76 protein-coding genes (1 of these 76 only partly in view) are annotated in these 52065 nt (G+C 52.6%); 15 read left to right on the top strand and 61 right to left on the bottom strand.

What is annotated here, in order from left to right; translation table 11 throughout:
* Positions 1-266 precede the first annotated feature (266 nt).
* A complete protein-coding gene (locus tag LZP96_RS17640; RefSeq protein ID WP_064327665.1) occupies positions 267-821 on the top strand; it encodes a gamma carbonic anhydrase family protein in 555 nt (184 codons plus the stop codon).
* Here the strand turns inward: LZP96_RS17640 and LZP96_RS17645 are convergent.
* From LZP96_RS17645 to dprA, 6 genes are read right to left on the bottom strand one after another with little or no spacing between them, the layout of a single operon-like run.
* Positions 797-1045 (bottom strand): DUF1488 family protein, encoded by a 249-nt coding sequence (locus tag LZP96_RS17645; RefSeq protein WP_064327666.1) that lies wholly within the window; start codon positions 1043-1045, stop codon positions 797-799. The genes LZP96_RS17640 and LZP96_RS17645 overlap by 25 nt on opposite strands.
* Positions 1042-1860: a shikimate dehydrogenase gene (gene aroE, locus LZP96_RS17650; protein ID WP_064328197.1), complete on the bottom strand. Its 819-nt coding sequence runs from the start codon at positions 1858-1860 to the stop codon at positions 1042-1044. Before aroE ends, LZP96_RS17645 begins: the two co-directional genes overlap by 4 nt.
* A gap of 4 nt (positions 1861-1864) precedes the next feature.
* The gene (tsaC, locus tag LZP96_RS17655; protein WP_064327667.1) at positions 1865-2437 is read right to left on the bottom strand and encodes an L-threonylcarbamoyladenylate synthase type 1 TsaC; all 573 of its coding nucleotides are present in this window, start codon (positions 2435-2437) and stop codon (positions 1865-1867) included.
* 4 nt (positions 2438-2441) lie between these two features.
* The gene (locus LZP96_RS17660; protein ID WP_064327668.1) at positions 2442-2984 is read right to left on the bottom strand and encodes a DNA topoisomerase family protein; all 543 of its coding nucleotides are present in this window, start codon (positions 2982-2984) and stop codon (positions 2442-2444) included.
* A 25-nt stretch (positions 2985-3009) separates the two neighbouring features.
* Positions 3010-3483, bottom strand: a complete 474-nt coding sequence (smg, locus tag LZP96_RS17665; protein WP_064327669.1) for a DUF494 family protein Smg — start codon at positions 3481-3483, stop codon at positions 3010-3012.
* On the bottom strand, positions 3455-4579 hold the full coding sequence (dprA, locus tag LZP96_RS17670) for a DNA-protecting protein DprA (protein ID WP_064327670.1): 1125 nt from the start codon (positions 4577-4579) through the stop codon (positions 3455-3457). The genes smg and dprA overlap by 29 nt, the downstream gene beginning before the upstream one ends.
* A gap of 127 nt (positions 4580-4706) precedes the next feature.
* On the opposite strand from dprA, the gene def reads away from it, so the two are divergent.
* The 5 genes from def (at position 4707) to mscL (ending at position 9484) form a co-directional block, all read left to right on the top strand.
* Positions 4707-5216 (top strand): peptide deformylase, encoded by a 510-nt coding sequence (def, locus tag LZP96_RS17675; protein ID WP_064327671.1) that lies wholly within the window; start codon positions 4707-4709, stop codon positions 5214-5216.
* A gap of 27 nt (positions 5217-5243) precedes the next feature.
* A complete protein-coding gene (gene fmt, locus LZP96_RS17680; RefSeq protein ID WP_064327672.1) occupies positions 5244-6191 on the top strand; it encodes a methionyl-tRNA formyltransferase in 948 nt (315 codons plus the stop codon).
* A gap of 52 nt (positions 6192-6243) precedes the next feature.
* A complete protein-coding gene (rsmB, locus tag LZP96_RS17685) occupies positions 6244-7527 on the top strand; it encodes a 16S rRNA (cytosine(967)-C(5))-methyltransferase RsmB (protein ID WP_064327673.1) in 1284 nt (427 codons plus the stop codon).
* Between the two features lie 22 nt (positions 7528-7549).
* Positions 7550-8926, top strand: a complete 1377-nt coding sequence (gene trkA / locus LZP96_RS17690; RefSeq protein ID WP_064327674.1) for a Trk system potassium transporter TrkA — start codon at positions 7550-7552, stop codon at positions 8924-8926.
* A 147-nt stretch (positions 8927-9073) separates the two neighbouring features.
* Positions 9074-9484, top strand: coding sequence for a large-conductance mechanosensitive channel protein MscL (gene mscL / locus LZP96_RS17695; RefSeq protein ID WP_064327675.1), 411 nt, complete (start codon positions 9074-9076; stop codon positions 9482-9484).
* Here mscL and LZP96_RS17700 read toward each other — a convergent pair whose 3' ends face one another.
* The 31 genes from LZP96_RS17700 to rpsJ all read right to left on the bottom strand — a co-directional run bounded on the left by LZP96_RS17700 (position 9485) and on the right by rpsJ (position 24323).
* Positions 9485-9700: an alternative ribosome-rescue factor A gene (locus tag LZP96_RS17700; RefSeq protein WP_064327676.1), complete on the bottom strand. Its 216-nt coding sequence runs from the start codon at positions 9698-9700 to the stop codon at positions 9485-9487.
* Positions 9701-9757: 57 nt separating this feature from the next.
* Positions 9758-10183: a Zn(2+)-responsive transcriptional regulator gene (gene zntR / locus LZP96_RS17705; protein WP_064328198.1), complete on the bottom strand. Its 426-nt coding sequence runs from the start codon at positions 10181-10183 to the stop codon at positions 9758-9760.
* On the bottom strand, positions 10183-10554 hold the full coding sequence (locus tag LZP96_RS17710; RefSeq protein ID WP_064327677.1) for a DnaJ family domain-containing protein: 372 nt from the start codon (positions 10552-10554) through the stop codon (positions 10183-10185). Before LZP96_RS17710 ends, zntR begins: the two co-directional genes overlap by 1 nt.
* A 111-nt stretch (positions 10555-10665) precedes the next feature.
* A complete protein-coding gene (gene rplQ, locus LZP96_RS17715; protein ID WP_064327678.1) occupies positions 10666-11052 on the bottom strand; it encodes a 50S ribosomal protein L17 in 387 nt (128 codons plus the stop codon).
* A gap of 40 nt (positions 11053-11092) precedes the next feature.
* Positions 11093-12082: a DNA-directed RNA polymerase subunit alpha gene (locus tag LZP96_RS17720; RefSeq protein WP_002919219.1), complete on the bottom strand. Its 990-nt coding sequence runs from the start codon at positions 12080-12082 to the stop codon at positions 11093-11095.
* A 25-nt stretch (positions 12083-12107) separates the two neighbouring features.
* Positions 12108-12728, bottom strand: coding sequence for a 30S ribosomal protein S4 (gene rpsD, locus LZP96_RS17725; protein ID WP_064327679.1), 621 nt, complete (start codon positions 12726-12728; stop codon positions 12108-12110).
* A gap of 34 nt (positions 12729-12762) precedes the next feature.
* Complete coding sequence (gene rpsK / locus LZP96_RS17730; RefSeq protein ID WP_003031137.1) at positions 12763-13152, bottom strand: 30S ribosomal protein S11; 390 nt, start codon at positions 13150-13152, stop codon at positions 12763-12765.
* Positions 13153-13168: 16 nt separating this feature from the next.
* Complete coding sequence (gene rpsM / locus LZP96_RS17735) at positions 13169-13525, bottom strand: 30S ribosomal protein S13 (RefSeq protein WP_003031135.1); 357 nt, start codon at positions 13523-13525, stop codon at positions 13169-13171.
* A gap of 146 nt (positions 13526-13671) precedes the next feature.
* The gene (gene rpmJ / locus LZP96_RS17740; protein ID WP_000868187.1) at positions 13672-13788 is read right to left on the bottom strand and encodes a 50S ribosomal protein L36; all 117 of its coding nucleotides are present in this window, start codon (positions 13786-13788) and stop codon (positions 13672-13674) included.
* Between the two features lie 31 nt (positions 13789-13819).
* Positions 13820-15151 (bottom strand): preprotein translocase subunit SecY, encoded by a 1332-nt coding sequence (gene secY, locus LZP96_RS17745; protein ID WP_064327680.1) that lies wholly within the window; start codon positions 15149-15151, stop codon positions 13820-13822.
* A gap of 7 nt (positions 15152-15158) precedes the next feature.
* A complete protein-coding gene (rplO, locus tag LZP96_RS17750) occupies positions 15159-15593 on the bottom strand; it encodes a 50S ribosomal protein L15 (protein WP_064327681.1) in 435 nt (144 codons plus the stop codon).
* Between the two features lie 3 nt (positions 15594-15596).
* Positions 15597-15776 carry a 50S ribosomal protein L30 gene (gene rpmD / locus LZP96_RS17755; RefSeq protein ID WP_003863301.1) on the bottom strand — a complete coding sequence of 60 codons (180 nt, stop codon included), beginning with the start codon at positions 15774-15776 and terminating at the stop codon, positions 15597-15599.
* Between the two features lie 6 nt (positions 15777-15782).
* Positions 15783-16283, bottom strand: a complete 501-nt coding sequence (gene rpsE, locus LZP96_RS17760) for a 30S ribosomal protein S5 (RefSeq protein WP_258926204.1) — start codon at positions 16281-16283, stop codon at positions 15783-15785.
* 14 nt (positions 16284-16297) lie between these two features.
* Complete coding sequence (gene rplR / locus LZP96_RS17765) at positions 16298-16651, bottom strand: 50S ribosomal protein L18 (RefSeq protein ID WP_015960708.1); 354 nt, start codon at positions 16649-16651, stop codon at positions 16298-16300.
* A 9-nt stretch (positions 16652-16660) separates the two neighbouring features.
* Complete coding sequence (rplF, locus tag LZP96_RS17770) at positions 16661-17194, bottom strand: 50S ribosomal protein L6 (protein ID WP_064327682.1); 534 nt, start codon at positions 17192-17194, stop codon at positions 16661-16663.
* Positions 17195-17206: 12 nt separating this feature from the next.
* Entirely contained in the window at positions 17207-17599 is a 393-nt protein-coding gene (rpsH, locus tag LZP96_RS17775; protein ID WP_006178918.1) for a 30S ribosomal protein S8, read from the bottom strand.
* Positions 17600-17629: 30 nt separating this feature from the next.
* Positions 17630-17935: a 30S ribosomal protein S14 gene (rpsN, locus tag LZP96_RS17780; RefSeq protein WP_003863291.1), complete on the bottom strand. Its 306-nt coding sequence runs from the start codon at positions 17933-17935 to the stop codon at positions 17630-17632.
* 14 nt (positions 17936-17949) lie between these two features.
* A complete protein-coding gene (gene rplE / locus LZP96_RS17785; RefSeq protein ID WP_015960710.1) occupies positions 17950-18489 on the bottom strand; it encodes a 50S ribosomal protein L5 in 540 nt (179 codons plus the stop codon).
* A 14-nt stretch (positions 18490-18503) separates the two neighbouring features.
* Entirely contained in the window at positions 18504-18818 is a 315-nt protein-coding gene (gene rplX / locus LZP96_RS17790) for a 50S ribosomal protein L24 (RefSeq protein WP_064327683.1), read from the bottom strand.
* 10 nt (positions 18819-18828) lie between these two features.
* Positions 18829-19200 (bottom strand): 50S ribosomal protein L14, encoded by a 372-nt coding sequence (gene rplN, locus LZP96_RS17795; RefSeq protein ID WP_004160583.1) that lies wholly within the window; start codon positions 19198-19200, stop codon positions 18829-18831.
* 166 nt (positions 19201-19366) lie between these two features.
* A complete protein-coding gene (gene rpsQ, locus LZP96_RS17800) occupies positions 19367-19621 on the bottom strand; it encodes a 30S ribosomal protein S17 (RefSeq protein WP_008503489.1) in 255 nt (84 codons plus the stop codon).
* Positions 19621-19812, bottom strand: coding sequence for a 50S ribosomal protein L29 (rpmC, locus tag LZP96_RS17805; protein ID WP_032614707.1), 192 nt, complete (start codon positions 19810-19812; stop codon positions 19621-19623). Before rpmC ends, rpsQ begins: the two co-directional genes overlap by 1 nt.
* Positions 19812-20222: a 50S ribosomal protein L16 gene (gene rplP, locus LZP96_RS17810; protein WP_064327684.1), complete on the bottom strand. Its 411-nt coding sequence runs from the start codon at positions 20220-20222 to the stop codon at positions 19812-19814. Before rplP ends, rpmC begins: the two co-directional genes overlap by 1 nt.
* A gap of 12 nt (positions 20223-20234) precedes the next feature.
* Complete coding sequence (rpsC, locus tag LZP96_RS17815) at positions 20235-20936, bottom strand: 30S ribosomal protein S3 (RefSeq protein ID WP_000529945.1); 702 nt, start codon at positions 20934-20936, stop codon at positions 20235-20237.
* A gap of 17 nt (positions 20937-20953) precedes the next feature.
* Positions 20954-21286 (bottom strand): 50S ribosomal protein L22, encoded by a 333-nt coding sequence (gene rplV / locus LZP96_RS17820; protein WP_002919773.1) that lies wholly within the window; start codon positions 21284-21286, stop codon positions 20954-20956.
* A gap of 14 nt (positions 21287-21300) precedes the next feature.
* Positions 21301-21579 carry a 30S ribosomal protein S19 gene (gene rpsS / locus LZP96_RS17825; RefSeq protein ID WP_001138115.1) on the bottom strand — a complete coding sequence of 93 codons (279 nt, stop codon included), beginning with the start codon at positions 21577-21579 and terminating at the stop codon, positions 21301-21303.
* A 16-nt stretch (positions 21580-21595) separates the two neighbouring features.
* Entirely contained in the window at positions 21596-22417 is an 822-nt protein-coding gene (rplB, locus tag LZP96_RS17830; protein WP_064327685.1) for a 50S ribosomal protein L2, read from the bottom strand.
* Positions 22418-22434: 17 nt separating this feature from the next.
* Positions 22435-22737 carry a 50S ribosomal protein L23 gene (gene rplW, locus LZP96_RS17835; protein WP_004868363.1) on the bottom strand — a complete coding sequence of 101 codons (303 nt, stop codon included), beginning with the start codon at positions 22735-22737 and terminating at the stop codon, positions 22435-22437.
* On the bottom strand, positions 22734-23339 hold the full coding sequence (rplD, locus tag LZP96_RS17840) for a 50S ribosomal protein L4 (protein ID WP_003031119.1): 606 nt from the start codon (positions 23337-23339) through the stop codon (positions 22734-22736). Before rplD ends, rplW begins: the two co-directional genes overlap by 4 nt.
* A 10-nt stretch (positions 23340-23349) precedes the next feature.
* The gene (gene rplC, locus LZP96_RS17845) at positions 23350-23979 is read right to left on the bottom strand and encodes a 50S ribosomal protein L3 (protein WP_016538466.1); all 630 of its coding nucleotides are present in this window, start codon (positions 23977-23979) and stop codon (positions 23350-23352) included.
* Positions 23980-24011: 32 nt separating this feature from the next.
* Positions 24012-24323, bottom strand: a complete 312-nt coding sequence (rpsJ, locus tag LZP96_RS17850; protein ID WP_001181005.1) for a 30S ribosomal protein S10 — start codon at positions 24321-24323, stop codon at positions 24012-24014.
* A gap of 381 nt (positions 24324-24704) precedes the next feature.
* On the opposite strand from rpsJ, the gene LZP96_RS17855 reads away from it, so the two are divergent.
* A complete protein-coding gene (locus LZP96_RS17855) occupies positions 24705-25178 on the top strand; it encodes a prepilin peptidase (protein ID WP_064327686.1) in 474 nt (157 codons plus the stop codon).
* Here LZP96_RS17855 and bfr read toward each other — a convergent pair.
* From bfr to fkpA, 11 genes are all read right to left on the bottom strand, one after another.
* Entirely contained in the window at positions 25162-25638 is a 477-nt protein-coding gene (gene bfr, locus LZP96_RS17860) for a bacterioferritin (protein ID WP_064327687.1), read from the bottom strand. The two genes, LZP96_RS17855 and bfr, sit on opposite strands and share 17 nt — an antisense overlap.
* Before the next feature lie 72 nt (positions 25639-25710).
* Positions 25711-25905, bottom strand: coding sequence for a bacterioferritin-associated ferredoxin (gene bfd / locus LZP96_RS17865; RefSeq protein ID WP_003863268.1), 195 nt, complete (start codon positions 25903-25905; stop codon positions 25711-25713).
* Between the two features lie 178 nt (positions 25906-26083).
* Positions 26084-27268: an elongation factor Tu gene (gene tuf / locus LZP96_RS17870; protein ID WP_064327688.1), complete on the bottom strand. Its 1185-nt coding sequence runs from the start codon at positions 27266-27268 to the stop codon at positions 26084-26086.
* Positions 27269-27335: 67 nt separating this feature from the next.
* Complete coding sequence (fusA, locus tag LZP96_RS17875; RefSeq protein WP_064327689.1) at positions 27336-29450, bottom strand: elongation factor G; 2115 nt, start codon at positions 29448-29450, stop codon at positions 27336-27338.
* Between the two features lie 95 nt (positions 29451-29545).
* A complete protein-coding gene (gene rpsG / locus LZP96_RS17880) occupies positions 29546-30016 on the bottom strand; it encodes a 30S ribosomal protein S7 (protein WP_015960721.1) in 471 nt (156 codons plus the stop codon).
* 95 nt (positions 30017-30111) lie between these two features.
* On the bottom strand, positions 30112-30486 hold the full coding sequence (rpsL, locus tag LZP96_RS17885; protein ID WP_003023654.1) for a 30S ribosomal protein S12: 375 nt from the start codon (positions 30484-30486) through the stop codon (positions 30112-30114).
* A 124-nt stretch (positions 30487-30610) separates the two neighbouring features.
* Entirely contained in the window at positions 30611-30898 is a 288-nt protein-coding gene (gene tusB / locus LZP96_RS17890) for a sulfurtransferase complex subunit TusB (protein WP_258926205.1), read from the bottom strand.
* Between the two features lie 7 nt (positions 30899-30905).
* Positions 30906-31265, bottom strand: coding sequence for a sulfurtransferase complex subunit TusC (gene tusC / locus LZP96_RS17895; RefSeq protein ID WP_064327691.1), 360 nt, complete (start codon positions 31263-31265; stop codon positions 30906-30908).
* Positions 31265-31651 carry a sulfurtransferase complex subunit TusD gene (gene tusD, locus LZP96_RS17900; protein ID WP_064327692.1) on the bottom strand — a complete coding sequence of 129 codons (387 nt, stop codon included), beginning with the start codon at positions 31649-31651 and terminating at the stop codon, positions 31265-31267. Before tusD ends, tusC begins: the two co-directional genes overlap by 1 nt.
* The gene (locus tag LZP96_RS17905; RefSeq protein ID WP_064327693.1) at positions 31651-32373 is read right to left on the bottom strand and encodes a helix-turn-helix transcriptional regulator; all 723 of its coding nucleotides are present in this window, start codon (positions 32371-32373) and stop codon (positions 31651-31653) included. Before LZP96_RS17905 ends, tusD begins: the two co-directional genes overlap by 1 nt.
* Positions 32374-32536: 163 nt before the next feature.
* Entirely contained in the window at positions 32537-33358 is an 822-nt protein-coding gene (fkpA, locus tag LZP96_RS17910) for an FKBP-type peptidyl-prolyl cis-trans isomerase (protein WP_064327694.1), read from the bottom strand.
* 238 nt (positions 33359-33596) lie between these two features.
* Here fkpA and LZP96_RS17915 point away from each other — a divergent pair, with 238 nt between their 5' ends.
* Positions 33597-33815, top strand: coding sequence for a protein SlyX (locus LZP96_RS17915; RefSeq protein ID WP_064327695.1), 219 nt, complete (start codon positions 33597-33599; stop codon positions 33813-33815).
* A 52-nt stretch (positions 33816-33867) separates the two neighbouring features.
* On the opposite strand, the gene slyD is transcribed toward LZP96_RS17915, so the two are convergent.
* From slyD to kefG, 4 genes are all read right to left on the bottom strand, one after another.
* Positions 33868-34452, bottom strand: coding sequence for a peptidylprolyl isomerase (gene slyD, locus LZP96_RS17920; protein ID WP_064327696.1), 585 nt, complete (start codon positions 34450-34452; stop codon positions 33868-33870).
* 94 nt (positions 34453-34546) lie between these two features.
* On the bottom strand, positions 34547-34747 hold the full coding sequence (locus LZP96_RS17925) for a YheV family putative zinc ribbon protein (protein ID WP_064327697.1): 201 nt from the start codon (positions 34745-34747) through the stop codon (positions 34547-34549).
* Between the two features lie 10 nt (positions 34748-34757).
* Positions 34758-36563, bottom strand: coding sequence for a glutathione-regulated potassium-efflux system protein KefB (gene kefB, locus LZP96_RS17930; protein WP_064327698.1), 1806 nt, complete (start codon positions 36561-36563; stop codon positions 34758-34760).
* Positions 36563-37114: a glutathione-regulated potassium-efflux system ancillary protein KefG gene (gene kefG, locus LZP96_RS17935; RefSeq protein ID WP_064327699.1), complete on the bottom strand. Its 552-nt coding sequence runs from the start codon at positions 37112-37114 to the stop codon at positions 36563-36565. Before kefG ends, kefB begins: the two co-directional genes overlap by 1 nt.
* 125 nt (positions 37115-37239) lie before the next feature.
* Between kefG and LZP96_RS17940 the strand changes: the two genes are divergently transcribed.
* Together LZP96_RS17940 and LZP96_RS17945 are read left to right on the top strand one after the other, a co-directional pair.
* Positions 37240-39144: an ABC transporter ATP-binding protein gene (locus LZP96_RS17940; RefSeq protein ID WP_064327700.1), complete on the top strand. Its 1905-nt coding sequence runs from the start codon at positions 37240-37242 to the stop codon at positions 39142-39144.
* Between the two features lie 16 nt (positions 39145-39160).
* The gene (locus LZP96_RS17945; protein ID WP_064327701.1) at positions 39161-40099 is read left to right on the top strand and encodes a LysR family transcriptional regulator; all 939 of its coding nucleotides are present in this window, start codon (positions 39161-39163) and stop codon (positions 40097-40099) included.
* On the opposite strand, the gene mdcH is transcribed toward LZP96_RS17945, so the two are convergent.
* The 8 genes from mdcH to mdcA all read right to left on the bottom strand — a co-directional run bounded on the left by mdcH (position 40089) and on the right by mdcA (position 47140).
* A complete protein-coding gene (gene mdcH / locus LZP96_RS17950; RefSeq protein WP_064327702.1) occupies positions 40089-40985 on the bottom strand; it encodes a malonate decarboxylase subunit epsilon in 897 nt (298 codons plus the stop codon). The two genes, LZP96_RS17945 and mdcH, sit on opposite strands and share 11 nt — an antisense overlap.
* On the bottom strand, positions 40985-41602 hold the full coding sequence (locus tag LZP96_RS17955; protein WP_064327703.1) for a malonate decarboxylase holo-ACP synthase: 618 nt from the start codon (positions 41600-41602) through the stop codon (positions 40985-40987). The genes mdcH and LZP96_RS17955 overlap by 1 nt, the downstream gene beginning before the upstream one ends.
* Before the next feature lie 2 nt (positions 41603-41604).
* Positions 41605-42564, bottom strand: coding sequence for an AEC family transporter (locus tag LZP96_RS17960; protein WP_064327704.1), 960 nt, complete (start codon positions 42562-42564; stop codon positions 41605-41607).
* Positions 42565-42692: 128 nt separating this feature from the next.
* Positions 42693-43493 carry a biotin-independent malonate decarboxylase subunit gamma gene (gene mdcE / locus LZP96_RS17965; protein ID WP_064327705.1) on the bottom strand — a complete coding sequence of 267 codons (801 nt, stop codon included), beginning with the start codon at positions 43491-43493 and terminating at the stop codon, positions 42693-42695.
* The gene (locus LZP96_RS17970; RefSeq protein WP_064327706.1) at positions 43493-44326 is read right to left on the bottom strand and encodes a biotin-independent malonate decarboxylase subunit beta; all 834 of its coding nucleotides are present in this window, start codon (positions 44324-44326) and stop codon (positions 43493-43495) included. The genes mdcE and LZP96_RS17970 overlap by 1 nt, the downstream gene beginning before the upstream one ends.
* The gene (gene mdcC, locus LZP96_RS17975; RefSeq protein WP_064327707.1) at positions 44319-44618 is read right to left on the bottom strand and encodes a malonate decarboxylase acyl carrier protein; all 300 of its coding nucleotides are present in this window, start codon (positions 44616-44618) and stop codon (positions 44319-44321) included. The genes LZP96_RS17970 and mdcC overlap by 8 nt, the downstream gene beginning before the upstream one ends.
* Before the next feature lie 9 nt (positions 44619-44627).
* Positions 44628-45485: a triphosphoribosyl-dephospho-CoA synthase gene (locus tag LZP96_RS17980; RefSeq protein WP_064327708.1), complete on the bottom strand. Its 858-nt coding sequence runs from the start codon at positions 45483-45485 to the stop codon at positions 44628-44630.
* Positions 45485-47140 carry a malonate decarboxylase subunit alpha gene (gene mdcA, locus LZP96_RS17985; protein WP_064327709.1) on the bottom strand — a complete coding sequence of 552 codons (1656 nt, stop codon included), beginning with the start codon at positions 47138-47140 and terminating at the stop codon, positions 45485-45487. Before mdcA ends, LZP96_RS17980 begins: the two co-directional genes overlap by 1 nt.
* Before the next feature lie 228 nt (positions 47141-47368).
* Here mdcA and LZP96_RS17990 point away from each other — a divergent pair, with 228 nt between their 5' ends.
* From LZP96_RS17990 to LZP96_RS18000, 3 genes are read left to right on the top strand one after another with little or no spacing between them, the layout of a single operon-like run.
* Positions 47369-48391: a hydrolase gene (locus LZP96_RS17990; RefSeq protein ID WP_064328199.1), complete on the top strand. Its 1023-nt coding sequence runs from the start codon at positions 47369-47371 to the stop codon at positions 48389-48391.
* Positions 48388-48606, top strand: a complete 219-nt coding sequence (locus tag LZP96_RS17995; protein WP_064327710.1) for a YheU family protein — start codon at positions 48388-48390, stop codon at positions 48604-48606. The genes LZP96_RS17990 and LZP96_RS17995 overlap by 4 nt, the downstream gene beginning before the upstream one ends.
* Before the next feature lie 29 nt (positions 48607-48635).
* Positions 48636-49505, top strand: coding sequence for a phosphoribulokinase (locus LZP96_RS18000; protein WP_064327711.1), 870 nt, complete (start codon positions 48636-48638; stop codon positions 49503-49505).
* 376 nt (positions 49506-49881) lie between these two features.
* On the opposite strand, the gene LZP96_RS18005 is transcribed toward LZP96_RS18000, so the two are convergent.
* Complete coding sequence (locus LZP96_RS18005) at positions 49882-50286, bottom strand: OsmC family protein (RefSeq protein WP_064327713.1); 405 nt, start codon at positions 50284-50286, stop codon at positions 49882-49884.
* A 310-nt stretch (positions 50287-50596) separates the two neighbouring features.
* On the opposite strand from LZP96_RS18005, the gene crp reads away from it, so the two are divergent.
* Positions 50597-51229 (top strand): cAMP-activated global transcriptional regulator CRP, encoded by a 633-nt coding sequence (gene crp / locus LZP96_RS18010; RefSeq protein ID WP_003852956.1) that lies wholly within the window; start codon positions 50597-50599, stop codon positions 51227-51229.
* A gap of 55 nt (positions 51230-51284) precedes the next feature.
* Positions 51285-52065: the 5' portion of a YccS/YhfK family putative transporter gene (locus LZP96_RS18015; RefSeq protein ID WP_258926206.1), read on the top strand. Its footprint extends 1307 nt past the window's final position; the window shows 781 of its 2088 coding nt (coding positions 1-781); it begins with the start codon at positions 51285-51287; the stop codon falls past the right edge of the window.

The raw sequence follows: 52065 nt of genomic DNA on the forward strand, positions 1-52065 counted from the left end.
AACCCTGAATTTCAGGATTTTTTCTCTTCAACCGAACCGGCTGTTTGTGTGAAGTGATTCACATCCGCCGTGTCGATGGAGGCGCATTATAGGGATCCCAGTTTTTAGCACAAGCGTTTTTTGGATCTTTTTTTCTGACTGCTGATTTTCCACTCTTTTCGCTGAATTCCCGCCCGATTTGCTTAAATATTGACGCATTTAACGCTTGCCCACACGGGATATTACGATCAAAGTCTTCTGTATCCTGTTTATGAGCTGAGGTAGTTATGTCCCGTTCCGTGCGTCCTTATAAAGATCTTCTCCCACAAAGAGGCGATCGCGTGATGATCGATAGCAGCAGTGTTGTCATTGGAGATGTCCGACTCGCCGCTGATGTCAGTATCTGGCCGTTAGTCGCTATACGAGGTGATGTGAATTATGTCGCAATCGGTGCGCGTACGAATATCCAGGACGGCAGTGTCTTACACGTCACCCATAAATCCAGCTATAACCCTGACGGCAACCCGCTGATCGTGGGCGAAGATGTCACGGTAGGACATAAAGTCATGTTGCATGGCTGCACGATTGGCAATCGCGTCCTGGTTGGAATGGGGTCTATATTGCTGGACGGCGTAATAGTAGAAGACGATGTGATGATTGGCGCTGGCAGCCTGGTGCCGCAAAACAAACGTCTGGAAAGCGGCTATCTCTATCTGGGCAGTCCGGTTAAACAGATCCGCCCTTTAAAAGAAGCAGAGATAGAAGGGTTGAAATATTCAGCGAACAACTACGTAAAATGGAAAGATGAATATCTGGCTCAGGATAACCAGACCCAGCCCTGATCGTCTTCTTGTCGATCGCGGATCCTGTCGCTGGCTTCTTCTTCCAGATCCCAGCGATTTTCAACGAACGCCTGGAGGGGTGATATCCCTCCAAAACGGCGAAGCAGTTCGCCGCCCCCCATCGCACACGTCAGTTGCATACCATTCACTATTACAGGGAAGCAAACCGCCTGCCTTTCTTCATCCCAGGTTTCTCTGTCCGGGAAATGAATAGCCTGATTCATACCAGCAGCGCCTGTTGCAGGGAGTGTATCACTGGTTCTACTTCCGGTAAGACACCATGCCAAAGCAATACCGCATGTGCAGCCTGTCCCACCAGCATTCCGAGTCCATCGGAGAGATGTTTCGCACCATGGCCTTCGCACCATGCAAGGAAAGGGGTTTGTCCTTTCTGATAGAACATGTCGTAGTAACAGGCATGGGGATTAATAAGGGAGGAGGGGATCTCAGGCACGTCGCCTTTAATGCCGCTTGAGGTCGCATTGATTATCAGATCAAACTCGTGCCCTTGAAGATTCTCCATCGCACATGCTCCCACACTACCCGTATGAGAAAACAGGCCCGCCAGTTCTTCAGCACGGGAAAAGGTGCGATTGGTAATGGTTACGGCGCAATCCATAGACAGCAAGGGTAATAATACCCCTCGCGACGCGCCCCCTGCCCCGATGAGTAAGATCCGATAGCCTGGTTTGATATAGGAAAGTCTTTCGAGATCGCTGAGTAAACCAATGCCGTCGGTGTTATCGCCCAGCAGTCGACCATCTTCGAGATATTTTAAGGTATTCACTGCACCCGCAAGCGAGGCGCGTTCCGTTAACACATCGGCTCGTTCAAATGCCTGCTCTTTAAATGGCACGGTAATATTCGCACCTTTGCCTCCCGCCTTAAAAAAACCATTTAGCGTCGGGATAAAGTCATCCAGTGGCGCCAGTACGCGCCCATACGGGTGTTTGATCTGCAGTTGCCGGGCAAATTCACCATGGATAAAGGGAGATTTACTGTGCGCGATCGGATTACCAAAAACGGCGTACGTTTCCATCATGTTACCCCTGGCGAAAACGTTCGCCGGTTAATGCATCCCGAATTTCCGAAGGATTTTGACGCCCTCCCGTTTCACCGAGTACCACAGGGAAATCATCGCCAAATTGCGCAAGGACTTCACTTCTGTTGCGGCATGGGGGTAATCCGGTCAGGTTTGCGCTGGTTGAAACCAGTGGCTTACCAAATTGTTCACACAACGCAATAACAACAGGATGATCCGTTACCCGAACGGCCAGCGAGTTAAATCGCCCCGTCAACCAGCGAGGCGTTGTAGGCAACGCCGGGAAAACGTACGTTACCGGACCCGGCCACGATGCAAAGATCGTCTCACGTTGTTCAGACGTGAGCATTGAATCGTCAATATAGGGTTTTAGCTGCGCGAAGCTGGCAGCAATCAGAATCAGTCCTTTTTCGACGGGTCTTTGTTTGAGCGTTAATAAGCGATTGACCGCGACTTCACTGTCCGGATCGCAACCGACTCCAAAAACAGCTTCTGTAGGATAGGCGATGACGTCTTCTTTTTTCAGTACTTCCAGTGCATGCGCAATGGAGCCTGATTGAACATTATTATTCACAGGTTTAATCCGCCGATACCGGCTTTCCACATTGTTTACTGGCGCAGAAGCATTTAACGCCCTGCGCTGTTTTCTTTTCTATAAGCAGCGGGTAATCGCAATGAGGGCATGATCCCGCAACCGGTTTGAAATTGATAACAAACTGACATTCCGGATAGCGATCGCAGGAGTAAAAGGTTTTGCCAAAACGCGAACGACGCTGGACCAGGCTCCCTTGTTGGCACTGTGGGCACGCTATCGCTGTTTCATCTGGCTTATCAATTTGTTCAGTATGTGCGCACTGGGGATAGTCAATGCATCCGATAAACATGCCAAAGCGCCCCTGGCGCAGCACGAGATTGCCGCCGCATTCAGGGCAGGTCTGCCCCTCCAGAATCTTAACGATATGTCCGTCCGCCTGATTCTGCAGGGGACGAACATATTGGCAGTCCGGATAGTGAGAGCATCCGAGAAACGGACCGTGTTTCCCGGATCGTATAACAAGTTCAGCCCCGCATTGTGGGCAGGGCTCGTTGTTACGCACCGTAAAGAGTGCTGATTTGGCCATAAATACTCTTCATGCTACACATCAATTAATGCAGCATACCTTCATTCACTTCAAAGAGTAATTCTTCCATCTGCTGATAGGCATTTTCACACCCTGGAATGTTAAACAGAACCATCAGGATGACCCATTTCAGATCATCCAGTTCGAACTCTGCCGTATCCAGCGCCATGACGCGCTCTATCACCATCTCTCGGGTTTCGAGGTTTAGCACCTGAATTTGCTCCAGGAATAACAAAAATCCCCGGCAACTGGCATCCAGCCTTTCACCCTCTTCTGCTGTATAGATCCTCACAGATAAAGGGTCAGAGGCCATCTGCATCGGTTCGGCAAGACCATCCTGATAGTCAGCCAGTTTTTCGAGCCAGTTTAATGCGTTAAAGATATCTTCCTGTTCAAATCCCGCATCGGTAAGGTCTCGCGTTATTCTGTCCTGATCCACGCGCGTTTCGGCTTCGTTATGGATGTAAGTCTCAAACAAATACATCAGTACGTCGAACATGGCTTGCCCTCCTTAATCGGACATAGCCGCCGGGTACAGCTGCGATCCACCCTGCTAACTCCAGTTCCAGTAGCTGTGCTACCGTTGCTGGCACAGGTTGGCCGGCACGTTCAGCGACAACGTCAACAGGTGTTACCTCATCTCCTACGTTAGCCAGGAGCTTTGGAAATGGCAATGCCACGGCCTCCTTATCTGATGAATAAAGTGCTTTTTCAGGCTGATCCGCTGACCAATGTAACCCATGTCGCAAATTTTCGAGGATGTCCTCCGCGCGTGTAACCGGCGTTGCGCCCTGTTTTATTAACCAGTGTGGACCTTCACAACCGGGGTTTCCTATCGGCCCCGGCAAGGCAAATACCTCGCGGCCTTGTTCCAGCCCATATCGGGCCGTCACTAACGAACCACTGCGTAACGCAGCCTCGACGACAAATACGCCGAGGCTTAACCCACTAATGATTCGATTACGACGGGGAAAATTGGCAGGCCAGGGAGGCGTAGCCAGCGAGAATTCAGAAATAACGGCACCGGCAGAGGCAATAATCTGTTCAGCCAGAGGCACATGCCTGCGCGGGTAGACGTTGAATAGCCCGTTGCCAAGCACTGCCACCGTCGTACCCTGGACGGCAAGCGTCGCACGGTGTGCCACGCCGTCTATACCACACGCCAGCCCGCTGGTTATGGTCAATCCAGTTTGTGCCAGTTGCTCACAAATGATCTTCCCCCAGCGTTCGCCATACCAGGAGGGGGAGCGACTTCCCACGACAGCCAACTGAACGCTATTTAGCGCATGAATATTTCCGGCAACAAACAATGCGCCGGGAAAATCGACCAGCGTGCGCAAAATAGAGGGATAGTGCGGGCTGTTCGCCGTCAGAAGATAATGGTCGGGCATAGCAAGCCACTGCAAGCTTCTTTCTATCTCAGCGCCGCTCTGCGCATAAAACTTGTCGATCTGCTTTTTTGTCAGCCCGGCTTCTGCAAGTAAAGCGTGATCTAACTGCCCGCATGATGAGAGACGCTGGCCAAGGTTAACCATTCTCTCACCATATAAATCACCTATATGTATCAGGCGTAACCAAATCTCTGTCGATGTCATCCTTTCCCCTGCCATAAGCAGCCTCAGCAATCTTTGCGATTGGTCAGCGATGCTGTCAATCAGAGGGGGATTTGTCTAGAATAGAGGTAATAATCTTATCAACTCCTGAATACGACTCTGGAAATTTATGGCAGTTTTGCAAGTGTTACATATTCCGGACGAGCGCCTTCGCATCGTCGCTGAACCGGTTAAAGAAGTGAATGCAGAAATTCAGCGTATCGTCGATGATATGTTCGATACGATGTACGCTGAAGAAGGGATTGGCCTGGCGGCAACACAGGTAGACATTCACAAACGTATCATCGTGATTGATGTATCAGAAAATCGCGAAGAGCGCCTGGTGCTGATCAATCCTGAGCTGCTTGAGAAAAGCGGCGAAACCGGTATTGAAGAGGGCTGTCTGTCCATCCCTGAACAACGTGCTTTGGTGCCTCGTGCAGAGAAAGTGAAAATTCGCGCGCTTGACCGAGACGGCAAACCGTTTGAACTGGAAGCAGATGACCTGCTGGCGATTTGCATTCAGCATGAGATGGATCATCTGGTGGGGAAACTCTTTATTGATTATCTCTCCCCCCTGAAGCAACAGCGTATTCGTCAGAAAGTAGAGAAACTGGACCGTATGCGCGCTCGTGCATAATGTGCCCCCCCGGATACAAGGAATAACGTGTCTAGAAAGCTTCGCATTATCTTCGCTGGAACGCCCGATTTCGCGGCGCGACATCTTGATGCGCTTTTAACGTCGGGTCATGAGGTTGTGGGTGTGTTTACACAGCCTGACCGCCCGGCCGGGCGCGGCAAAAAATTGCTCCCTGGCCCGGTAAAAGTACTGGCGGAAGAAAAAGGGTTACCGGTATTTCAGCCGGTATCCCTACGCCCGGCAGAGAATCAGCAGCTGGTCGCTGACCTGAATGCAGATGTCATGGTGGTTGTGGCCTATGGGTTGATTTTGCCCAAAGCTGTGCTTGATCTACCGCGTCTGGGCTGCGTGAATGTGCACGGTTCTCTCCTGCCTCGCTGGCGTGGAGCTGCTCCTATTCAACGTGCGCTATGGGCGGGTGACAGTGAAACCGGCGTGACGATCATGAAGATGGATGTTGGCCTGGATACGGGTGACATGCTCTTTAAGCTCGCCTGCCCCATCACCGCTGAGGATACCAGCGCGACCTTGTACGATAAGCTCGCAGAGCTTGGTCCACAGGGATTAATCGAAACCTTGCAACAGCTGGCAGACGGCACGGCACATCCGGAAGTGCAGGATGAAGCCCTCGTTACCTATGCGGAAAAACTCAGTAAAGAGGAAGCCAGAATTGACTGGTCCCTGTCTGCCGCCCAGCTTGAACGCTGTATTCGTGCCTTTAATCCCTGGCCGATGAGCTGGCTGATGATTGACGATCAGCCTGTCAAAATCTGGAAAGCTTCCGTTATTGACGCAGAAACACAAGCCGTTCCGGGCACCATCGTCGACGCAAATAAACAGGGAATTCAGGTCGCCACGACTTCAGGCATCCTGAATCTTGAATCACTCCAGCCGGCGGGCAAGAAAGCGATGAGCGCACAGGATCTTTTAAATTCTCGTCGTGAGTGGTTTACGCCAGGCAGAAGTCTTGCCTGAGTTCATCTATTCCTAAGGCCCGGAGTTTCCGGGCATTTTTATTTCTACGGCTATGAAAAAACAAAACCTTCGCAGTATGGCAGCACAGGCTATTGAGCAAGTAGTCGAACAGGGTCAGTCTCTGAGCAACATTCTGCCACCGCTGCAGCAAAAAGTGTCCGATAAAGATAAAGCCCTGCTGCAGGAGTTGTGCTTTGGCGTGCTACGCACCCTTCCCCAGCATGAATGGCTTATCAGCAAACTCATGTCCCGGCCAATGACGGGAAAGCAGCGCACCATTCATTATCTGATTATGGTCGGATTTTATCAGTTGCTGCATACGCGTATTCCTCCGCATGCCGCTCTGGCTGAAACCGTGGAAGGCGCCGTTGCCATCAAACGCCCGCAGTTGAAAGGGCTCATTAACGGCGTGCTGCGTCAGTTCCAGCGCCAGCAGGAAGAACTTCTGGCCGAATTTGCACAATCAGAACATCGCTTCCTGCATCCAGAGTGGCTGCTAAAACGACTTAAAAAAGCCTACCCGGAAAACTGGGCCGCAATAGTCGAGGCAAACAACCAACGCCCTCCTATGTGGCTGCGCGTTAACCGCGCTCATCACTCACGCGATGAGTGGCTGGCTCTTCTGGAAGAAGCCGGTATGGAGGGTGCAGTACACAGCGGGTATCCGGATGCAGTGCGTTTACTTTCTCCTGCACCCGTATTTTCTTTACCGGGTTTTGATCAAGGCTGGGTCACCGTACAGGATGCATCAGCCCAGGGTTGCATGGCCTATCTGGAACCGCAAAATGGCGAGCGTATTTTAGATCTCTGTGCAGCGCCAGGCGGTAAAACAACCCATATTCTGGAAGTTGCTCCGCAGGCGAGCGTTTTGGCCGTCGATGTCGATGAACAACGACTCTCCCGCGTTTATGACAACCTGAAACGCCTCGGTTTAAAAGCAGAGGTTAAACAAGGCGATGGCCGCACGCCAGCCCAGTGGTGTGGCGATGAGCAGTTCGACCGTATTTTATTAGATGCGCCTTGTTCTGCTACGGGCGTGGTGCGTCGACATCCCGATATAAAATGGCTGCGCCGCGATCGCGATATCAGTGAATTAGCCCAGTTGCAGGCAGAAATCCTGGAGGCCATCTGGCCACACCTTAAGTCCGGCGGCACGCTGGTTTATGCCACCTGCTCTGTACTTCCTGAAGAGAATGGTCAGCAAATCGCAGCATTCCTGAAACGCACACCAGACGCCAAACTCTGTACAGGCACTGCCGAAAAACCGGGCAAACAAAATCTTCCCGGAGCTGAAGAAGGTGATGGCTTCTTTTACGCTAAGATAGTCAAAGCGTGATGGTGAAAACAGGTCGCAATTTATGAAGATAATCATTCTGGGTGCCGGACAGGTCGGTGGTACGTTGGCCGAAAACCTGGTGGGCGAGAATAACGACATCACTATCGTTGATACCAACGGGGATCGGCTGCGCGGTTTGCAGGATAAGTTCGATCTGCGCGTTGTGCAGGGCCATGGTTCACACCCTCGCGTTCTGCGCGAGGCGGGTGCTGACGATGCAGACATGCTGGTCGCGGTCACCAGTTCAGATGAAACCAACATGGTTGCCTGTCAGGTCGCGTATTCGTTATTTAACACGCCGAATCGTATTGCGCGTATTCGTTCCCCGGATTACGTGCGGGATGCGGAGAAGTTATTTAATTCGGAAGCGGTGCCCATCGATCATTTGATTGCGCCGGAACAGTTGGTTATCGACAGCATTTACCGTTTGATTGAGTATCCGGGCGCATTGCAGGTCGTCAATTTCGCCGAGGGCAAGGTCAGCCTGGCGGTGGTGAAAGCCTATTATGGCGGCCCGTTGATTGGCAACGCATTGTCCACCATGCGTGAACATATGCCTCATATTGATACGCGCGTCGCAGCGATATTCCGCCATGACCGCCCCATCCGTCCACAAGGCTCAACCATTGTGGAAGCGGGTGATGAAGTCTTCTTTATCGCAGCATCGCAGCATATTCGTGCGGTAATGAGTGAGCTTCAGCGTCTGGAAAAACCCTACAAGCGCATCATGCTGGTTGGGGGCGGGAATATCGGCGCTGGTCTGGCGCATCGTCTGGAAAAAGACTACAGCGTAAAACTGATCGAACGCGATCAACAGCGCGCTGCCGAGCTCGCAGAAAAATTGCAAAACACGATCGTCTTCTATGGCGATGCGTCCGATCAAGAGTTACTCGCCGAAGAGCATATCGATCAAGTCGATCTGTTTATTGCGGTCACGAATGACGATGAAGCGAACATTATGTCTGCCATGCTGGCAAAACGCATGGGCGCCAAAAAAGTTATGGTGTTGATTCAACGCCGGGCCTATGTGGATTTGGTGCAAGGCAGCGTGATTGATATCGCTATTTCCCCACAACAGGCAACGATTTCTGCATTACTTAGCCACGTGCGAAAAGCGGATATCGTCGGGGTTTCCTCATTACGTCGTGGCGTTGCCGAGGCCATCGAGGCCGTAGCGCACGGCGATGAAACCACCTCACGCGTTGTTGGCCGTGCCATCGATGAAATTAAACTGCCGCCAGGTACGATTATTGGTGCCGTAGTGCGTGGAAACGACGTCATGATTGCGAACGATAATTTACGTATTGAGCAAGGCGATCACGTCATTATGTTCCTGACGGATAAAAAGTTTATTAGCGACGTAGAACGCTTATTCCAGCCAAGTCCTTTCTTCCTGTAATTCTGATGGGGTACCTTTACAGGTACCCTGAAGATAATCCCCTATATTTTCTGATGACTAATTCTTCCTGACGATTATTAGTCGTTAATGGTAATTAGCTAATGATTTGTTAAACTTAAAATTGTCAGCTGGCATAAGGAGAATGAAATGAGTTTTGTTAAAGAATTTCGCGAATTTGCGATGCGCGGGAACGTGGTAGATTTGGCAGTAGGTGTGATTATTGGTGCAGCGTTCGGTAAGATCGTTTCATCTCTTGTCGCCGATATCATTATGCCGCCGTTAGGATTATTAATTGGCGGCATCGATTTCAAACAGTTTGCCGTTACGCTTCGTGAAGCGCAGGGTGATATTCCTGCCGTCGTAATGCATTACGGTATTTTTATTCAGAATATCTTTGATTTTGTCATCGTTGCATTTGCGATCTTCCTGGCTATCAAGCTTATCAATAAGCTGAATCGCAAAAAAGAAGAGCCTAAAGCACCACCGGCCCCTACGAAAGAAGAAGTGCTGCTTACTGAAATTCGCGATCTGTTAAAAGAACAGAACAGTCGTTCTTAATCAGGCCCAGAAAGTAAGAAGGCCAGTGGCAAAAAAGCGATTCACTTTCTTGCCACTGGCCTCCCAGTTACGTCCTTTTGCATTTTTCTCTTTTCGCAAATAACTGCCTTTTCCTTTCTTATTCTTTTCAATACGCTGTTTAAACAGGGGATCATGCAGTAATGCTGCAATAGCATTGTCCTGAATTTGGCCTTTCGTATGTTGATACCGGCTCATAAGTTCTCCAGATTGTATGTAAAAACAGCAGGAGTGTAGTCCTGCCTCTCTTTAAAATCAACACCCCTTCGTTTCACTGCGCACGCCCTGTTCAAGCGTCTCCAGGATCGAGCAGTAAATGCTACTGTGGGCTGTACCGCAGCAGGCATCATTGAGTCTTTGCAGAGATCTCTGCATCGTTTGCAATTCTTCAATACGCGCCTGAACTTCGCTCAGCCGGGCCTGAACGATACTTTTTGATTCCTGGCAAGTGTGGTGCTCCGGATCTATCCGGATCGACAGCAGTTCTCTTATTGAATCCAGGGTAAACCCCAGCTGCCGGGCATGTCGAATGAACTTCAGTCTCTGTAGATCCTTTTCCGTATATAGCCTGAACCCACCTTCGGTACGCACTTCATGATCCATCATTTGCTGTTTTTCGTAATAACGAATGGTATCGGGGGTGACGTCGGCAAGTTTAGCGATCTGACCAATACGATACATCATTCCGCCTCCTTCATTTTTGACGCCAGATTATGGGCATATTCACCATGAAGAAACTCGGTGCTTAACCCCGACTGACGTAGTTTAAGTTCTAGCAGCGCAAGACGACGACTGAGCGCTTCATATTCTGGTTCGTCCCGACTGACTGTTTTTAACAGGTCGGCAAGATCCACCGCTTCTTTACGCTGCTGGAGTTCTGGGGGTAGGCAGCCTGCATTTTTAAGAAGCCGATAACCGGCTCGAAGCTCTGGGGGAACGTGGAGATCTTCATCCAGGGTCAATGGTTCACCTGAACCCGGCAGGTTGTCGAATTCTCCCTGGCGTTGGGCATCAAGTATATGGCGTTCTGCCCACTGATCGAGTAACCACATAACGTGTGCTCCAGAGGATGAACAAAAATTGATAGGGTTATTGTAGGGAATATGAGGGCATACAAGATATAAAAAAACCCGCCGAAGCGGGTTTCTTTACGTTACTGCAGATTACTCTGCAGCAGCTTCTGCTTTCGACTCAGAACGATCAACCAGCTCGATGTAAGCCATCGGAGCGTTGTCGCCTGCACGGAAGCCACACTTCAGAATACGAGTGTAACCACCGGCGCGGGTCGCGAAACGCGGGCCCAGCTCGTTAAACAGTTTTGCCACGATCTCGTTATCACGAGTGCGGGCGAATGCCAGACGACGATTTGCAACGCTGTCAGTCTTGGCAAGAGTAATCAGCGGCTCAACTACGCGACGCAGCTCTTTCGCTTTAGGCAGGGTCGTCTTGATGATCTCATGACGAACCAGTGAACCTGCCATGTTGCGGAACATAGCCTGGCGATGGCTGCTGTTGCGGTTCAGTTGACGACCACTCTTACGATGGCGCATGACCTTATCCTTCTCAGTAAAACCTTAACCTGTGATCCGGTTACTCGTCAGCAATGCTTGCCGGTGGCCAGTTTTCCAGGCGCATGCCCAGAGACAGACCACGTGAAGCCAGCACGTCTTTAATCTCGGTAAGAGATTTTTTACCCAGGTTCGGCGTTTTCAGCAACTCAACCTCGGTACGCTGTACCAGATCACCGATATAGTGGATAGCTTCTGCTTTAAGGCAGTTAGCAGAGCGGACAGTCAATTCCAGATCGTCAACAGGGCGCAGCAGGATCGGATCGAATTCTGGTTTCTCTTCTTTCACTTCAGGCTGACGTACATCACGTAAGTCAACGAAAGCTTCCAGTTGTTCTGCCAGGATGGTTGCCGCACGACGAATCGCCTCTTCAGGATCGATTGTGCCGTTGGTTTCCATTTCGATGACCAGCTTGTCCAGGTCGGTACGCTGTTCTACACGCGCTGCTTCAACATTGTAGGCAATACGCTCTACAGGGCTGTAACATGCGTCGACCAGCAGACGGCCGATTGGGCGCTCATCTTCTTCCGAATGAATTCGGGCAGAAGCCGGCACATAACCACGACCGCGCTGAACTTTGATACGCATGCTAATCGCTGCGTTCTCATCGGTCAGGTGGCAGATCACGTGCTGCGGCTTGACGATTTCGACATCACCGTCGTGGGTAATGTCGGCTGCAGTCACAGGGCCAATGCCAGATTTATTCAAGGTAAGGATAACTTCATCTTTCCCCTGAACTCTCACCGCAAGCCCTTTCAGGTTGAGCAGGATTTCCAGGATATCCTCCTGAACACCTTCTTTGGTGCTGTACTCATGAAGTACACCATCAATCTCAACTTCGGTCACCGCACAACCCGGCATCGATGAGAGCAGAATACGGCGCAGTGCGTTACCCAGAGTATGGCCAAAGCCACGCTCTAAAGGCTCAAGGGTCACCTTGGCGTGCGTCGAACTCACTTGCTCGATATCTACCAGGCGCGGTTTTAGAAACTCTGTCACAGAACCCTGCATTGTGTCCTCTCTTTGGTACTAAGCTTTACTTGGAGTAAAGCTCGACGATCAGGTGTTCGTTAATGTCCGCAGACAGATCAGAACGTTCCGGCTGACGCTTGAACGTGCCTTCCATCTTGCCAGCATCAACTTCCAGCCAGGTTGGCTTTTCACGCTGCTCAGCCAGCTCCAGAGCGGCTTTCACGCGAGATTGCTTTTTCGCTTTCTCACGAATGCTAACAACGTCATTCGCTTTAACCTGATAAGAAGCGATGTTAACAACACGACCGTTTACCATGATCGCTTTATGGCTAACCAACTGGCGTGACTCGGAGCGAGTAGCACCGAAGCCCATACGGTAAACAACGTTGTCCAGACGACCTTCCAGCAGAGCCAACAGGTTTTCACCAGTGTTGCCTTTCAGACGTGCTGCTTCTTTATAGTAGTTACGGAACTGACGCTCCAGCACACCGTAAGTACGGCGAACTTTCTGCTTTTCACGCAACTGCACACCATAGTCAGACAGACGCGGTTTACGCGCACCGTGCTGGCCAGGAGCTTGTTCAATTTTACACTTGGTATCGATCGCGCGAACGCCAGACTTAAGGAATAAGTCGGTGCCCTCACGACGGCTCAGCTTGAGCTTAGGACCCAAATATCTTGCCATTTTCTATCTCCAACAATCCTAGAAAACGTAAGCGTTAAACGCGACGTTTTTTCGGCGGACGACAACCGTTATGAGGGATCGGAGTCACATCAGTAATATTAGTGATGCGGAAACCAGCGGCGTTCAGAGCACGAACAGTAGATTCGCGACCCGGACCCGGACCTTTAACCATAACTTCCAGATTCTTGATGCCGTATTCTTTTACGGCTTCAGCGCAACGCTCTGCTGCAACCTGAGCTGCAAACGGAGTGGATTTGCGTGAACCACGGAAACCGGAACCACCGGCTGTTGCCCAACCCAATGCGTTACCCTGACGATCAGTAATAGTAACGATGGTGTTGTTAAAAGAAGCATGGATATGAGCCACGCCGTCAGAGACTTGTTTTCTTACACGCTTACGTGCACGAATTGGTGCCTTTGCCATTATTCAATCACCCCGATTATTTCTTGATCGGTTTGCGCGGACCCTTACGGGTACGTGCGTTGGTCTTAGTACGCTGACCGCGCACTGGCAGACCACGACGATGACGCAAACCGCGATAGCAACCAAGGTCCATAAGGCGCTTGATGCTCATGCTAACTTCACGGCGCAGATCACCTTCAACGACAAATTTGGCAACTTCGTCACGCAGCGTGTCGATTTGTTCTTCAGACAGCTCACTGATCTTAACATCTTCAGCGATACCCGCTGCAGCCAAAATGGCCTTGGAACGGGTCTTGCCGACGCCGTAGATCGAAGTTAATGCGATCACAGCATGTTTCTGATCAGGAATGTTAATGCCTGCTATACGGGCCACTATGCACTCCTACTATTTAATATGTACACACCATGCTGAAAAGCCCGTTTTCAGGATACTCAAATGGTTGCGCACAGACATACAAAAGATTGGCTGGCTAATCTAGCCAGCTCAACCCAACTTTGCAAGAAAAATATGCGAAATAATCAGCCTTGGCGCTGTTTATGTTTCGGTTCGGCACTGCAAATCACACGGATGACACCATCACGCTTAACGATTTTGCAGTTACGGCATAATTTCTTGACGGAAGCACGAACTTTCATTTTTACTCTCCGTAACTTCTCGGGCGACCGTTTAGCGGCCGTAGCCTTTCAGGTTCGCCTTCTTCAATGCAGACTCGTACTGACTTGACATCATCAGAGTTTGCACTTGAGCCATAAAGTCCATAATCACGACAACAACGATGAGCAGTGAAGTTCCACCGAAGTAGAACGGTACTTTCATTGCATCACGCATGAACTCCGGGATCAGGCAAATAAAAGTAATATAAAGCGCACCAACCAAAGTCAGGCGAGTCATTACTTTATCGATATACTTCGCCGTTTGCTCTCCCGGACGAATTCCTGGTACAAATGCACCGGACTTCTTCAGGTTATCTGCTGTTTCACGTGGGTTGAAGACCAACGCCGTATAGAAGAAACAGAAGAAGATGATTGCAGACGCATAGAGTAACACATAAAGCGGTTGCCCAGGCTGCAAATACAGCGAAATTGTTGTCAGCCAGTTCCAACCAGTACCGCCCCCGAACCATGACGCGATGGTCGCCGGGAACAGAATGATACTGGAAGCGAAGATTGCCGGGATTACACCCGCCATATTCACTTTCAGCGGCAAATGTGTGCTCTGTGCAGCATACACGCGACGACCCTGTTGACGTTTAGCGTAGTTCACCACAATGCGGCGTTGACCACGTTCAACGAAGACAACAAAGAACGTCACTGCAAATACTAACACTGCAACCAATAGCAACAGAAGGAAGTGCAGGTCGCCTTGACGCGCTTGCTCGATTGTATGGGCAATGGCTGGCGGGAGTCCCGCAACGATACCAGCGAAGATAATGATCGAGATACCGTTACCGATACCTCGTTCAGTAATCTGTTCGCCGAGCCACATCAGGAACATGGTTCCTGTGACCAGACTTACAACAGCGGTGAAATAGAACGCAAAGCCTGGATTGATTACCAGACCTTGCATACCAGGCATATTCGGAAGACCGGTAGCAATACCGATCGACTGGAATATTGCCAGCACCAGAGTGCCGTAACGGGTGTACTGGCTGATCTTACGACGACCAGACTCCCCTTCTTTCTTCAACTCTGCCAGGGCCGGATGAACGACCGTCAGCAGCTGGATAATAATTGATGCCGAAATATACGGCATAATACCCAGTGCAAAGATTGAAGCACGGCTGAGAGCACCACCAGAGAACATGTTGAACATTTCAATGATGGTACCTCGCTGTTGCTCAAGCAGTTTGGCAAGTACAGCGGCATCGATACCAGGGATCGGAATAAAAGAGCCAATTCGGAAAACAATCAGCGCACCAACCACAAACAGAAGTCTGCGTTTAAGTTCGCCAAAACCACCCTTGGCACTTTGAAAATCTAATCCCGGTTGCTTAGCCATCTGCTACTTATTCCTCAATTTTACCGCCAGCAGCTTCGATAGCAGCACGTGCGCCTTTAGATACACGCAGGCCACGAACAGTTACCGGAGTTGAAACTTCACCAGCCAGGATCACTTTCGCGAACTCGATCTGGATACCGATAATGTTTGCTGCTTTCAGCGTGTTCAGGTCAACAACGCCGCCTTCAACTTTCGCCAGGTCAGACAGACGGATTTCCGCTGTAATCGCTGCTTTGCGAGAGGTGAAGCCGAATTTCGGCAGACGACGGTACAGTGGCATCTGGCCACCCTCGAAACCGCGACGTACGCCACCGCCAGAACGAGAGTTCTGACCTTTGTGACCACGACCACCGGTTTTACCGAGGCCAGAACCGATACCACGACCAAGGCGTTTACCCGCCTTTTTAGAGCCTTCGGCTGGAGACAGAGTATTTAAACGCATCTCTTACTCCTCAACTTTAACCATGAAGTAAACCGCGTTGACCATACCACGTACAGCGGGAGTATCCTCACGCTCAACGGTATGACCAATACGACGCAGACCCAGGCCAAGCAGCGTTGCCTTGTGTTTCGGCAGACGACCGATTGCACTGCGGGTTTGAGTGATTTTAATAGTCTTTGCCATGGTCAATTACCCCAGAATTTCTTCAACGGATTTACCACGCTTGGCAGCGACCATTTCTGGAGAATTCATATTTTCCAGGCCATCAATAGTTGCACGAACCACGTTGATCGGGTTGGTGGAACCATATGCTTTGGCCAGAACGTTATGAACTCCAGCGACTTCCAGAACGGCGCGCATTGCACCACCGGCAATAATACCGGTACCTTCAGAAGCCGGCTGCATGAATACACGAGAACCCGTGTGAACACCTTTTAAAGGGTGTTGCAGGGTGCCGTGGTTCAGCGCGACGTTAATCATATTGCGACGGGCTTTTTCCATCGCTTTCTGGATCGCTGCTGGAACTTCACGCGCTTTACCGTAACCAAAACCAACGCGACCATTACCATCACCAACAACAGTCAGAGCTGTGAAGGAGAAAATACGACCACCTTTAACGGTTTTAGATACGCGGTTAACCGCGATCAGCTTTTCCTGCAGTTCGCCAGCCTGTTTTTCGATGTGAGCCATCTTACACCTCTACCTTAGAACTGAAGGCCAGCTTCACGGGCAGCATCTGCCAGTGCCTGGACACGACCATGATATTGGAACCCGGAACGGTCAAAGGACACGACTTTGATGCCTTTTTCCAGAGCGCGTTCAGCAACAGCTTTACCTACAGCTGCAGCAGCGTCTTTGTTACCGGTGTACTTCAATTGTTCTGTAATAGCTTTTTCTACAGTAGAAGCAGCTACCAGAACTTCAGAACCGTTCGGTGCAATGACCTGTGCGTAAATATGACGCGGGGTACGATGTACCACCAGGCGAGTTGCACCCAGCTCTTTGAGCTTGCGGCGTGCGCGGGTCGCACGACGGATACGAGCAGATTTCTTATCCATAGTGTTACCTTACTTCTTCTTAGCCTCTTTGGTACGCACGACTTCGTCGGCGTAACGAACACCCTTGCCTTTATAAGGCTCAGGACGACGGTAGGCGCGCAGATCTGCTGCAACCTGACCGATCAGCTGTTTATCCGCGCCTTTCAGCACGATTTCAGTCTGAGACGGACATTCTGCAGTGATACCGGCTGGCAGCGGATGCTCAACAGGGTGTGAGAAGCCCAGAGACAGGCCTACTGCATTCCCTTTGATCGCTGCACGATAACCTACACCAACTAGTTGAAGCTTTTTAGTGAAGCCTTCGGTAACACCAACAACCATTGAGTTCAGCAGGGCACGCGCGGTACCAGCCTGAGCCCATCCATCCACGAAACCATCACGTGGACCGAAGGTCAGAGCATTGTCTGCATGTTTAACTTCAACAGCATTGTTGAGGGTACGAGTCAGCTCGCCATTTTTACCTTTGATCGTAATAACCTGTCCGTCGATTTTTACATCAACGCCGGCAGGAATAACGACCGGTGCTTTAGCAACACGAGACATTCTTTCCTCCGATTAGGCTACGTAGCAGATAATTTCGCCACCAAGACCAGCTTGGCGCGCTGCACGATCAGTCATAACACCTTTAGAGGTAGAAACAACTGCGATACCCAGACCAGCCATAACTTTAGGCAGCTCATCTTTTTTCTTATAGATGCGCAGGCCTGGGCGGCTGACACGCTGAATGCTTTCTACAACAGCTTTACCCTGGAAATACTTAAGCGTAAGTTCCAGTTCCGGCTTGGTGTCGCCTTCAACTTTAAAATCTTCGATAAAACCTTCTTCCTTCAGCACGTTGGCAATTGCCACTTTCAGCTTGGCGGAAGGCATGGTGACCGCAACTTTGTTCGCGGCCTGACCGTTACGGATACGGGTCAGCATATCCGCGATCGGATCTTGCATGCTCATCTGTCTTTACTCCCGTGATTCAATTGGTAATTACCAGCTAGCCTTTTTCAAGCCTGGTACTTCACCGCGCATGGCGGCTTCACGCAGTTTGATACGGCTCAACCCGAACTTGCCCACATAACCATGTGGACGACCTGTTTGACGGCAGCGGTTACGCTGACGAGACGGGCTGGAATCACGCGGCAGAGACTGCAGCTTGAGAACAGCATTCCAACGATCTTCGTCGGAAGCGTTCACATCAGAAATGATCGCTTTCAGTTCAGCGCGTTTAGCGAAGAATTTATCAGCTAAAGCTACGCGCTTTACTTCGCGTGCTTTCATTGATTGCTTAGCCATTCAGTAACCCTACCTTACTTGCGGAACGGGAAGTCAAAGGCAGCCAGCAGAGCACGGCCTTCTTCGTCAGAGTTCGCAGTAGTGGTAATGGTAATATCCAAACCACGCACGCGGTCGACTTTATCGTAGTCGATCTCTGGGAAGATGATCTGCTCACGGACACCCATGCTGTAGTTACCACGACCGTCGAAAGACTTAGCGGACAAGCCACGGAAGTCACGGATACGTGGAACAGCAATAGAGATCAGGCGCTCAAGGAACTCCCACATGCGTTCGCCACGCAGAGTTACTTTACAGCCGATCGGATAGCCCTGACGGATTTTGAAGCCTGCAACAGATTTGCGTGCTTTGGTGATCAACGGCTTTTGACCGGAGATAGCTGTCAAATCAGCTGCTGCGTTATCCAGCAGTTTTTTGTCAGCGATCGCTTCACCAACACCCATGTTCAGGGTGATCTTCTCGACCCGAGGGACTTGCATGACAGAATTGTAGTTAAACTCAGTCATGAGTTTGCTAACTACTTCGTCTTTGTAGTAATCATGCAGTTTCGCCATCGTACTACTCCAAATTACTTGATAGTTTCGCTGTTCGATTTGAAGAAACGGACTTTTTTGCCATCTTCAAATCTAAAGCCTACACGGTCAGCCTTACCGGTTGCCGAGTTGAAGAGCGCAACGTTAGAAACCTGAATAGCAGCTTCTTTTTCAACGATGCCACCTGGTTGGTTCAGGGCCGGAACCGGCTTCTGATGTTTCTTAACCAGGTTGATACCTTCAACAATGATCTTGCCGGAAGACAGAACATTTTTTACTTTACCGCGTTTACCTTTATCTTTACCGGTTAACACGATAACTTCGTCATCACGACGGATTTTCGCTGCCATGATTCGCTCCTTAGAGTACTTCTGGTGCCAGAGAGATAATTTTCATGAACTTCTCAGTACGAAGCTCACGAGTTACCGGCCCAAAGATACGCGTGCCGATAGGCTGCTCGCTGTTATTGTTTAAAATAACGCATGCATTACCATCGAAGCGAATGACAGAACCGTCAGGGCGACGAACACCCTTTCTGGTGCGCACCACTACCGCTTTCAGCACATCACCTTTTTTGACCTTACCACGTGGAATTGCTTCCTTGATGGTGATCTTGATGATGTCGCCTACGCCTGCGTAGCGACGGTGCGAGCCACCCAGAACCTTGATACACATTACGCGACGTGCACCGGAGTTGTCGGCGACGTTCAGCATAGTCTGTTCTTGGATCATTTCAGTGCTCCGCTAATGTCAACTACTACCTGAGACTCCAAAATCAGAGCCGTTAAAAAGCCCCATATCGAGGGCGCGGCATTATAACACCGCTTCTACAATATGGGTAGAAAAAATAAACGGCTCATTGCTGAGCCGTTTATTCGTATTGAGAAGGCTAACTCTATTACAGAACCGCTTTCTCTACAACGCGAACCAGCGTCCAGGACTTAGTCTTGGACAGTGGACGGCATTCACGGATTTCAACCTTGTCGCCGATACCACATTCGTTGTTCTCGTCATGTACGTGCAGTTTGGTCGTACGCTTGATGAATTTACCGTAGATCGGGTGTTTCACAATACGTTCGATAGCAACAACAATGGATTTCTCCATTTTGTCGCTAACAACACGACCTTGCAGAGTACGGATTTTATCGGTCATTACGCACCCGCCTTCTGAGTCAGTAAAGTCTTAACGCGTGCAACATCACGACGCACTTGCTTCAGCAGGTGAGTCTGTTGCAGCTGGCCACTTGCAGCCTGCATGCGCAGGTTAAACTGCTCACGCAGCAGGTTCAGCAGCTCAGCGTTCAGCTCTTCAACGCTTTTTTCACGCAGCTCATTTGCTTTCATTACATCACCGTCTTAGTTACAAAGGTGGTTTTAATCGGCAGTTTCGCTGCTGCCAGGCCGAATGCTTCACGGGCCAGCTCTTCCGGTACACCGTCCATTTCATACAGGACTTTGCCCGGTTGGATCAAGGCAACCCAGTACTCCACGTTACCTTTACCTTTACCCATACGAACTTCCAGCGGCTTCTCGGTAATTGGTTTGTCCGGGAATACACGGATCCAGATTTTACCTTGACGCTTAACTGCACGGGTCATTGCACGACGTGCTGCTTCGATCTGACGTGCAGTCAGACGCCCACGGCCAACAGCTTTCAGACCGAAAGAGCCGAAGCTAACATCCGTACCCTGCGCCAGACCACGGTTGCGGCCTTTGTGCACTTTACGGAATTTTGTACGCTTTGGTTGTAACATCAGCGACGCTCCTTATTTACGGCCTTTACGCTGCTGCTTTTTAGGTTGCGCAGCCGGTTTTTCCGGTTGTTCAACAGCAGCCATACCACCCAGGATCTCACCTTTGAAGATCCATACCTTAACGCCGATTACACCGTAAGTGGTGTGCGCTTCAGAGGTGTTGTAGTCGATGTCAGCACGCAGTGTGTGCAACGGTACGCGACCTTCGCGGTACCATTCGGTACGTGCGATTTCCGCGCCGCCCAGACGGCCGCTAACTTCAACTTTGATACCTTTAGCGCCCAGACGCATTGCGTTCTGTACAGCACGCTTCATAGCACGACGGAACATAACACGACGTTCCAGCTGTGAAGTGATGCTGTCAGCAACCAATTTAGCGTCCAGTTCAGGCTTACGAACTTCAGCGATATTGATCTGTGCAGGAACGCCAGCGATATCCGCTACGACCTTGCGCAGTTTTTCTACGTCTTCGCCTTTCTTACCGATCACGATGCCAGGACGAGCAGTGTGAATAGTCACACGGATGCTCTTAGCTGGACGCTCGATAACGATACGAGATACAGACGCTTTAGCCAGTTCCTTAGTCAGGTACTGACGTACTTTAAAATCGCTGTCCAGGTTGTCAGCGAATTCTTTGGTGTTCGCAAACCAGGTTGAATTCCATGGTTTTACAATACCCAGGCGAATACCATTAGGATGTACTTTCTGACCCATTGCTAGTCTCCAGAGTCTCAGCGATCGGACACAACCACAGTAATGTGGCTGGTGCGCTTCAGGATGCGATCTGCACGACCTTTCGCACGCGGCATAATGCGCTTCATGCTTGGGCCTTCATCTACGAAAATTTTCGCAACTTTCAGATCGTCAATGTCAGCGCCATCGTTGTGTTCAGCGTTAGCAATGGCAGATTCCAGTACTTTCTTGACCAATACCGCAGCTTTCTTGTTGGTATAGGTCAGGATGTCCAGGGCCTGCGACACTTTCTTACCGCGAATCAGGTCAGCAACAAGGCGTACCTTCTGAGCAGAAGAACGAGCATGGCGATGTTGAGCTAAAGTTTCCATCTCTTCCTCCTACCTTATTTCTTCTTCGCTTTTTTATCAGCAGCATGGCCGCGATAAGTACGAGTCGGTGCGAATTCACCCAGTTTGTGACCGACCATTTCGTCGGAAACAAAGACTGGAACGTGCTGACGACCATTATGGACAGCGATGGTCAAACCGATCATGTTAGGAAAGATCGTTGAACGACGGGACCAAGTGCGCAGGGGCTTCTTGTCTCCGCTTTCCACCGCTTTCTCTACCTTCTTCAGCAAGTGCAGGTCAATAAAAGGACCTTTCTTGAGAGAACGTGGCATGGCTTATCCTCTAATATTATTTGCTACGGCGACGTACGATAAATTTATCAGTACGCTTGTTGCTGCGGGTCTTCTTACCTTTGGTCTGAACGCCCCACGGAGATACCGGGTGCTTACCAAAGTTACGACCTTCACCACCACCATGTGGGTGGTCGACTGGGTTCATCGCAGTACCGCGAACGGTAGGACGAACACCACGCCAGCGTGCAGCACCAGCTTTACCCAGAACGCGCAGCATATGCTCAGCATTGCCAACTTCGCCCAGAGTAGCGCGGCAGTCTGCTTCGACTTTACGCATTTCACCAGAACGCAGACGCAGGGTGACATAAGCACCATCACGAGCAACGATCTGAACGTAAGTACCAGCGGAACGTGCCATCTGACCGCCTTTACCTGGTTTCATTTCTACGTTATGAACGGTAGAACCAACCGGGATATTGCGCATCGGCAGGGTGTTGCCTGCTTTGATTGCAGCATCAACGCCAGACTGAATCTGGTCGCCAGCTTTCAGGCCTTTAGGGGCCAGGATGTAACGGCGTTCGCCATCTTTGTACAGAACCAGCGCGATGTTCGCGGAACGGTTCGGATCGTACTCAAGACGCTCAACAATTGCCGGGATACCGTCTTTGTTGCGTTTGAAGTCAACAATACGGTAAGCCTGCTTGTGACCACCACCGATGTGACGAGTGGTGATACGGCCATTGTTGTTACGACCACCGGATTTGCTGTTTTTTTCAACCAGCGGAGCAAAAGGTTTGCCCTTGTGCAGCTCTGGGTTGACCACTTTAACAACGTGGCGACGACCCGGAGATGTCGGTTTACATTTAACAACTGCCATTGTATTACTCCTCCGACTTACTCAGCGCCGCCGACGAAGTCCAGATTCTGGCCTTCCTTCAGGGTGACGTAAGCTTTTTTCCAGTCGCTACGACGACCGATACGCTGTCCGTGACGTTTAACTTTCCCTTTAACAACCAGGGTGTTAACGACTTCGACTTCGACTTCAAACAGTTTCTGCACAGCAGCTTTGATTTCTGCTTTGGTCGCGTCTTTAGCAACTTTGAGAACGATGGTATTGGTTTTTTCCATCGCAGCAGACGCTTTTTCAGAAACGTGCGGCGCACGAAGCACCTTCAGCAGACGTTCTTCACGAATCATGCCAGCATCTCCTCAACTTGCTTAACAGCATCAGCAGTCATTACGACTTTGTCGAAGGCGATCAGGCTAACCGGGTCGATACCTGTTGCATCGCGTACGTCAACCTTGTGCAGGTTGCGCGCAGCCAGGAACAGATTTTCGTCCAGCTCACCGGTGATGATCAGCACATCTTCCAGAGCCATGTCTTTCAGTTTCTGTGCCAGCAGCTTAGTTTTAGGCGCTTCAACAGAGAATGATTCGACAACGATCAGACGATCCTGACGTACCAGTTCGGACAGAATGCTTTTCAGCGCGCCGCGGTACATCTTTTTGTTTACTTTTTGACTGTGGTCCTGCGGGCGAGCAGCGAAGGTCACGCCACCGGAACGCCAGATCGGGCTCTTGATAGAACCTGAACGCGCACGGCCGGTACCTTTCTGGCGCCACGGCTTTTTGCCGGAACCAGTTACTTCAGCACGAGTCTTCTGAGCACGAGTACCCTGACGAGCACCAGCTGCATAAGCAACTACAACCTGGTGAACCAGCGCTTCGTTGAAATCACGACCGAAGGTAGTTTCGGAAACAGTCAGCGCGCTCTGCGCGTCTTTCAATACTAATTCCATTGCTATCCCCTTACGCCTTCACAGCTGGTTTAACGATCAGGTCGCTACCGGTTGCACCCGGAACTGCACCTTTAACCAGCAGCAGGTTGCGCTCAGCGTCAACACGTACTACGTCCAGGCTCTGAACAGTCACACGTTCGTTACCCAGCTGACCTGCCATTTTCTTGCCTTTGAACACTTTGCCCGGAGTCTGGTTCTGACCGATAGAACCCGGAACGCGGTGAGACAAGGAGTTACCGTGCGTGGCATCCTGAGTACGGAAGTTCCAGCGCTTAACGGTACCAGCAAAACCTTTACCTTTAGAGGTACCGGTTACGTCAACTTTTTTAACTTCAGCAAACAGCTCAACGCTAATGTCCTGACCTACGGTGAACTCTTCGCCTTCAGCAAGACGGAATTCCCACAGACCACGGCCAGCTTCAACGCCAGCTTTAGCGAAGTGACCCGCTTCTGGTTTGGTTACACGGTTAGCTTTTTTAGCACCAGTGGTAACCTGAACAGCACGGTAGCCATCGTTAGCCAGGTCTTTAACCTGAGTAACGCGGTTTGCTTCAACTTCGATTACGGTTACTGGGATAGATACGCCATCTTCAGTGAAGATGCGAGTCATTCCCACTTTTTTACCGACTAAACCAATCATTGTATCAACCTCTCAATCGCTCGATGACCTGATTAACCCAGGCTGATCTGCACGTCTACACCGGCAGCCAGATCCAGACGCATCAGAGCATCAACGGTTTTCTCGGTTGGCTCAACGATGTCAACCAGACGCTTGTGAGTGCGGATTTCGTACTGATCGCGCGCGTCTTTGTTAACGTGCGGAGAGATCAGAACAGTGAAGCGCTCTTTGCGGGTCGGCAGCGGGATCGGACCACGGACTTGCGCACCAGTGCGCTTAGCAGTCTCGACGATTTCCGCGGTTGATTGATCAATCAGACGATGATCAAACGCTTTCAGGCGGATACGGATTCTTTGGTTCTGCATGAGACCAGAGCTCCAATTATTTTATAAACGAAAATGATCACTACTCAAACCCATTACGATTGATGGGAGAGTGTAACCGTTCTTACGTAGCCCCCCAATTGGGAGCATTGTTGAGTAACAAAATGAGTTACTCCGGTTCTGATTGAACCCGCCGTCAATTACGACAAGCCCGCGCATTATACGTAAATCTGGGCGAGACGCAAGTGTCGTTTAGAAAATAAGCGCCAGAGATTCATTATGCGCAGCCGCTCGCATTCTTTCTGAAAACGCGCGGCCCTTCACCACATGAGTGGAAGCCGACACGCAGGGTCTTAATTTTCAATTTGTCGCCCATGAATGATGTGAGGATGATGCGCTAAACCTCTTTTCAAGGATGATGACATGCTGACCACCCTGCCCTTTTTGCTCGTCTATTTAATGCTTTCGGTTTTACTGGTACGTGAAGATATTCGCACGGGATTGTTGCCGGACCGCTATGTGTGTCCGTTACTCTGGGCAGGCCTGCTCTTCCAGCTTTGCATTCACCCCTCTTTTCTTCCGAGCGCGGTGGTTGGGGCGATGGCTGGCTATCTGGGTTTTTCGGCTATCTACTGGGGGTTTCGATTGGTATGCCATCGCGAGGGGCTGGGCTATGGCGATGTAAAATATGTGGCAGCGCTTGGAGCATGGCATGGATGGTGCATTTTACCCGTACTGGCGCTCGTCGCGGCGCTCATGGCACTCGTGTATCTTCTCATTCTCTCTTTATGTCAGCCTGAAAAAGAGCCATTAAAAAACCCACTGCCTTTTGGGCCATTTCTGGCAGCAGCGGGTTTATGCGTCGGCTGGCAAAGCCTGATTAATTTTCCACTTTGATCTGCGACTGAAGATAGTTTGGCAGGCCAATCTTGCCGATCAGATCCAGCTCAGTTTCCAGCCAGTCGATGTGACCTTCCTCATCGGCCAGAATCTGAATCATCATATCGCGGCTCACGTAGTCATGGACGCTATCCGCATAGGCAATCGCCTCACGCAGATCTTTCGCCCCTTCAAGTTCCAGCGCCAGGTCTGAACGGAGCATCTCCTCGACGTCTTCGCCGATGCCCAGTTTGCCGAGATCCTGCAGGTTAGGAATGCCTTCAAGGAACAAAATACGCTCGATGTACTTATCTGCGTGTTTCATCTCATCGATGGATTCGTGGTATTCAACATCATTGAGGCGCGTCAGGCCCCAGTTTTTGAACATTCTTGCATGAAGAAAATACTGATTGATTGCGACAAGCTCATTTCCCAATAATTTATTGAGATAACTTATGATTTTCACATCACCTTTCATTATATAGTCCCTCCGCTTCCACTCATTGAAGCGTAGAACGGGCTACAGGGATGTCAAAAAAAAGATCGGTGCTTAGGCAATCTCTTTGAATTCTGGGATCTGCATCAGTTCATCCTGCATGATCTCACGGGCGGCGCGTACGCACTTACCGCACTGATTTCCTACGGGAACAAACTTGCGCAGCTGCTGGAAGGATTGTGGCTGAAATTGACGAACGGCCTGACGAATTTTTTTATCACTCACACCATTACATAAGCAAACGTACATACAGACTCCCGTTCAAAATATGCGCAAAGTGTAAGTGAGAATGGTTATGATTACAATAGCACAGGCCGCAGGATACGCGTCGGAACGGGACAAAAAATGCGAAAATTTGTGACAAATACAGACTCGCATAAAACAAAAAAGGACGCCGAAGCGTCCTTTTTAATTCAGGGATAATTAATTAGCCCAGAACTTTAGCAACAACGCCCGCGCCAACGGTACGGCCGCCTTCACGGATTGCGAAACGCAGACCGTCATCCATCGCGATTGGGTGGATCAGGGTAACAACCATCTGAATGTTGTCGCCTGGCATTACCATCTCAACGCCTTCTGGCAGTTCGATGGTACCAGTCACGTCAGTTGTACGGAAGTAGAACTGTGGACGGTAGCCTTTGAAGAACGGAGTATGACGGCCGCCTTCATCTTTGGACAGGATGTAAACTTCAGATTCGAATTTGGTGTGCGGCTTGATAGAGCCTGGCTTAGCCAGAACCTGACCACGTTCGATTTCTTCACGTTTGATACCACGCAGCAGAACACCAACGTTCTCACCAGCACGGCCTTCGTCCAGCAATTTGCGGAACATTTCAACGCCGGTACAGGTAGACTTAGCAGTCTCTTTGATACCAACGATTTCAACTTCTTCGCCAACTTTAACGATACCGCGCTCTACACGACCGGTAACAACAGTACCACGGCCGGAGATAGAGAATACGTCTTCGATTGGCAGCAGGAATGGCTTGTCGATAGCACGTTCTGGTTCTGGGATGTAAGAATCCAGGAAGCCAGCCAGTTCAACAATCTTCGCTTCCCACTCTGCTTCGCCTTCCAGCGCTTTCAGAGCAGAACCACGTACGATTGGAGTATCGTCGCCTGGGAAATCGTACTGAGACAGCAGTTCACGAACTTCCATCTCTACCAGTTCCAGCAGCTCTTCGTCATCAACCATGTCGCATTTGTTCAGGAACACGATGATGAAAGGAACGCCTACCTGACGACCCAGCAGGATGTGCTCACGAGTCTGAGGCATAGGGCCGTCAGTCGCAGCAACAACCAGGATCGCGCCGTCCATCTGCGCAGCACCGGTGATCATGTTTTTAACATAGTCGGCGTGGCCTGGGCAGTCTACGTGTGCGTAGTGGCGAGTCGGGGTGTCATATTCAACGTGAGAAGTGTTGATGGTGATACCACGAGCTTTTTCTTCTGGTGCGTTATCGATCTGGTCGAATGCACGAGCAGAACCACCGTAGGTTTTAGCCAGAACGGTAGTGATTGCAGCAGTCAGGGTAGTTTTACCATGGTCAACGTGGCCGATAGTACCGACGTTGACGTGCGGTTTTGTACGTTCAAATTTTTCTTTAGACACGGCTATATTCCTTACTATAGTGCCCCCTCACCGAGGGGGCACGGGATTTTGTTTTTAACCCTATGGCTTATTTGCCACGAGCTTCGATTACGGCCTGAGCAACGTTGTTCGGCGCATCGTCATACTTCAGGAACTCCATGGAGTAAGAAGCACGACCTTTGGTCAGTGAACGCAGTTGAGTTGCATATCCGAACATTTCAGACAGCGGAACTTCAGCGTGGATCACAACGCCAGTCACGTTGGATTCTTGACCGCGCAGCATACCACGACGACGGCTAAGGTCACCGATGACATCACCCGTGTTCTCTTCCGGAGTCTCTACTTCAACCTTCATGATAGGCTCAAGCAGAACTGGTTTCGCTTTCTTAAAGCCTTCTTTAAAGGCAATAGAAGCGGCCAGTTTAAACGCCAGTTCAGAGGAGTCAACGTCATGGTAAGAACCGAAGTGCAGACGCACACCGAGATCGACTACCGGGTAACCCGCCAGCGGGCCAGACTTCAGCTGTTCCTGAATGCCTTTATCAACGGCAGGGATGTATTCACCAGGAATTACACCACCTTTGATGTCGTTGATGAACTCGTAACCTTTCGGGTTTGAGCCAGGCTCCAGAGGGTACATGTCGATAATAACATGACCGTACTGACCACGACCACCAGACTGCTTGGCGTGCTTACCTTCAACATCGGTAACTTTCGCACGAATCGCTTCGCGGTAAGCAACCTGTGGTTTACCCACGTTCGCTTCAACGTTGAATTCACGTTTCATACGGTCAACGATGATGTCGAGGTGCAGTTCACCCATACCAGCGATGATGGTCTGGTTAGATTCTTCATCAGTCCATACGCGGAATGATGGATCTTCTTTTGCCAGACGACCCAGAGCCAGACCCATTTTTTCCTGGTCAGCTTTGGTTTTTGGTTCAACGGCGATAGAGATTACTGGCTCTGGGAATTCCATACGCTCCAGAATGATTGGCGCATCTGGGTTACACAGGGTATCACCAGTAGTTACGTCTTTCAGACCGATAGCTGCAGCGATGTCACCAGCGCGAACTTCTTTGATCTCTTCACGTTTGTTTGCGTGCATCTGTACGATACGACCGAAACGCTCACGTGCCGCTTTCACAGAGTTCAGGATGGTGTCACCAGAGTTAACCACGCCAGAGTACACGCGGAAGAACGTCAGGTTACCCACGAACGGGTCGGTAGCGATTTTGAACGCCAGAGCAGCAAACGGCTCTTCATCACTTGCGTGACGTTCAGCCGGCGTGTCTTTACCGTCGTCCAGGATACCGTTGATCGCAGGAACATCTACTGGAGATGGCAGGTAATCAATTACCGCATCCAGCATTGCCTGAACACCTTTGTTCTTGAACGCAGAACCACAGGTTACCAGGATGATTTCGTTGTTCAGAACACGCTGACGCAGAGCTTTTTTGATCTCTTCTTCAGTCAGTTCTTCACCACCCAGGTATTTCTCCATCAGCTCTTCTGAAGCTTCAGCAGCGGACTCGATCAGGTTCTGGTGCCATTCTTCGGCCAGGTCCTGCATGTCAGCTGGAATATCTTCATAAGTGAAGGTTACGCCTGCGTCTTCTTCGTTCCAGTTGATGGCTTTCATTTTCACCAGGTCAACAACACCGGTGAAACCTTCTTCAGCACCAATTGCCAGCTGAAGCGGAACCGGAGTCGCGCCCAGACGGGTTTTGATCTGACCAACAACTTTCAGGAAGTTAGCACCCATACGGTCCATTTTGTTAACGAACGCGATGCGTGGAACTTTATATTTGTTTGCCTGACGCCATACGGTTTCAGACTGCGGCTGAACACCACCAACTGCGCAGTAAACCATTACAGCACCATCAAGAACACGCATGGAACGTTCAACTTCGATGGTGAAGTCAACGTGCCCCGGGGTGTCGATGATGTTTACACGGTGCGGCTCATACTGCTTAGCCATACCTGACCAAAATGCAGTAGTCGCTGCGGAGGTGATAGTAATACCACGCTCCTGCTCCTGTTCCATCCAGTCCATGGTAGCTGCGCCGTCATGAACTTCACCGATTTTATGGTTTACACCGGTGTAGAACAGAATACGTTCGGTAGTAGTGGTTTTACCGGCGTCGATGTGCGCACTGATACCGATGTTACGGTAGCGTGCGATGGGTGTTGTACGAGCCATTTGATTCCTCGTTTGTTTCTTTGGCGTTCAGTTAAGTAACCCAGAGCGGGCAGCTTCTCTGAAGCGCCCGTCTGGTGACTATGACTCCGAAGGGATTACCAACGGTAGTGTGCGAACGCCTTGTTGGCTTCTGCCATACGGTGAACGTCTTCACGTTTCTTAACTGCAGTACCTTTGTTGTCTGCAGCATCAGAAAGTTCGTTCGCCAGACGCAGGGCCATGGATTTATCACCGCGTTTACGAGCAGCTTCAACGATCCAACGCATTGCCAGAGCATTACGACGAACCGGACGAACTTCAACTGGAACCTGATAAGTAGAACCACCAACGCGGCGGGACTTAACTTCTACAGTAGGGCGAACGTTGTCGAGAGCGACTTCGAAAGCTTCCAGTGCGTTTTTATCAGAGCGTTGAGCCAGGGTCTCAAGCGCGCTGTATACGATAGCTTCTGCAGTAGATTTTTTACCATCTACCATCAGGATATTGACGAATTTTGCCAGCAGTTCTGATCCGAACTTCGGATCTGGAAGAATTTTACGCTGACCAATGACGCGACGACGTGGCATGGGAATACTCCGTTGTTAATTCAGGATTGTCCAAAACTCATAGAGTTTAGTTTGACATTAGTTAAAACAGTTTGGCCTTACTTAACGGAGAACCATTAAGCCTTAGGACGTTTCACGCCATACTTGGAACGAGACTGCTTACGGTCTTTAACGCCGGAACAGTCAAGTGCACCACGAACGGTGTGATAACGAACACCCGGAAGGTCTTTTACACGACCGCCACGGATCAGGATCACGGAGTGTTCCTGCAGGTTGTGACCTTCACCACCGATGTAGGAAGTCACTTCAAAACCGTTGGTCAAACGCACACGGCATACTTTACGCAGTGCGGAGTTTGGTTTCTTAGGAGTGGTGGTATATACACGAGTACATACACCACGTTTCTGCGGGCAGGCTTCCAGCGCAGGCACGTTGCTTTTTGCAACTTTGCGAGCGCGTGGTTTGCGTACCAGCTGGTTAACTGTTGCCATTAAATAGCTCCTGGTTTTAGCTTTTGCTTCGTAAACACGTAATAAATCGACCTCACACAATATGAGGACGCGAAATTTTAGGGCCACGCCGAAAAGGTGTCAAGAAATATACAACGATCTCGGCTTACCAGCTCATTTGACTGGCATGCTTCACGGCAAGATTAACGAAGTCAGTATAGTCAACGACGTCGATTTTGGCTGAAATTTGACCAGAAAGACCGCGGGCATCAATGTCTTCCCTTAGTGCAGAGATGGATATGGGGGCATTGCTGAAAATTTCAACGAAGCGATTGCCCTTAATGGCGCCCAGCACACCATCCTGGATAAGCAGCAGATCGTCGCCTTCACTCAGCATACGGAGCAGGCTGTCGATGTCACATTGCCAGGGTGAGTGGCGGAGGGTATGGAGCATAGCGGCCTCAGAATGTCAGAACGGTATCGTACCGGGAGAGTTCATTACGCAGGGCATCGGGCGCCAGCGCTGTCGCTTCCAGTACCATAGGGGTACTTTCAGCCAGACCGCGCGCTTTTAACGACTCCGCACAGACCCAAATTGACTCAATGTCATAGAGAGGCAGGACCTTAAAGGTGGCGATATAATCCCGGGCCAGTATTTTCTGCGGCTGCTGTCCTGCAAGGATCTGAAGGACACCGTCGCTGATAAAAAAGACGCCAATCTCTTCGGTAAGAGCCGAAGTCGCCAGCAACGCATCCAGCCCTTCCCGACCGGATGCGCTTCCATGGGGGGCTGACGTAAAAACAAACGCCACGCGCTTCATCAGAATTGCACCATACGATCGCAGGTAAGCGCAGCCTGTGCCAGCGCGCCTAAACCACTTAAAGAAAATCCTGACTGGAGATTCGCCCCTGTCAGCCCTAACCGTTCAGCCTCCGTGCTGTCCACGACGCCACGGCGCAATGCGGCAGCAACACAGATATGTAGCTCAACGCCGTGCTTTTCGTGAAGCGTCTGCCAGGCGCGTACCATATCAACCTCATCGGAGGCCGGGGACGTGAGCTGGTTCGCGTTGTAGATGCCTTCGCGGTAGAAGAAAATATTCATTACGTGATGGCCAGCCTGCAGCAAGGTTTGCGCGAACTGCAGGGCGCTGCTTGCCTGCTGAGTGCCGTATGCCGGCCCTGTGACCATTAACGCAAAGCGCATTACTTATCCTGCCCCAGGAAATCGCCGCTTTTGAACTGACGAATATAGAGATAAACCGTATGTTTTGAGATGTTCAGACGATCGGCCACCTGGTTGATCGCATCTTTAATGTCGAAAATGCCTTTCTCATAGAGATTCAACACAATCTGGCGGTTCTTGGCGTTGTTCGACACGTTGCGATCGGCGTTCACCTCTTCGATGGTGAACTCCAGCGTCTGTGTGACCAAATCTTCCACAGAAGACGCAAAGTTGACGGATGACCCTACATCAGGCGTTTCCGGTGGAATAAAGGTGCTCATGATCTGCGAGAAAGGCACATCAAGGTTCATGTTGATGCACAGCAAACCAATGACGCGGTGATCGCGGTTACGGATAGCGATGGTTTCTGACTTCATCAGCACGCCGCTTTTGGCACGGGTGAAATAACATTTTGAGACGCTGCTGTCCGCGCCGGTCATGTCGTGCAGCATACGCAATGCAAGGTCGGTGATTGGCGAGCCAATTTTGCGACCAGTGTGCTCACCATTGGCAATGCGGATGGCGGAACATTTAAGATCTTGCAAGGAGTGCAATACGATTTCGCAGTGCGGGCCTATGAGCATCGCTAACCCGTCCACCACCGCTTCGTAGGATTTTAAGATATCGAAGTCGGTCTGATCGAAAGGACGTTGATCCAGCAGATCAAGCTCGCTGGTTTCGTTGGTTAAAAGCGACCTGGACATGAAAAAAACACTCCTTTTCAGGAGCCTGTCGTTATGTTTTCAGGGCAGGCTCATATTTACACGGACAACTAAATTAATACAGCGTAGGCAATGCTTTCCAGTGTTAATTATATCTGCCCCATAATAAAAAAACCGCCGCCTTAAAGGCGGCGGCGTCACTCTTTTACTTCTTCGCAGCGTCTGCTGCTTTTTCGTCGGTCGCCGCTTCAGGCTTGGCGTCCGCTTTCGGCGCTGGTTTGATATCCAGCAGCTCTACGTTGAAGACCAGCGTAGAATTGGCCGGGATACCCGGAACACCGGTTTTGCCGTAAGCCAGGTCTGGTGGAATAACCAGCTGAATTTTACCGCCTTTCTTGATGTTTTTCAGGCCTTCGGTCCAGCCAGGGATAACACCGTCCAGACGGAAGGAGAGCGGCTCACCGCGGGTGTAAGAGTTATCGAACTCTTTACCGTCAATCAGCGTCCCTTTGTAGTTCACGACAACCGTATCGCTGTCTTTAGGCGCGTCACCGGTACCGGCTTTCTCGACTTTATACAGCAGGCCAGTAGAAGAGGTTTTCACATCTTTCTCTTTGGCAAATTTCTCACGGAAGGCTTTACCTTTCGCTTCGTTATCCGCGGCGTCTTTTTCCATCTTCGCCTGAGCGGAGGACTTCACGCGAGCTTCGAAAGCCTGCAGAGTCTGTTCAATTTCCTGGTCAGACAGTTTGCTTTTGTTGGCAAACGCATCCTGAACACCGGCGATCAGCTGATCTTTATCCAGTTTGATGCCCAGTTTTTCCTGCTCTTTCAGAGAGTTTTCCATGTAACGGCCCAGAGATGCGCCCAGCGCGTACGCTGATTTCTGGTCGTCATTTTTGAACGCCGCTTTACTCTCTGCGCTTGCAGCAGGTTTCGCCGCAGTATCGGCAGCGAAAGAGAGTGGCGCATTCAGCGCAACGGCCATTGTCGTCGCCAGCAGCGTGACTTTAAACAGTGATTTCATCCATATCTCCAGGAACCGGGGCCTCTCGCCCCAGTATTAAATGTAAATGAGATGCGTACTATAGAACGTTGCAGAAGAAATCTACAGACGGACTCCCCCTAATCTCGCTACTTTTCAGACTATTTTTGTTTAAATAAGTTTCTTGCGGGAGGGATGGATACTGCACAGCAGGCTAAACTCGGGTAAAATTCGACACCGCCAATGTCTGATGGCGTAACAGTAAATGACGAGGTCAATCATGCACGAAAAAACCATGGAAGCGCGGCTGGCCGAGCTGGAAAGCCGTCTGGCGTTCCAGGATGTTACCATCGAAGAACTGAACCAGACCGTCACGGCTCATGAATTAGAAATGGCGAAACTTCGCGATCTTTTACGCTTGCTGACGGAAAAAGTGAAAGCAACGCAGTCTTCTCACCTGGCTTCACAGGCAGAAGAAACACCTCCGCCTCATTATTGAGACGTAAAAAAAGCGGGATTTAATCCCGCTTTTTTATTTCCGTATCAGGAAATTAGTGGCAACCGCAGCCGCCGTTACCGCAACCACCTTTGCCGTGCTCGTGACCGTGGTCATGATCGTGGCCGTGACCACCGCAGCAACCGTCATGGTCGTGATCGTGGTCGTGACCGTGCGCACCGTGAACGTGGCCATGAGCCAGCTCTTCTTCAGTGGCTTCACGGATCGCGATAACTTCCACGTTGAACTTCAGGTTCTGGCCAGCCAGCATGTGGTTACCATCAACCACAACATGCTCGTCTTCCACTTCGGTGATTTCAACCGGAACGGGACCCTGGTCAGTTTCTGCCAGGAAACGCATGCCAACCTGCAGCTCGTCAACGCCCATGAAGACGTCTTTAGGCACGCGCTGAACCAGGTTTTCATCGTACTGACCGTAAGCGTCGTTAGCACCTACAGCAACGTCAAATTTATCGCCAACATCGTGACCTTCCAGCGCGCTTTCCAGGCCGGAAATCAGGGAACCGTGACCATGCAGGTAGTCCAGCGGCGCACTCACCGGAGACTCATCAACCAACACACCGTCTTCTGTACGTACCTGATAGGCCAGGCTGACCACCAGGTCTTTTGCTACTTTCATGATATCTCCTGAGCGTGGGAAAATTGCTGGCGCAGATTGTAGCGGAAATCTGCACCTGTGTACCCTTTAGCTTAAAAAAACTCTGGGTATATCGCTAGTCCGGATGAAAAATGCCGATCACTTGCTCCTCTTTGCGCACGTGCTCGCGTACCTCTTTATCCGCCTCGCGCATCTGGTGTCCGCACTTAACGCACTCAACAATATCAATATTATTTTCGCGCCACATCGCCAGTGAATCCTGAGCCTGACAGGCCGGGCATTTTGCCCCTGCAATAAAACGTTTACGTACTGCCATCTTTTAACCCTTATTCAAATTCATCCCAGCCGTCCATCTGGCGTCGTTCCTGCTGCATCTCACGCTGAAAGATCTCTTCCAGCTCGCGTCGGGCTTCCCGCACGCGGGAAATCTGCGCGGTATCCGAGTGCACCGGCATCAGCTCACGCAGCATGCGCATGTCAAGGCGCCGGAAATGCAGCTGCGCGCGCTGCGCCTGGTGTGGATGCATCCCCAGCGACACCAGCGTTTTACGGCCAAGCTCCAGCGCGCTGGAAAACGTCTCGCGTGAAAAATGCTTTACACCTGCCTGCAGTAATTCATGCGCTTCAACGCGTCCTCGTGCACGCGCCAGAATATGCAGATGCGGAAAGTGCTGTTGACACAGTTCCACCATCTTCATCGTATCTTCCGGATCGTTACAGGTGATAACGATCGATTCGGCCGCCTGGGCACCGGCTGAGCGCAGCAGCTCAAGCTGCGTTGCATCGCCGTAATAGACCTTATAGCCATATTTACGCATCAGGTTTACGGCACTGATATCCCGCTCCAGCACCGTAATGCGCATCTTATTCGCCATCAGCAGGCGTCCAATAACCTGACCAAATCGCCCAAACCCCACCACAATAACCTGCGGTTTATCATCCTCCACCCACGGCGTCTCGTCTTCATCCTCAACCGGGTTGAGCCGCCGGGAAAGCATTCTGTCGATCGCTTTCATCAGCACAGGCGTCGTCATCATCGAGAGCGTCACCGTCACCAGCAGCAGGGCCATCTGGTCATCCTGGAATACGCGCTGGGCAGATGCAGTGGAGAAGAGGACAAACGCGAACTCTCCCCCCTGACTGAGCACGCCCGCAAATTGCATCCGCTCCGAGCTGCGCAAGCCGTAAATACGGGCCAGGGTGTAAAGCACCAGCGTTTTGACGGCAATCAGCACAACGACACTCATCACTACCCACAGTATATGGGTATAAAGCACGCCGAGGTTTAGCGCCATCCCGACGGAGATAAAGAACAGGCCAAGCAGCAAGCCTTTAAACGGATCGATGGCCGTTTCCAGCTCGTGGCGGTATTCGCTTTCTGCCAGCAGAACCCCGGCAATAAAGGTGCCCAGCGCCATGGATAATCCCAGCGCATCCATAAACAGCGCCGATCCCAGCACCAGCAGCAGCGTGGCGGCTGTGAAGACTTCACGTACGCCGGACGCGGCAATAAAGCGAAAGACCGGACGCAGCAGGAAGCGTCCGCCCACCAGCATACCCGCGAAGGCCAGTACCTTTATGCTGATCTTCACCCAGTCAAAATGGTCGTCACCCGGTCCCACCAAAAGGGGCACCAGTGCCAGCGCCGGGATTACGGCTAAATCCTGAAACAGCAGAATCGAGAAGCCAAGCTGTCCGGACTCATTGCGGTTCATCCCCTTATCGCGCATCAGCTGCAGCGCCATTGCCGTTGATGACATGGCAAGGCCAATCCCTCCCACAACCGCCGCCTGCCAGCTGAAATCGGTGAGCATCAGTAAGCCGCCCAAAATCACCGCGCTGAAAACCACCTGCGCGGCCCCCACGCCGAATATCGATCGCCGCAGGTGCCAGAGCTTCGACGGGTTCAGTTCCAGCCCAATGATAAACATCAGGAACACCACACCCAGCTCAGAGAAGTGGAGGATTTCATCCACATCGCTGATAAATCCAAGGCCCCAGGGACCAATTGCGATGCCCGCCAGCAGGTAACCCAGCACCGCACCGATGCCAAGCCTGGCGGCCAGAGGCACCGCTAAAACAGCAGCAAAAAGAAACAGCACTCCCGCCAGTAACAGATCGGAACCTTCCATCATTGACCTCCTGCCGGGATGGGTGAGGAGAGCCATTCGCCATAGGCTTTCGCATGGCTCGCCAGTTCCTGCGCCGGTTGACGCCGGGCCCAGTAGACGATCATGGGGCTCATCCAGTGCATGCGGCACATTCCCGCGGTCAGTTCGAACGGGCGTAAAATATCGCTCATCGAATAGCGATTCAGGCTGTCATGGCGATAGGCGCTTTCAGGCTCGCCGGTGGTAATCACACTCCGCCAGTACTTTCCCGCCAGCTGGTTGCCTCCTGGCCCACTGGAAAACCCCCGGGTCAGCACGCGGTCGAGCCACTCTTTCAGCAGCGCCGGGCAGCTGTAGGTAAAAAGCGGATGCTGGAACACAATCACATCGTGCTGACGCAGCAATTCTTGCTCATAAGGAATATCGATAAAAAAATCGGGATAGTGCGCGTATAAATCATGCACCGTCACATTACTCAGCTGTTGAGCCGGTTTAAGCAAAACCCGGTTTGCGACCGAGTCCTGGGATTCCGGATGGGCATACAACAGCAGCACTTTTGCTGTCTGGGACATCATTCCCCTCCCGGGTCGTCATCATCGCCATTTTGGGCTAACATGGCACACCCCACGCTGCGCGTGGCGGTACATTTAACCTGATTATAATGACAACTTAACATAGTCGGAACACACGGCGCTCTATGATTGTTTTCTCCTCATTACAAATTCGTCGCGGCGTGCGCGTCCTTCTGGACAACGCGACAGCCACCATTAACCCCGGGCAGAAAGTGGGCCTGGTGGGTAAAAACGGCTGCGGCAAATCGACCCTGCTTGCCCTGTTAAAAAATGAAATAAGTGCCGACGGCGGCAACTTTACCTATCCGGGTAACTGGCAGCTCGCCTGGGTCAATCAGGAGACGCCTGCGCTCAACGTGCCGGCGCTCGACTATGTCATTGATGGCGACCGCGAATACCGCAAGCTGGAACGTGAACTCAACGCGGCCAACGAGCGCAACGATGGACATGCTATCGCCACCGTTCACGGCAAGCTGGATGCTATCGACGCCTGGACCATTCGCTCACGCGCCTCGAGCCTGCTGCACGGCCTGGGGTTCAGCAATGAACAACTTGAACGTCCGGTGAGCGATTTCTCGGGCGGCTGGCGTATGCGTCTTAACCTGGCGCAGGCGCTGATCTGCCGCTCCGATCTTCTGCTGCTTGATGAACCGACTAACCACCTGGATCTCGACGCCGTGATCTGGCTGGAAAAATGGCTGAAAAGCTATCAGGGCACGCTGATTCTGATTTCGCATGACCGTGACTTCCTCGATCCGGTCGTGGATAAAATCATCCATATCGAGCAGGAGTCGATGTTCGAATACACGGGCAACTACAGCTCCTTCGAACGTCAACGTGCGACACGCCTTGCCCAACAGCAATCCCTGTACGAAAGCCAGCAGCAGCGCGTGGCGCACCTGCAAAGCTTTGTGGATCGCTTTAAAGCAAAAGCCTCGAAAGCGAAACAGGCGCAAAGCCGCGTGAAGATGCTGGAACGCATGGAGATGATTGCTCCGGCGCATGTGGATAATCCATTCCAGTTTAGTTTCCGTCAGCCTGAAAGCCTGCCGAATCCCTTGCTGAAAATGGAAAAAGTCAGCGCGGGCTATGGCGAGCGCATCATCCTTGACTCCATCAAGCTTAACCTTGTCCCGGGATCACGCATTGGTCTGCTGGGCCGTAACGGCGCCGGTAAATCAACGCTGATTAAACTGCTTGCGGGTGAACTTAACCCTGTCAGCGGCGAAATTGGCCTGGCGAAAGGCATCAAGCTCGGCTATTTCGCTCAGCATCAGCTGGAATTTTTGCGCGCCGATGAATCCCCGATTCAGCATCTGGCACGCCTCGCTCCGCAAGAGATGGAGCAAAAACTGCGTGACTACCTCGGCGGCTTTGGTTTCCGTGGCGATAAGGTCACCGAAAATACGGAACGCTTCTCCGGCGGCGAAAAAGCGCGTCTGGTGCTGGCGCTCATCGTCTGGCAACGGCCTAACCTGCTGCTGCTCGATGAACCGACCAACCACCTGGATCTCGACATGCGTCAGGCGCTGACCGAAGCGCTAATCGAATTTGAAGGCGCGCTGGTTGTCGTCTCGCACGATCGCCACCTGATCCGCTCCACGACCGACGATCTTTATCTGGTGCACGACGGCAAAGTCGAAGCCTTTGACGGCGACCTGGAAGATTATCAACAGTGGCTGACCGACGTGCAAAAGCAGGAGAATCAGCCTGCAGACGAGGCAAAAGATAACGCCAATAGCGCCCAGTCACGTAAAGATCAAAAACGCCGTGAAGCCGAACTGCGCACGCAAACGCAGCCGTTGCGTAAAGAGATCGCCCGTCTGGAAAAAGAGATGGAGAAACTCAACGCGACGTTAAGCACCGTTGAAGAAAAACTGGGTGACAGCGAGCTTTACGACCAGAGCCGCAAAGCCGAACTCACCGAGTGCCTGCAAACTCAGGCAAAAGCCAAATCGGGCCTCGAAGCCTGTGAAATGGCCTGGCTTGAAGCCCAGGAACAGCTGGAAGAGATGTTGCAAGGCGACTAAACGGACCAGGAGGGTTATGAGCATTGATATAACGAGTGACATTACATTCCGCAAGCTCAGTATTTTCATGACCTTCATGGAAAAGGGCAATATCGCCCGTACCGCCGAGGCGTTGAGCCTCAGCGGTGTGAGCGTGCATCGCGCCCTGCATACGCTGGAAGAGAACGTTCGCTGCCCGCTCTTTACGCATAAAGGCCGCAACCTGATTGCCCTGCCCTCCGCCTGGACATTGCTGGAGTATTGCCAGGAGGTCATGCAGGTCATGGAGCGCGGTCTGGAAGAGGCGCGTAAAATTGCCGGAATTGGGCAGGGTCGCCTGCGCGTGGGCACGCTCTACTCGCTAACGATGGAAACCGTGCCGCGCCTGATTATGGGCATGAAGCTGCGTCGTCCCGATCTGGAACTGGATCTGACAATGGGTTCCAACGAGATGTTGCTGCATTTGCTCGAAGAAGGGACGCTGGACGCGATTCTGATCTCTATCTCCGAAAGCGATATCGATCGCAACGCCCTCGAAGTGTTGCCCCTGTTCCAGGACGATATTTTCCTGGCCGCCCCCGCCTCCGCAAAGCTCAACAGCAGCGGCCCGGCAGACTTACGCGATTATAAAGATCAGAAGTTCGTGTCGCTGGCGGAAGGTTTTGCCACCTATGCAGGCTTTCAGGAGGCGTTTCATATTGCCGGGTTTGAGCCGGAGATTGTGACGCGGGTGAATGACATTTTCTCCATGCTCAGTCTGGTGCAGGCCGGTGTGGGCTACACCCTGATGCCGGGCCGGATGAAAAAAGTGTATGAAAGCTCCGTTCAACTGCAAAAGCTGGCCGAGCCGTACCAGATGCAACAGCTGATCGCCATTGTCTTTGCCCGCAACCGCGAGCAGGATCCCAGCCTGCGGGCACTGGCCGCCGAAGGGCGGATGTATGCCCGCAGTCTGGAGCAAAACGTCACGCCCTGAGCCGTTTCGCCAGATGCACCGCCACGTCTATGCCGCTGCGCTCCAGTGAAATGGATTCCCCTTCCCACGCCGCCTGACGCGTTAAGCAGGTCAGCACGCCGCCTGGGGGCATTTCAATGGCCAGCCGGGCGTCGCGCTCGTTGGCGGAGATCACCGCCTCCTGCCAGCGCACCGTGCGTGCCATGTTCATCGCCAGATCGTCCGCTATCTTCTCAGGCGTCCAGAGGACGCGCCCTGTGCTGCCGCTCAGGTACGCATAGCGCGGGCGGGAGAGCGTCACCGATTTAAACGCCTCCACCAGATTTTGCGCCGGCTCCGCCAGCAGTTCGCAATGGGAAGGCACGCTGACGGTCAGCCGATGCGCCTTATTGGCCCCTTTCGCCAGCGCACGCTGTGCCACCTGCGCCATTCCTTCGTCGGGTCCGGCGATCACAATCTGCGTTTCGGCATTCAGGTTGGCAATATAGGTTCCGGTGCCTGCAAGGAGCGTTTCTACCTGCGGCAGCGTCAGGCCCATAATCGCCGTCAGACCATACCCGTGCGGATACGCTTGCTCCATCAGATCGCCGCGCAGCGCGACCAGCTTTAGCGCATCCGTGAATTCCAGCGCGCCGGCCACCACCGCCGCCGGGTAAGCGCCTATGGACAGGCCGCTGACAATATCCGGCTTCACGCCGCGTTGTTCCAGCTCGCGCGCCCAGGCAACGCCCGCAATCAACAGCGAAAGCTGTACCGCCCGCGTGTGGGTCAACGAGGCTTCAGTATCGAGGGTCTCCACTTCAGCACCCAGTACCTCACGGGCTTGCGCCAGCGTCGTGCCTGGCAGATTTTGCAGCATGCCTGCATGCTGCGTTCCCTGACCGGGAAAGGTAAACACGATTTTCATTACGCCTCCCTGTGCCACGGGTCGGCCACCAGGCGCGGCCCACGGCGCGTTTTCAGCAACGTCTTCCCGTCTCGTCGCCACTCTGCCAGAGCAAAACCGCCCTCAGGCGTATCAACCTGGGTATCGGCACGACAGAGGGCTCGGCTCAGTTGGGATTGCCATTTATCAAACATCGCAGGTGAAAGCGGCAAAGGGGCGCGGATAAGCAAATCAAGATCGCTGTCGGCATGTATCACCGGAATCCCGGTTGCCAGTGCGTAGCCCGTGCTGCCTGTAATGCCCCATGTCCACGGCCACGCCTGCTGCGCAAGCTGCGCGGCGACCTGTACCGGCGGCTGGGTGATAAACGGCGAGCGGAGCAGGTCGCAGGCCGTGCTGAGCTGTTCGGGGGAGACGACGCGTAAAACATTTTTCGGCTCCACCCATCCAGCGGCACGCTGATCGCGACGCAAACCCCGTACACCAACGGGAATACGACCCTGATTGTCAACATCACGCCGCACCACAACCGGCAGGCCACTGTGCCATGCACTTTCAACCCAGTCGTCGGTGATACCTTCCAGCGCCTCACGCGCGTTCAGCCAGATTAAGTCATGGGGGCGTAATGTTGAGGTCATAGTTAGATCCCTGAAGTTAACGAAATAAACAGCGGCAACGACAGGATACACAGCACGGAGCTCAACAGCAGCACCGCTTCCGCATCAGGCGACTGCACACCAAAGCGGTTGCCAAAGACGACGCCAAAGAAACCGGCAGACAGGGCAATCATCAGAATCGCGGTAATGGCGACCGGCCCGTGCAGACCCAGAATCACCACAATACCCCATGCGATCGCGGGCTGAATCAGCAGTTTGGCAATCGTCGAGGTAATTACCATGGTGTTGATCTGCAGTTTACGGGCAGAAAGAATCACCCCGGTCAGGAACAGCGCTGCGGCGGTTGCCGCCAGGCCCAGTGGCTTAATTGCGGCCAGAACCAGTTCCGGCATTTTAATGCCAATGGCTGACAGAATCACACCCAGCAGCGGCCCCATGACAATCGGTTTTTTGATGGAACGCCACATCAGCACGGGCAGCATAGAGAGGGTTGAGCCTGAGTTATTGCCTTCTGCACGCGCTTTTTCGCGTTCCAGAATCAGCAGGCAGAACGGCGTCATCAGTACGGAACCACAGGCGATTGAGACCGCCACAGAGAGCGATGTCGACGAGCTTTCGCCCAGCACGCTGCCCAGAATGGGCAGACCCAGCGCGGCATAGTTCGGCAAGGCGACCGTCAATGTCAGTACCGCGGCATCCTGAGGTGATTTTTTAAAGACCTTAATCGCCATAAAGTAGATGACCGCATAGGTGATCCACATGGCCAGGGTGAGCACCAGAATTAACGGCGACTGAGCAACAATCCCCGTCCACGGGGTCTGAACTGTCGCACTAAACAACGCGGCAGGCAGGGCAAAATCCATGACGAAAATATTAAGCAGGGAGACATTTTTGTTATCAACCATTTTGGCCTTACCGGCCCAGAATCCCAGCAGCATGATGATGAAAATCGGTGCAAGAGCATGAACAATTACGTAAGTCATAAATCACCTGTATTAAAGAGAAAAATCGTTTAGCACTGGCGCGATGATTATTATTTTTCAGGACGAACTCCCCCGCGTGGACGCAGCAATTGCGCCCACGGGGTTGTCCATCTGGCAGGTCTTTGTTCTTACCAGCTTGCGCGCATACGCTCGCGTACAAGCGCTGAGCTGCGACGGTTGTCCGCACCCAAACGACTTTTAAGTGTGGCATCCTGACGAGCGTCATTGATGGCCTGTTGCAGCGCGGTTTTCACCTGCGTCAGATCGCTGTCCGTTGGGGCGTCGGGATTGCTGATATCCAGCAGATTTTCCAGCAGCCCCAGCGTGGCATAGTTGCTGATGTCATATGCCATCGGCGGAATGGTGGCGGCCAGTTTTTCCAGCGCCTCGACGGTACGCAGGGTGATACGCGCGGCGGACTCTTTGCCCATCGCATGGATCAGTACACCCGTGTCGTTAAAAGCAATCAGACGGTTGGCCTGATAGCCGTGCGCCAGGAATGCGCCAGACATCGCTTTACCGACGATAAGGCCAATCACCGGATGGCCCGCAAGACGGGCATTGGCATACGCCCCTGCCGCACCGGCCAGCGCCTGATGGATCCCAAACGCCTCTTCGCGACGGCCATAGGCCTGGCTTGGGACGTCGATCACCGCCACAATCGGACGCTTAACGGCTTTATCCGCATCGGCAGCGATGGTTTCGCTGACCACTTTCGCCAGCGTCCAGCCTTCCAGGAGACCCACCTCGCCTTGTGCAGCGCGTGGGAAGTGGTTGTTAGCATCCGGTACGACGGCGATAAAACGTGTGGTTTCGCCGTTAAGTTCCGCGTCTGCGGCCTGTACTGACGGGCAAAGCCCTTCAAGACGTTGCGCGTTCGGTGCAAGAGTTTGCAGCCAGAGTTCACCGCGGCTTACTGAGTGAGTCATCATTTCTCCTCCCGGGCAAAAAGCGCGTGAATTTGTTCGGTATCGGCCTGTTTCTGCGTGTCGAAACGGGTCAGACGGTCCAGATACCAGTCATAGTTATCGGTACGGTGTTTTGCCGGAACGCCTTTAGCAATCGCCTCGTTCATGGCCTGTTTCACGGCGTTGACCCCGTCGCCCACCAGCGCATCGACCAGCCCGCTTTCATAGCGAATTTCGCCGCCGGTCATGCTCCAGATAAACGGACGATCGCGGGAGTCATACTCTTCAATACCCGCTTCCTGCTCGATAACCTGCGGGCCGTTCAGACCCAGACGCGCTTCGCGAGTCACAATCAGATAGCTGCACAGCGCTGCGGCAATGGACATCCCGCCGAAGCAGCCCACGGTCCCGGCAACAATGCCGATCACCGGGGTATAGCGGCGCAGGTCAACAATGGCCGCGTGAATATCGGCAATCGCCGCCAGGCCAAGGTTGGCTTCCTGCAAGCGGACGCCGCCGGTTTCCAGGCTTAACACCGCCTGAGTGGGAATGCCGTTGCGGTTATCTTCTGCCGCCAGCTCCAGCGCTGCGGCCATTTTGGCACCGGACACTTCGCCCATACTGCCGCCCTGGAATGCGCCTTCAATCGCCACCACAACAGCGGGTTGACCCTTGATAGTGCCTTTGGCCACCACCATGCCGTCATCGGCCTGAGGCACAATGCCCTGAGCGCCTAACCACGGAGAGACGATACCTTCAAAAGGATCCAGCAGTTCGCGGTAGCTCCCTTCATCCAGCAAGGCGTGCGCACGCTGACGTGCTTTCAATTCGATAAAACTGCGATCGTCACGCATAGCTCACCTCCTCAAAGACCTGTTCGATACGAATGCGTGCCACACCCGGCGTTGCGCCAAAATCGTGGATGGTCAGCGTGCCGGCAGGCAGGCTGCTGACGGTTTGCAGACGTGTAAACAGCGCCTCCCAACGGCTACGGCTGTTGTCAACGGACGTGGTGATATCAACGGTGAGCGTCTGGCCCGGTTCGGCGGTAAACAATACCTCCATATCCCCGGAGCCGACGACCCCTGCCAGCGCCTTACCGTTTAGCGTGCGGCTGGCGGGCAGAGTTAAGGTAATTTTTTCCATAACATCCTCTTAATGCTGTAAATAGGGCGTATCGATGCGATCGAGGAACAGCGTGGCGGCAAGCAGGTCGGCCGCGCCGCCAGGCGATGCGTTTAGTGCGAGCATCTGACGGTCTAACTCCGCTAAGGCGCTTTGCCCTGCCGGCTGTGCGGTTCCCCCGGCCTTCAGCACGGTGCGGGCGCCGTCCTGCATGGCGTCGAGTCCTTCCATACCGGCGCGGGATAGCACGCAGGTGTCGGTGAGCGACGTCATGATGGCCATGAGCGCATCGAGCCGGGCACAGGTTTCGCTGCTGCCGCTCAGGCGGCTGAGACGAAGCTGGGGCAGTGCCCGCTGAATAATGTGCGGAAACCCCTGCTGCGCTTCTTCTCGGGCACCCGGCACGCGATAACGATGGGTTGCGCGAAGTCCCTTGCTGAAGACTTTCGGGGCCGCCGCATCCGGCAATTTTGCCAGCTCTGCGGCAGTGGCCGCCACGGCATGCGCGTTGGCGCTGCCGCCTGACATCGCCACCGCGCTAACCAGCAAGCCCAGCGCCCAAATCGCGCCACGGTGGGTATTTACGCCTTGTGTGGCAGCCATCATCTGCTGCTCGCCTTCGCGACCAAGACGCCCTACGGTTTGTCTGAGTGCAATATCTGCCGGACGCTGCCAGCTTTGCAGGGCCAGCGCCTGAAACGTCGGGGTCAGGCTGCGGGCAGACCGCTCCATCAACGCAAGCGTGAGATCGTCGTGCGCCCCGTTTCCCCGACTGTCCACCAGACCGGGTTTAGGGCTTAGTCGCGCTTCGTCAATAAGACACTGCGTGGCGGTTCGCGCCAGCCATTCGGCACCGCCTTCAACCTGAATCTGGGGCAGAAGTTTCATTACCAGCTCCGGAATTTCGCAGGTGGGTTGTAAAGACCGCCGGACCATTCCACCAGGTCAGACACGCTGCCTGCCGCCAGCAGAGAGCGGGTGGCATCGGTACGACGGATACCCATATCTTCCGGGTAAACGACTTTGCCGCTTTGACGCAGCTCCGCCACACGTTTCGCATCGACGCCCAGGCCGATATCGGTGATCCCCGCAACGGCCGCCACCATCGCCCGGCGCTCTTCGAGGTCTTTGGCGCGATAGAGGTACGCAATACCCTCTTCGGTGAGCACGTGCGTGACGTCATCGCCATAGATCATCACCGGTGCCAGCGGCATGCCGGAGGTTTTCGCCACGTCCACCGCATCGAGTTTTTCCACGAAGGTCGGTTTAACGCCCGCCTGGAAAGTTTCGACCATCTGAACGACGAGTTTTTTACCGCGCTGCATCGGGTCAGGTTCGGTAATCATGTTCAGCCAGGCAGGCGTTGCATGACGACGACCGTGAGGGTCATGCCCCATGTTCGGCGCACCACCAAAACCAGACAGACGACCACGGGTAACGGTAGAGGAGTTAGCATAGCCGTCCACCTGCAGGGTGGAACCAATGAACATGTCGACCGCGTATTGCCCTGCCAGCTGGCAGAAGGCACGGTTAGAACGCATAGAGCCATCAGCGCCGGTAAAGAAAATGTCCGGACGGGCGCGAATGTACTCTTCCATCCCCAGTTCGCCGCCGAAGCAGTGCACGCTTTCCACCCAGCCGCTTTCAATGGCCGGGATCAGGGTTGGATGCGGGTTCAGGGTCCAGTGCTTACAGATTTTGCCCTTCAGACCCAGCTGTTCGCCGTAGGTTGGCAGCAGCAGTTCAATCGCGGCGGTGTTAAAACCGATACCGTGGTTCAGGGACTGAACCTGATGTTCTGCGTAGATGCCTTTAATCGCCATCATCGCCATCAGGATATGTTCCTGTTTGATCAAACGCGGGTCGCGGGTAAACAGCGGTTCGATAAAGAACGGCTTGTCCGCAACCACCACGTAGTCAATCCAGGAGCCAGGAATATCGACGCGCGGCAGGTCGCATTCGTCGTCAACCAGTTCATTCACCTGGGCGATGACAATGCCGTCATGGAACGCGGCGGATTCGACCAGAGCGGGAGTGTCTTCGGTACTGGCGCCGGTATACAGGTTCCCTTTACGGTCCGCTTTAAAGCCCGCGATAAGCGCCACGTTAGGCGACAGGTCTACATAGAGGCGTGAATAGAGTTCGATATAGGTGTGGATCGCGCCGATTTCGAGTTGACCATCTTCCAGCAGCTGCGAGATGCGCAGGCTCTGTGTCCCGGAGAAGGAGAAGTCAAGTTTGCGGGCGATGCCCTTTTCGAAGATGTCCAGATGTTCGCTGCGTCCGACGCTTGGCATGATCATATGCAGGTCATGAACAATTTGCGGATTCACTTCAGCGAGTGAGCGGGAAAGGAAATCGGCCTGTTTTTGGTTATTGCCTTCCAGTACGACTTTGTCGCCTGGTGCAATCAGTTTCTCCAGCATCGCGACGAAATCGTCGGTCGGCAGGACCTTGCCTTGGACCGGGACTGAAGCCAGACGGCGCGCTTTCTCGGTGCGTCGCGTGTTCCAGAGCCGGGCGGGTGTTTGCCCAGATAACATTATTAACCTCCTGATTCAGCACATCATTCTGATTTGCTTAACGCTGAGTAAAGAATGCGCGTAGGTGAGAAAGTCATCAATCAAGCGTAGTGATGAATCATTAGCCTGAGAGTAATAATCGTTGTAAATATATGTGATCCGGATCAGTTCGCGTTTCTGAAAACCAGGCTAAACGAGTACACTTTGGAAAACAGCGTTAAAAACCGACAAAAACTGACATCGCAACGTATGACTCAAATTATCCCTTCGGACTTCGACATCGCGTGTGAGCAGAGCGCCGCCTTTGTGCCGCTGCGCGGTGTGGCGAATCCACATCTGCAAACCATGCTGCCGCGATTACTGCGTCGCAAAGTGCAATTTACGCCTCACTGGCAGCGCCTGGATCTGCCCGACGACGACTTTGTCGATCTGGCCTGGAGCGAGGATCCGGCGCAGGCTACGCACAAACCGCGGCTGGTGGTTTTTCATGGCCTCGAAGGCAGCCTGCACAGCCCTTACGCGCATGGTCTGATTCATGCAGCCAAAGCGCGCGGCTGGCTTGGCGTGGTGATGCATTTTCGCGGATGCAGCGGCGAACCCAACCGCCAGAAGCGGATTTACCATTCGGGCGAAACTGAAGACGGCACCTGGTTCCTGCAATGGCTAGCCCGGACCTGGGGGCCTGCGCCCACCGCAGCGGTAGGCTACTCGCTGGGCGGGAATATGCTCGCCTGTCTGCTGGCGAAAGAGGGGAACACCGTGCCGCTGGATGCGGCGGTGATCGTCTCAGCACCCTTTATGCTGGAACAGTGCAGTTATCATATGGAAAAGGGGTTTTCTCGGGTTTATCAGCGCTATCTGCTTAATCTCCTGAAGGCCAATGCGGCGCGAAAACTGAAAGCCTACCCGGATTCGTTACCGGTCAATCTGCAACAGTTAAAAGGCATGCGTCGCCTTCGTGAGTTTGACGATCTTATCACCTCGAAAATTCACGGTTTTGCCGACGCAATAGACTATTATCGTCAGTGCAGCGCCATGCCGTTGCTGAATCAGATCACCCAGCCGACGCTGATCATCCATGCGAAGGACGATCCCTTTATGGACCATCACTCCATCCCGGCGCCCGAGCACCTGCCGGGCAATGTGGAATATCAACTGACGGAGCATGGTGGACACGTGGGCTTTATCGGCGGCACGCTACGACGCCCGACAATGTGGCTGGAAACGCGCATCCCCGACTGGTTAACCCCTTATCTGGACAGAACACGATGATGATTCCCTGGCAGGATCTGGCTCCCGAAACGCTGGAAAGCCTGATTGAAAGCTTTGTATTACGTGAAGGCACCGATTATGGTGAACATGAACGTTCGCTAGAACAGAAAGTCGCCGATGTGAAACGGCAGCTACAGAGTGGCGAGGTGTTGCTGGTGTGGTCTGAACTGCATGAAACCGTCAACATTATGCCCCGCAATCAGTTTCGCGGTTGATTGCTCCATCTTTTAGTCAGGGAGTTGCTATGTCCGCCAGACATCCGGTTATTGCCGTTACCGGCTCAAGTGGTGCGGGAACCACCACCACCAGCCTCGCTTTTCGCAAAATATTCGCGCAGCTCAGCCTACGGGCGGCGGAGGTCGAAGGCGACAGCTTTCACCGCTACACGCGTCCGGAAATGGACATGGCTATTCGCAAAGCGCGAGATTTAGGTAAGCACATCAGCTACTTCGGCCCCGAGGCGAATGACTTTGGCCTGCTGGAGCAGACCTTTGCAGAATACGGTTTAAGCGGCAAAGGGCAGGCGCGCAAATACCTGCACACTTACGATGAAGCCGTTCCCTGGAATCAGGTTCCGGGTACTTTTACCCCGTGGCAGCCGCTACCTGAGCCCACCGACGTGCTGTTTTACGAGGGATTGCACGGCGGCGTGGTCACGCCCCAGCACGATGTCGCCCGCCACGTTGATTTGCTGGTTGGCGTGGTCCCTATCGTCAATCTGGAGTGGATCCAAAAGCTGACGCGAGATACCAGCGAACGCGGCCACTCCCGTGAAGCCGTTATGGATTCAGTGGTCCGCTCCATGGAAGATTATATTAACTTCCTGACCCCTCAGTTTTCGCGCACGCACATTAACTTCCAGCGCGTACCCACCGTAGACACCTCTAACCCGTTTGCGGCGAAAGGCATCCCATCGCTGGATGAAAGTTTTGTGGTGATCCATTTTCGTAATCTGGAAGGCATCGATTACCCGTGGCTGCTGGCGATGCTGCAAGGGTCATTCATTTCGCACATGGATACGCTGGTCGTGCCAGGCGGAAAGATGGGGCTGGCGATGGAGTTAATTATGATGCCGCTGGTGCAGCGACTGATGGAAGGAAAGCAGATCGCATAATCACTTGCCCTCACCAACAGAGTGAGGGCATACATACCACACAAACACTCCCCTCTCCCCGTGGGAAAGGGTCAGGGTGAGGGCATCAGACCGCACAAACATTTCCCTCTCCCCGTGGGAGAGGGTCAGGGTGAGGGCATCAGACCGCACAAACATTCCCCTCTCCCCGTGGGAGAGGGTCAGGGTAAGGGCATCAGACCGCACTAACACTCCCCTCTCCCGTGGGAGAGGGTCAGGGTGAGGGCATCAGACCACACTAACACTCCCCTCTCCCGTGGGAGAGGGTCAGGGTGAGGGCATCAGACCACACAAACAGTCCCCTCTCCCCGTGGGAGAGGGTCAGGGTGAGGGCATCAGACCGCACAATGCCTGAAAATCACCCCTCAATCACTTCATACGAATGGGTAATATTGACCGCTTTCTCCAGCATCAACGCCACAGAACAGTATTTTTCCGCAGAGAGATCCACGGCACGAGACACCGCCGCATCCTTCAGTGCCTTACCGGTCACAATAAAGTGCAAATTGATGTGCGTGAACAGGCGTGGCGCTTCTTCACGGCGTTCCGAGGTCAGCTTCACTTCGCAATCCGTCACCTCCTGACGCCCCTTTTGCAGAATAGAGACAACGTCAATCGCGCTACATCCCCCTGCCGCCATTAACACCACTTCCATTGGGCTAGGGGCTTTATCGCCGGAGTTTCCGTCCATCAGAATCTGGTGTCCCGAAGCGGATTCGCCCAGGAACGTTAAACCTTCAACCCATTTCACACGCGCTTGCATTTTTAATAACTCCAACGTTGCCCATATCTCAACAGATTACGCGGGCGTGACAATTCTCGCAACGGAAGGCGACCTGCATCATGCTGAAGCGAGACACCAGGAGACACGCGGCTAAAGCTATGCTAAAACAGTCTCGATGCTACAGTAATACATTGACGTTACACATGTATGCAGAGGACATCAAACTTTACTGGCTGCGACAGATTAAGACAGCCGACTTCCCAGGTATGGGTAAGAATTCGATTGCAACCCCAGAGTCCGGATGCATCTTATGACTCTGGTGACAGCTTATAACAGAGGATAACAGCGCATGGTGCTTGGCAAACCGCAAACAGACCCGACTCTCGAATGGTTCTTGTCTCATTGCCACATTCATAAGTACCCATCTAAGAGCACGCTGATTCACCAGGGTGAAAAAGCCGAAACGTTGTATTACATCGTTAAAGGCTCGGTGGCAGTGCTGATCAAAGATGAAGAAGGGAAAGAGATGATCCTTTCTTATCTGAACCAGGGCGATTTCATTGGCGAACTGGGCCTGTTTGAAGAAGGCCAGGAACGTAGCGCCTGGGTTCGTGCAAAATCAGCCTGTGAAGTGGCTGAAATTTCGTACAAGAAATTCCGTCAGCTGATCCAGGTTAATCCGGATATTCTGATGCGTCTTTCTTCGCAGATGGCTCGCCGTCTGCAGGTCACGTCTGAGAAAGTGGGTAACCTCGCCTTCCTGGACGTCACCGGCCGCATTGCACAGACACTGCTGAACCTGGCGAAACAGCCAGACGCCATGACCCACCCGGACGGTATGCAAATTAAAATTACCCGTCAGGAAATTGGTCAGATCGTCGGTTGTTCACGCGAGACAGTAGGCCGTATTCTGAAAATGCTGGAAGATCAGAACCTGATCTCCGCGCACGGTAAAACGATCGTGGTTTACGGAACCCGTTAACCCCGATTAAACGGCGTGCCGTCGCAAGATAGCACGCCGTTTTTGTCTCTTCCCCATGTGGCGCAGGCTGATTTATCACCCGGAAGTTAACTACGCACTTCGGCAGACGCTGGTGTTATGTCTTCCCGTGGCTATCGGCTTACTTCTCGGCCATCTGCAGCACGGTCTGCTGTTCTCCCTTGTGCCTGCCTGCTGCAACATTGCGGGTCTCGACACGCCGCATAAACGCTTTTTCAAACGCCTGATTATTGGTGGATGCCTGTTCGCCGGTTGTAGCCTTGCGGTCCAGCTGCTGCTGGCACGTGACATCCCCCTGCCGCTGATCCTGACGGTGCTGGCGATGACGCTGGGCGTCACGGCAGAGATCAGCTCGCTTCATGCCCGCCTGCTGCCTGCCTCCCTGATTGCAGCGATTTTTACGCTCAGCCTCGCCGGTAACATGCCCATCTGGGAACCTCTGCTCATCTACGCGCTGGGTACGCTATGGTATGGCCTGTTTAACTGGCTGTGGTTCTGGATGTGGCGCGAACAACCGCTGCGTGAATCGTTAAGCCTGCTTTACGTTCAGCTCGCTGACTATTGTGAAGCGAAATACACCTTACTGACCCAGCATAACGATCCGGAAAAAGCCTTGCCGCCCCTGCTGACGCGTCAACAAAAAGTCGTTGATCTGATCAGTCAGTGCTATCAGCAACTCCACATGCTGGCCGCCAATAATAATCACGAATACAAGCGGTTGCTGCGAACGTTTCAGGTGGGTCTGGATTTACAGGAGCATATCTCCGTCAGCCTGCATTACCCCGGCGAAGTCCAGAAGCTGGTTGAACGTAGCCACG

Origin of the sequence: Huaxiibacter chinensis (genome assembly GCF_022171985.1) — a bacterium.
GTDB classification, from domain to species: Bacteria; Pseudomonadota; Gammaproteobacteria; order Enterobacterales; family Enterobacteriaceae; genus Enterobacter; species Enterobacter chinensis_A.

What these genes read in the sequence shown, in the direction of transcription:
- LZP96_RS17640 (WP_064327665.1), top strand. Translation starts at nt 267, where the DNA reads ATGTCCCGTTCCGTGCGTCCTTATAAAGATCTTCTCCCACAAAGAGGC.
- LZP96_RS17645 (WP_064327666.1), bottom strand. Translation starts at nt 1,045, where the DNA reads ATGAATCAGGCTATTCATTTCCCGGACAGAGAAACCTGGGATGAAGAA.
- aroE (WP_064328197.1), bottom strand. Translation starts at nt 1,860, where the DNA reads ATGGAAACGTACGCCGTTTTTGGTAATCCGATCGCGCACAGTAAATCT.
- LZP96_RS17660 (WP_064327668.1), bottom strand. Translation starts at nt 2,984, where the DNA reads ATGGCCAAATCAGCACTCTTTACGGTGCGTAACAACGAGCCCTGCCCA.
- smg (WP_064327669.1), bottom strand. Translation starts at nt 3,483, where the DNA reads ATGTTCGACGTACTGATGTATTTGTTTGAGACTTACATCCATAACGAA.
- dprA (WP_064327670.1), bottom strand. Translation starts at nt 4,579, where the DNA reads ATGACATCGACAGAGATTTGGTTACGCCTGATACATATAGGTGATTTA.
- def (WP_064327671.1), top strand. Translation starts at nt 4,707, where the DNA reads ATGGCAGTTTTGCAAGTGTTACATATTCCGGACGAGCGCCTTCGCATC.
- rsmB (WP_064327673.1), top strand. Translation starts at nt 6,244, where the DNA reads ATGAAAAAACAAAACCTTCGCAGTATGGCAGCACAGGCTATTGAGCAA.
- trkA (WP_064327674.1), top strand. Translation starts at nt 7,550, where the DNA reads ATGAAGATAATCATTCTGGGTGCCGGACAGGTCGGTGGTACGTTGGCC.
- mscL (WP_064327675.1), top strand. Translation starts at nt 9,074, where the DNA reads ATGAGTTTTGTTAAAGAATTTCGCGAATTTGCGATGCGCGGGAACGTG.
- LZP96_RS17700 (WP_064327676.1), bottom strand. Translation starts at nt 9,700, where the DNA reads ATGAGCCGGTATCAACATACGAAAGGCCAAATTCAGGACAATGCTATT.
- zntR (WP_064328198.1), bottom strand. Translation starts at nt 10,183, where the DNA reads ATGTATCGTATTGGTCAGATCGCTAAACTTGCCGACGTCACCCCCGAT.
- LZP96_RS17710 (WP_064327677.1), bottom strand. Translation starts at nt 10,554, where the DNA reads ATGTGGTTACTCGATCAGTGGGCAGAACGCCATATACTTGATGCCCAA.
- rplQ (WP_064327678.1), bottom strand. Translation starts at nt 11,052, where the DNA reads ATGCGCCATCGTAAGAGTGGTCGTCAACTGAACCGCAACAGCAGCCAT.
- LZP96_RS17720 (WP_002919219.1), bottom strand. Translation starts at nt 12,082, where the DNA reads ATGCAGGGTTCTGTGACAGAGTTTCTAAAACCGCGCCTGGTAGATATC.
- rpsD (WP_064327679.1), bottom strand. Translation starts at nt 12,728, where the DNA reads ATGGCAAGATATTTGGGTCCTAAGCTCAAGCTGAGCCGTCGTGAGGGC.
- rpsK (WP_003031137.1), bottom strand. Translation starts at nt 13,152, where the DNA reads ATGGCAAAGGCACCAATTCGTGCACGTAAGCGTGTAAGAAAACAAGTC.
- rpmJ (WP_000868187.1), bottom strand. Translation starts at nt 13,788, where the DNA reads ATGAAAGTTCGTGCTTCCGTCAAGAAATTATGCCGTAACTGCAAAATC.
- secY (WP_064327680.1), bottom strand. Translation starts at nt 15,151, where the DNA reads ATGGCTAAGCAACCGGGATTAGATTTTCAAAGTGCCAAGGGTGGTTTT.
- rplO (WP_064327681.1), bottom strand. Translation starts at nt 15,593, where the DNA reads ATGCGTTTAAATACTCTGTCTCCAGCCGAAGGCTCTAAAAAGGCGGGT.
- rpmD (WP_003863301.1), bottom strand. Translation starts at nt 15,776, where the DNA reads ATGGCAAAGACTATTAAAATCACTCAAACCCGCAGTGCAATCGGTCGT.
- rpsE (WP_258926204.1), bottom strand. Translation starts at nt 16,283, where the DNA reads ATGGCTCACATCGAAAAACAGGCTGGCGAACTGCAGGAAAAGCTGATC.
- rplR (WP_015960708.1), bottom strand. Translation starts at nt 16,651, where the DNA reads ATGGATAAGAAATCTGCTCGTATCCGTCGTGCGACCCGCGCACGCCGC.
- rplF (WP_064327682.1), bottom strand. Translation starts at nt 17,194, where the DNA reads ATGTCTCGTGTTGCTAAAGCACCGGTCGTTATTCCTGCCGGCGTTGAT.
- rpsH (WP_006178918.1), bottom strand. Translation starts at nt 17,599, where the DNA reads ATGAGCATGCAAGATCCGATCGCGGATATGCTGACCCGTATCCGTAAC.
- rpsN (WP_003863291.1), bottom strand. Translation starts at nt 17,935, where the DNA reads ATGGCTAAGCAATCAATGAAAGCACGCGAAGTAAAGCGCGTAGCTTTA.
- rplE (WP_015960710.1), bottom strand. Translation starts at nt 18,489, where the DNA reads ATGGCGAAACTGCATGATTACTACAAAGACGAAGTAGTTAGCAAACTC.
- rplX (WP_064327683.1), bottom strand. Translation starts at nt 18,818, where the DNA reads ATGGCAGCGAAAATCCGTCGTGATGACGAAGTTATCGTGTTAACCGGT.
- rplN (WP_004160583.1), bottom strand. Translation starts at nt 19,200, where the DNA reads ATGATCCAAGAACAGACTATGCTGAACGTCGCCGACAACTCCGGTGCA.
- rpsQ (WP_008503489.1), bottom strand. Translation starts at nt 19,621, where the DNA reads ATGACCGATAAAATCCGTACTCTGCAAGGTCGTGTTGTTAGCGACAAA.
- rpmC (WP_032614707.1), bottom strand. Translation starts at nt 19,812, where the DNA reads ATGAAAGCAAATGAGCTGCGTGAAAAAAGCGTTGAAGAGCTGAACGCT.
- rplP (WP_064327684.1), bottom strand. Translation starts at nt 20,222, where the DNA reads ATGTTACAACCAAAGCGTACAAAATTCCGTAAAGTGCACAAAGGCCGC.
- rpsC (WP_000529945.1), bottom strand. Translation starts at nt 20,936, where the DNA reads ATGGGTCAGAAAGTACATCCTAATGGTATTCGCCTGGGTATTGTAAAA.
- rplV (WP_002919773.1), bottom strand. Translation starts at nt 21,286, where the DNA reads ATGGAAACTTTAGCTCAACATCGCCATGCTCGTTCTTCTGCTCAGAAG.
- rpsS (WP_001138115.1), bottom strand. Translation starts at nt 21,579, where the DNA reads ATGCCACGTTCTCTCAAGAAAGGTCCTTTTATTGACCTGCACTTGCTG.
- rplB (WP_064327685.1), bottom strand. Translation starts at nt 22,417, where the DNA reads ATGGCAGTTGTTAAATGTAAACCGACATCTCCGGGTCGTCGCCACGTT.
- rplW (WP_004868363.1), bottom strand. Translation starts at nt 22,737, where the DNA reads ATGATTCGTGAAGAACGTCTGCTGAAGGTGCTTCGTGCGCCGCACGTT.
- rplD (WP_003031119.1), bottom strand. Translation starts at nt 23,339, where the DNA reads ATGGAATTAGTATTGAAAGACGCGCAGAGCGCGCTGACTGTTTCCGAA.
- rplC (WP_016538466.1), bottom strand. Translation starts at nt 23,979, where the DNA reads ATGATTGGTTTAGTCGGTAAAAAAGTGGGAATGACTCGCATCTTCACT.
- rpsJ (WP_001181005.1), bottom strand. Translation starts at nt 24,323, where the DNA reads ATGCAGAACCAAAGAATCCGTATCCGCCTGAAAGCGTTTGATCATCGT.
- LZP96_RS17855 (WP_064327686.1), top strand. Translation starts at nt 24,705, where the DNA reads ATGCTGACCACCCTGCCCTTTTTGCTCGTCTATTTAATGCTTTCGGTT.
- bfr (WP_064327687.1), bottom strand. Translation starts at nt 25,638, where the DNA reads ATGAAAGGTGATGTGAAAATCATAAGTTATCTCAATAAATTATTGGGA.
- bfd (WP_003863268.1), bottom strand. Translation starts at nt 25,905, where the DNA reads ATGTACGTTTGCTTATGTAATGGTGTGAGTGATAAAAAAATTCGTCAG.
- fusA (WP_064327689.1), bottom strand. Translation starts at nt 29,450, where the DNA reads ATGGCTCGTACAACACCCATCGCACGCTACCGTAACATCGGTATCAGT.
- rpsG (WP_015960721.1), bottom strand. Translation starts at nt 30,016, where the DNA reads ATGCCACGTCGTCGCGTCATTGGTCAGCGTAAAATTCTTCCAGATCCG.
- rpsL (WP_003023654.1), bottom strand. Translation starts at nt 30,486, where the DNA reads ATGGCAACAGTTAACCAGCTGGTACGCAAACCACGCGCTCGCAAAGTT.
- tusB (WP_258926205.1), bottom strand. Translation starts at nt 30,898, where the DNA reads ATGCTCCATACCCTCCGCCACTCACCCTGGCAATGTGACATCGACAGC.
- tusC (WP_064327691.1), bottom strand. Translation starts at nt 31,265, where the DNA reads ATGAAGCGCGTGGCGTTTGTTTTTACGTCAGCCCCCCATGGAAGCGCA.
- tusD (WP_064327692.1), bottom strand. Translation starts at nt 31,651, where the DNA reads ATGCGCTTTGCGTTAATGGTCACAGGGCCGGCATACGGCACTCAGCAG.
- LZP96_RS17905 (WP_064327693.1), bottom strand. Translation starts at nt 32,373, where the DNA reads ATGTCCAGGTCGCTTTTAACCAACGAAACCAGCGAGCTTGATCTGCTG.
- fkpA (WP_064327694.1), bottom strand. Translation starts at nt 33,358, where the DNA reads ATGAAATCACTGTTTAAAGTCACGCTGCTGGCGACGACAATGGCCGTT.
- LZP96_RS17915 (WP_064327695.1), top strand. Translation starts at nt 33,597, where the DNA reads ATGCACGAAAAAACCATGGAAGCGCGGCTGGCCGAGCTGGAAAGCCGT.
- slyD (WP_064327696.1), bottom strand. Translation starts at nt 34,452, where the DNA reads ATGAAAGTAGCAAAAGACCTGGTGGTCAGCCTGGCCTATCAGGTACGT.
- LZP96_RS17925 (WP_064327697.1), bottom strand. Translation starts at nt 34,747, where the DNA reads ATGGCAGTACGTAAACGTTTTATTGCAGGGGCAAAATGCCCGGCCTGT.
- kefB (WP_064327698.1), bottom strand. Translation starts at nt 36,563, where the DNA reads ATGGAAGGTTCCGATCTGTTACTGGCGGGAGTGCTGTTTCTTTTTGCT.
- kefG (WP_064327699.1), bottom strand. Translation starts at nt 37,114, where the DNA reads ATGTCCCAGACAGCAAAAGTGCTGCTGTTGTATGCCCATCCGGAATCC.
- LZP96_RS17940 (WP_064327700.1), top strand. Translation starts at nt 37,240, where the DNA reads ATGATTGTTTTCTCCTCATTACAAATTCGTCGCGGCGTGCGCGTCCTT.
- LZP96_RS17945 (WP_064327701.1), top strand. Translation starts at nt 39,161, where the DNA reads ATGAGCATTGATATAACGAGTGACATTACATTCCGCAAGCTCAGTATT.
- mdcH (WP_064327702.1), bottom strand. Translation starts at nt 40,985, where the DNA reads ATGAAAATCGTGTTTACCTTTCCCGGTCAGGGAACGCAGCATGCAGGC.
- LZP96_RS17955 (WP_064327703.1), bottom strand. Translation starts at nt 41,602, where the DNA reads ATGACCTCAACATTACGCCCCCATGACTTAATCTGGCTGAACGCGCGT.
- LZP96_RS17960 (WP_064327704.1), bottom strand. Translation starts at nt 42,564, where the DNA reads ATGACTTACGTAATTGTTCATGCTCTTGCACCGATTTTCATCATCATG.
- mdcE (WP_064327705.1), bottom strand. Translation starts at nt 43,493, where the DNA reads ATGACTCACTCAGTAAGCCGCGGTGAACTCTGGCTGCAAACTCTTGCA.
- LZP96_RS17970 (WP_064327706.1), bottom strand. Translation starts at nt 44,326, where the DNA reads ATGCGTGACGATCGCAGTTTTATCGAATTGAAAGCACGTCAGCGTGCG.
- mdcC (WP_064327707.1), bottom strand. Translation starts at nt 44,618, where the DNA reads ATGGAAAAAATTACCTTAACTCTGCCCGCCAGCCGCACGCTAAACGGT.
- LZP96_RS17980 (WP_064327708.1), bottom strand. Translation starts at nt 45,485, where the DNA reads ATGAAACTTCTGCCCCAGATTCAGGTTGAAGGCGGTGCCGAATGGCTG.
- mdcA (WP_064327709.1), bottom strand. Translation starts at nt 47,140, where the DNA reads ATGTTATCTGGGCAAACACCCGCCCGGCTCTGGAACACGCGACGCACC.
- LZP96_RS17990 (WP_064328199.1), top strand. Translation starts at nt 47,369, where the DNA reads ATGACTCAAATTATCCCTTCGGACTTCGACATCGCGTGTGAGCAGAGC.
- LZP96_RS17995 (WP_064327710.1), top strand. Translation starts at nt 48,388, where the DNA reads ATGATGATTCCCTGGCAGGATCTGGCTCCCGAAACGCTGGAAAGCCTG.
- LZP96_RS18000 (WP_064327711.1), top strand. Translation starts at nt 48,636, where the DNA reads ATGTCCGCCAGACATCCGGTTATTGCCGTTACCGGCTCAAGTGGTGCG.
- LZP96_RS18005 (WP_064327713.1), bottom strand. Translation starts at nt 50,286, where the DNA reads ATGCAAGCGCGTGTGAAATGGGTTGAAGGTTTAACGTTCCTGGGCGAA.
- crp (WP_003852956.1), top strand. Translation starts at nt 50,597, where the DNA reads ATGGTGCTTGGCAAACCGCAAACAGACCCGACTCTCGAATGGTTCTTG.